Below are 56,153 nucleotides of genomic sequence, written 5' to 3' on the forward strand. Positions count from 1 at the left end.
ATGTTTGCTGCACCCGCGCCAAACAGCACAAACTGCATTTCATCCAGTTTCTTTCCCACAATTTTAGCTGCGTTAATTGCACCAGCCACCTCAATTGTCGCAGTTCCCTGCTGGTCGTCATGCCAAACTGGAATCTCGCATTCCTTTCTCAACCTATCTAGTACATAGAAGCATTTGGGCTGGGCTATGTCCTCAAGGTTTACACCTCCGATCGATGGTTGCAGGATTTTCACTGTCTCTATAATTTTCTCAGGGTCTTTTGTGCCAAGACAGAGCGGGAAGGCATCCACACCACCAAGGTATTTGAAGAGAAGGGATTTTCCTTCCATCACTGGGAGCCCTGCTTCTGGGCCTATATCTCCAAGCCCGAGAATTCTTGTGCCATCGCTTATGACTGCAATTGTATTCCATCTATTAGTCATTGTCCAGACAAGTTCCTTATTCTCCTTAATCATCTTGCATGGTTCTGCCACACCCGGCGTGTACCAGATTGCAAAATCATCAAAGTTTCTAATGACGCATTTTGGCACTACTTCAATCTTTCCCTTGTAAAAGGGATGAAGCTTTTTCGCATCCTCTCCTGGCTTTTTCGCCTTCGCTAGCATTTCTTCCTTTGTCATTGGCTGTATTCCCTGCCCCTTTCCTTTCTTTTTAGTTTGAGGCATTTTCTTACCCCCTTTGCAATTGCGGGAAAATGGATGGAGTATATATTTTTAGGGGTAGGTTTTTCTATTAGTCAAAGTAATGCATGATTAGGGCAATACTTTCTTACAGTGTGTGCAGTAAGTTTATATTTGTGAATATAATCTCCATTCTCATGCAGGGAAAGGTTTGGATACAAACAGTGGTTTATCTGTGTGCCCTATGGCTCTGCCTCAACTTCGTGGTGCCAGAGATTTCAGGTGAGAAAGTTTCAGAAACAAGCCAGCTGCCGATGCTCAGTGTTCAGGTCTCACTGAACAGGACAGAAGTTCCATCTGGTGAAACCCTCAAGGTAAGTGCTTTGGTCACATCTGGAGGTACTGGTGTAGAAGGTGTGTATGTGGAATTCTGGCTTAGCCAGGAAGGTGGAGTGTTCAACCCTCCAAATACAACCACTGATGCTCTCGGGAAGGCAGAAACCGTGCTCACGACACCTATCACTCAGGTAACCCTTGTGTGCAGCATCAGTGTAAATGCGGCAAAGGAGGGCTACGAGTCAGCAATGAACACTTCTGAGTTTACTCTACTACCCTTGCCAAAGCTGGAGGTAAGTATAACTGCAGATACTGTGCAGGTTTACAACAATCAGAGCGTGAATCTTACCGTGCAGGTGAGTTCAGAGGGACAGCCAGTAAACGGTGCCACTGTGAGGATGGCACTTGCAATGGGTCTGAAGGACTATGGGGAAGAATACTTCCAACCCAACAATGGCACAACCAATGCAGAAGGCAAATTCTTCTGCATGTTTTCTCCTCCAGTTGTCGCAAACGAAACCGAGTTCGGTGTCTGCGTCTCAGCGTATGCTGACGGCTTTACTGAAAACACCACATCGATAGTGATAAAAGTTCTGCCAGAAACCAGCAACGGAAACAACCAACCGCCTCAGAAAACCCCCGACTACACAGCCGGACTTGCGGTCTTTGTGATTACTGCTGCGGCTCTCTGCATATTTGTGCGAAGGAGAATGTGGGAATAATGGGATTTCTGGACTTTTTGAAGAAGAAGAAAGAAACGCAAACACCTGCTGTACCCGCAAAACCAGTGGAAGCCATCCCGAAAGAGATGAGTGAAGTTGTAGATCAAGGTTACAATTACCTCTACGAAAGCCCAGAGTGGCAGTCCTTTTACGCCACAATTTCTGAGGTTCTCACGGAAAGACCATGCATCTGCATCACAGGAAAAAACCCGGATAAAATTCGTGCCTTCTACAACATAAAGTGGGCACATATGATATGGGTAACGAGTATAGAAACCGAGTTAAAGAGTGCAACACCAGAGAGAATTGAATTCGAACTCACCCAGAATGTGCTGAACTACATGAAAAACAATAATGGCTCTGCAGTGTTTGTAGATGATGTTGAGTATCTCACAGTGATGATTGGCTTTGAGAAGGTGATGGACTTTTTGAAAGCACTAGGAGATACTTCTGCTTACACCTCTTCAAGTGTTGTAGTCCACATTTGTCCCGGCTTCTTTTCAAACACAGAGGTCTCGCTCCTGAAATCAATTTTTGACAGAACGATTCCTCCGAGAAGCGCACAAATCGAAAGAAGGGAAGCAACATCTTATCTCACTGGTAGGATGCCATATCCGAAACTTGCAGACCTTGTGAACGGGTTTGGAGGCCCAGGTAGAAAGTTAATAATCTCCGTGATGCAGCCAGATAAACTCAAACCTTTCTTTGGTGAGGATAATGATTTCTACTTCATCACAAACACAGAACAAAAAATCCCTGTTGTGCGTCCATGGGCGACTGAAACTGATTTCATCATTGCTCTGAAAAAGTACATTGAAAGTAGGGGTAAGGTCGCGGTGATTGATGGATTGGAATGTGTCTATTCATCACTGGATTTCAAGCGTTTCCTAAGCTTTGTGAAAGACATTACTGACATTGCATCTCGTGAGAACATTAAAATCTTTTGTGTGTTCAACGAAGGGATGGTTAAAAAAACAGACATTATTGCGTTGAAGCAGAGATTTGATGTGCATGTATCTCACTGAGGAAGAGGCGGAAAAAATAATTGTTGATTTTCTAGCTAGAAAGGGGAGAGCCACAACACGAGAAATTGAGGAAGAGGTGCAGAAAACAGGGAAACGATGCGCTGATGAGAGCGTAAAGTTTTTGATGAAGTTGAAAAGCAAGGGGAGAATTAGGGGAGAGGTTTCTATGGAAGCAAGAGGATGGGTATGGTATCTGTAAAATTGTTCTATTAAGAATTCCATGCCAGTTTCAATTAACAATTTTTAAATACAGAAAAAGAATTTACCTGTTGTGAAAAGAGATGCTCTCGGATGCCTTTCCAGAAATTTTTGTTGACAGAGAAAAGGAGCTGGCGGTGCTTGAGCAAGCAATGAGAGAGGCAAGGAATGGAAAGGGGTCCACTGTCCTTATTTGTGGGGAGATGGGCGTTGGAAAAACACGACTTGCAGAGGAATTTACCATGATGTGCCAGAAATCCGGGTTTACTGTACTCTCCACACTCTGTCTTGATGAAAAAGAGCCACCATATTTTCCAATTACCACCGCCCTTGAGAAATATGGCAAGCAAAGAGCTGAAAAAGAAACTTATCTTCCTCTTGGACTTGCTAGCTTCCAGGAACTCGCAGTAGAGGAGAGGACACCTGCTGGCCTTGCTAAGGAGAGAACAAGAATACTTGAATTCCTGCTCTCTCAATTCACCAGCTTAGCCAAAATCAACCCAGTTGTTCTATTCATAGATGATTTGCATTTTGCTGACTCAAGTACCCTTGCCTTCTTTCATTATCTAGCACGAAACATGGGGAACGAGAGGATTATTGCAGTTGCGACATATGTGGAGGAATATGGAGACAAGGATACTCTGTTTGGAAAAACTTTGAGAAACATGAACATTGAACGGGTTTGCACAAACCTGAAACTTGAGAGCCTTACCGAAAAAGAAGTGCGATTGATTGTTGAACATATGGGGCTGAACGAGACGGAAGAAATTGCCAGGTATATTTATGAGAAAACATCGGGAAATCCGCTCTTCACTGTGGAGGTATTAACAGCAATTCAGAACATGGGATTGAGTGGAATAGAATCAATAAAAAAGATGACACTACCAGAAGCGGTAAAGAAGTTTGTGAAGTTCCGTGTTTCGAAGTTAAGTGAAAAAGCAAAAAAGGTTCTGAGTGTATGTGCAATCCTCGGAAGAGTTTTTGAGTATGAGGTTGTTAAGGAACTTGCAGGGTTGGAGGAAGAGGAATTGCTGGATGTAATGGAGGAATTAATTGCCCAGAAATTCCTCTGTGAGAGTGAGGAATACAAGGAAGGCTATATGTTCAGGAGTAATACAGTTCGAGAAGTGGTTTATGAGGAGACCCTGGGAATGCGGAAGAAGGTGATGCATCAGAAAGCAGGCGAGGTCATCGAACGTTTCCATGCTTCGGAGGAGAACTGGTGGAGTTCAATTGCAAGACACTACGGTGCCGCAGAAAATGCAGAAAAGTTTGTTGAATATGGATTGAAGGCGGGCAGGGTAGCTGCCAGGAGATTTGCAAATCCAGAAGCTATCGAGTTTTTCAAAGGAGTAATTAAAATGCTGGGAGAGAGTGGCGAGGATGCTGAGAAGAAAGGGAAAGTCCTTGAAGAACTTGCAGATGTGCTTCAACTTGAAGGAAGGTATGACGAGGCGTTGGAGGCACTAGACAAACGGATTTGTTATGCTACAAGCCAGATTGATTTAGGAAAAAGTTTCAGAAAAAAAAGCGAGATTTACATTTACAAGGGGGATTACGAGAATGCCTGGAAGGAAGCGGAGAAAGCAGAAAAACAGTTAACTGGACTGGACGGAACAGAGTTGCATATGGGAGAGGTTTGGAGCGTGAAGGGTTATGTGTTTGAACGGAAAGGAGATTACAGGAAAGCGATCGAGCTTCAGAAAAGGGCACATGCCCTTTTTGAAATAGGAAATGCAGAGAAGGAGGCAGGTACTGCTCTGCACCGCATCGGCACCTGCTACTGGTATATGGGAGAGTATGATCAAGCCCTTGAATATCTTGAGAAAGCTCTGAAAATACGAGAAGAAATTGATGATGTGGGGGGTATGGCTGCAACATATAACAACATAGGGATAATTTACCGCGATAAGGGAGATTACCAGAAAGCACTTGAGTTTTATAACAAAAGTCTCAAGCTCTGGGAGCGAACCGGGAATATCTGGGGTATTGCAACATCTTATCATAATGTAGGACTAATTTACCTTGACAGAGGAGAGTATAAAAAAGCAATGGAAGTTTATAAGAAAAACCTTGCTGTAGGGGAACGCATTGGTGACGCCTGGGGTATCACTCTTTCCTGCAATAATTTAGGTGCGGTGTACTCGGCACTGGGTGATTATGAGAAGGCACTGATGTATTATCACAGATGCCTTGGAGTGTGTGAGCGAACTGGAGATGTCCATGACATTATCTATTCTTATCGTGGTCTTGCAGGCATCTACTTTGAGATGAAAGATTATGAAAAAGCACTTGAATTTTATCAGAGGGCACTGGAACTCTGCAAACAAATTGATGCCCAGAGCGATGCCTGCTCAACCATGCTTGGCATCGCAGAAATCTATGTGGAGAAAGGTGCACTGGAAGATGCAGCAAAGCTTCTCGGAGAGATAGAGGGCATTGCCCAAAAGCAAGGAGAGAAAGAAACAGTTGCCTATACCTGGTATCTTAAGGGAAAAATTCATGGAGCTAAAGGTGAAAAGAATTTAGCTGTCGAATGCCTGAGGCGAGCAATGACAATCTTTGAGGAAGTGGGGAGGCAAGACAATGAGTATTACAATGTAGTATATGAACTTGGAAAAGTCTGTGGCGATAGAACGCTGCTTGAGAAAGCACTGGAATTTTTTGAACGGATAGGAAATAAGGTTTGGATTGAGAAAGTAAGGAAAGAATTGGTTAACTGATGGTGCAACCAAAAATCCTTGCAGAAAGTTTTATAATATACAGCCCTATGCCCTTTGGATGGCTGAAACCTCTATCTCAAGAAAGATTGTCTTTGCTGGCTATGGTCTGCTTTTCCTGTTAGGGCTCACCTTTTATATCTGCTGGAGCCTGGCTTATAACACCTGGACAGATGTGGGTGTTTATGCGGTCTCAGCAACCCTGATGGGCTTTGGCATCGTTGGGATGTTGCTTTATCGTGGAGAAAGAAAGGAGTGAATCACACAATTGGTTTTGGAATGTAGAGTTTCTCAAAGATAGCGATAGCCATGTCATCTGTAAGTGAGGCAACATAATCTCTTACTTTTTCTGGGTTTGTTGTGCTCACCAAATACTGCTCGCTCATCCCCTTCAGGAAAGAAAGGATTGAGCCAGAACCTTCATATCCAAGCGTGTTTGCCCTCCTTCTGAACTCCTCAATGTTCTGTCGCAGAATTGTAAGGCGAACTCCGTCGATTGCCGAGATTATTGTCTGCTTAACTTTTTCAATTGAAAGCTGGGAAATCTTCTCCCGCAGCATTTCTCTTTCTCCAGGCTCATGGATAACCTTCTCTACAAAATCCTCAGAGAACTTCGCCAAAATTCCTGCACGAAAATCCTCTAGCTCGCCAAGTGTAAATCTCATCAGATATTTCACGAGCAAAGTGTGCAACTCTTTCTCACTTGCAGGTGCATCATAGTCCAAGAGCGTTGCTTGAATCCTCTTCAGATTTGCAAGTTCATTCATGAAGGAAACAAAGATGCCTCGGATTATTCTGTCTGCCTGCTCTGCATATCTCAGATTTTCCTCGCTCAGGTAAATGTTTGGATAGTTAAAACCATAGGGCTTTCCGTCTCTCACACCCCCTATCAACTCGTTCATTGCATCCCTGATTCTTGGTGTCATACGGAGAACTACCTCATATCTTGTCGGCTCTCTGCCATGCTTAGCCACAAAATCCCTCCTGAACCGCTCGAAATTCACAATTATGTCCTTCACAATCGTATCAATTATTTCAGCATTTGTGCTGCCCAGCACTGCAGTCAATTCCTTTGGTAGTTCCTCCCTTCTTATAATTTCACCAGCAATCGCATCCTCAATGTCCCTGCCCACATACGCAATTCTATCTGAGAGTTTCACAATGCAACCCTCTAAGGTTGATGGTGGAAGTTTGTATTCTGGTCTCGTATAATCCTCAACCCTTTCCTTTCTTGGCTCCATCGGCTGAATCTCGCCACTTGGCACCTCACCATCATGGCACAGGATGCCTTCACGCACCTCCCAGGAGAGATTTAGCCCTTCACCACCTTTTTCAAGTAAATCCACGGTGCGTAAGCTGTGCACATTGTGGTGGAACTCTCCAATTCCATGTTCTTTGCATAGCTGGCTTAAACAAACTTCACCTCTGTGTCCGAAGGGTGGATGGCCAAGGTCATGCCCGAGAGCTATTGCCTCAGCTAAGTCCTCGTTCGCACCGATGGCTCTGGCTATGGTTTTAGCAATCTGAGCCACCTGGAGTGTGTGTGTCATCCGGTTGCTGATGAGCGGGTTTTTGGGTGAGATGAACACCTGAGTTTTTCCGCTTAATTTAATGAAGGCATTGGAATGGATTAGCTTGTCCCTGTCCTTGGCATAAAGTGTCCGATTCTCAGTGTCAGAAACTGGTGTGGAACGATAGGTGCCCTTACTTTCACTACTCAGCATCGCATAACTGGCACAGCTCTGTCGCTCTCTTGCAACCACTTTCTGATGAAGTTCTCTGAGCAACTCCACATTTTCTGGTTCTGGCGGATTCAATTTTTCACCCTACAGAAAGTCCTCAAATTCCTTAACCAAATCAGGGAATTTTTCTCTCACTGCCTTGAGCAAATTCAAAGCGTTGAGGCGTTCAAGTTTTGTGCCAGAGAGCAAATCAATTATGTCATCAAACACCTTGTCGCTCAGCGTAACAAGTTTCTCCTTCGCAAGCCAGTTTCTGTATTGTTTCTCCTCCAGTAATGCCCTCCAGCCCTTTTCGTATTTCTGGAGAAATGCAGCAGAATAATCACCAGCAGCAATTGCCTCTCCAGCCACCTCACCACACACCTTTGCGGCCTTACAACCGTTTGAAACGCCACCACCGGTGATAGGGTCAATCATTCTTGCAGCGTCGCCCACAAGCATCAGCCCATTGTCCACAGTTTTTTCAAGTGGCTTTGAGATGGAGACCGCACCTGCAACCATGTCTATTTTCTTGCCCTTCCTTATACCTGGCTGTTTCTCAATCCATCTGTCCAAATACTGTTTCACCTCGCCCGGATACTTTAGCTTGCTTAACTGCACCCCGATACCCACATTTGCAGTATCCTCATTCTTCGGAAACACCCAGATGTAACCACCAGGTGCACATGAACCCAGATAGAAATCACAGTATCTTCTATCGCACTCAATTCCAGTCATTCTGTACTGGATGCACGAATCTATGTCGTTCGGGCTTAAACTAGTATCAAGCCCTGCCCAGCGTCCCACCTGGGATTCGTAGCCATCTGCACCTACAACAATCTTCGCATTAATCTTCAAATCTTCTCCCATGTGTCTGGCTATCGCTCCCCTAACATAACCATCTTTCTTTATGATGCCCCTTACCCATGTCTTCAGCATGATTTCTGCACCTGCTTTTGCAGCAAGTTCCGCAAGAGCCTTATCAAACTGGTCTCGTTCAATCACATAGCCCACTTCGTTGCCCGCATCCTTCTCATTGATTTCCCATACCTTGCCAGAAGGTGAAAAAATTCTGGCTCCGTCAACCTCGTTTGCAATCCATCGCCTGTTCTCTGGTATCCCAACATCCTTAAGCCAGTATTTTGAAAGACCTTCACCGCATCTGACTGGAGAGCCAATTTCCTGGCGTTTCTCAACGAGAAGAACATTTGCACCTGACTTTGCTGCATACCAGGCAGTTACACTACCTGCAGGTCCAGCTCCAACAACAAGCACATCGCAATTAATTTCCTTCATTTTACCACCTCATTCGGAGATTGCCCCCACAGGGCAAACTTTCACACAAATCTTACATTTTACGCACCTTTCTTCATCAAACACAACTCTTGTCTCTTCGAGATAAATTGCATTCTTCGGACAGCTTCCAACACAAGCACCACAGTACATGCACTTTTCCTTATCACTCTTCATCATTACCACCTCTGTACTCAGAGAGCGGAATTGAGTATTTCTTCTCAACCTCTGTTCTGTAAGTTGGTCCTGAGTTGTAAGCACAAAATGGAATGATTCTTCCATCAGGCACAACATAGTGAATTACGCAACGCTTTACTCTCTCAATGTCGTAGTTATACATATCCTGGAAGTGCATTCCACCAACCATCATCATTCTCCATGAGAATTCTGCAAGTTTGGACTTGCCTTTTGTGGAAAGCACACCTTGGATCGTCTTTATGAACTTCATCTTGTCCATACCCTTAGGTGCATGATTTTCGTCAAAGCATTCCTCGAGTAGAGAGTTAGCAGAGAGGAGGAAACGCTTCTTCAAAAGCTTCGCATCTAGGGCTTTTTCCGCAAGTTTGTTTAATTCTGCGAAGAATCGCTCTACATCAATGAACCTTGTTATTGGAATTGGGTTCCCATCTTCCTCTACGAACAGATAGGTAGCAAGCCCGCAGTGTGGATGCGAGGTGAATGCTACCACTGGCTCTTCGTTCACTGCATAGAAGAATCTAGAGACAGGTGCTACTACAGGCACTGGATAGAAGTCATCCTTCTTGAGAAAATTTGTCTGATTAACCAGCCGGTCCACAAGGTCAGGTAAAGTGAACCTACCCTGCATCCTTTCCTCCTGGTTAATTCTGCCAGTAAATGAAACTGGTTGATAGTTCACCGCTTTGATGATGTCTCTGTTTTCAATTGCATATTTCAAGATTGCTCCGACTTGATGGTCATTAACTCCGTTCACAACTGTAGGAACAAGCACAACGCTCATTTTCAGGTTATCTTGCTTCAGTTTCCTGATGTTCTCAATTGCCTTCTTTTTCACCTCAAGCAATGGCTTTCCTCTCGCTTTTATGTAAATCTCCTCTTCCAGACCATCAAACTGGAGGTAAACTGTGTCCAGTCCTGCAATTGCACACTGTTTCACATAGTCGTAACTCCTTGCGAACTTTACACCATTGGTGGCGACCTGAATCTGAGAGAAACCAAGTTTCTCTGCCTCCTGCAAAACCTCAATAAATTTCGGATAGACGGTTGGCTCACCCCCTGCAAACTGAATTGCGGTATTTGCTACAGGTTTCTGGCTTCTGAGAACCTTCATCATTTCAACAACCTGCTCAAAACTTGGCTCGTAAACATAGCCAGCAGCATTTGCATTTGCGAAACAGATTGGACATCGCAAATTACACCGATTTGTAAGGTCTAGGTTTGCAAGCACAGTGTGGCTCAGATGCAGATTGCAGAGCCCACAGTTATCCGGGCAGGTTTTAGCATTCTTTATCGCAGGATTTTCCACGCCAATGCCATCGAATGCCCATTTCTCCGCTTTTTTGTAGAGTTCCACATCACTCCAGTAAATGTCTTTGAATGTGCCATGCTGGGCACAGTGCTTCTCAATCATCACCTTACCGTTCTCCTCAAAAATCTTCGCTTTTATCACCTTACCGCACTCTGGACAGAGGGTTTCAGTTTCTTTCGGCAGGCCCTTTTTCAAACTACTTTTCTGCACGACCATGGTATCACGGGACAAGGCAAGATGACGAAACAAATAAATCTTTTGTAGCATTCGGTGAGACATGTATGAGGCATTGTTTGAGGTCTTAAAAGGATTTGAGAATGCGGACATTGCCGAATTTGAGCGTATAACTGGCAATGCAATTTCTGCGATGGAAGAAATAGGGTTCAGCCATGCGGAGGCAAGGGCATATGTTTACCTTTTTGTAGCAGGATATGGAACTGTTGAGTTAATCGCAAGCATGGCAGGTTTACCTAGGACCTCTGCCTATAGAATCTTCAGAAAGCTTGAAAAAAAAGGGTGTGTGAAGGCAATCGGCGAAGAGCCAAGAATCTATCGTGTGATTTCACCCGAAATTATTGCTTCTAACATAGCTAGCAGAATTGCAGGGGACTTCGAAGCCCTGGAAAAATACCGAATTTCGCTGGAGGATGGACGGCTCAGTGCAGTGCAACGCATTGAACAAAAGGATGTCGGGAAAAAGCTGAGTGTACTTATTGATGCATCTGAAAGAGAACTGCTGATTTCAACCTCACAATTCGGAAAATTTTGGAAACTGGGGGAGCGAGCCATAAATCATGCAATTGCAAAAAGCCTGAAAATTGTTTTGCTGACACCGAAGCCCGTCAAACTTAACGGAGTTAATTGTATTGTTGATGAAAAAATTAGTACGACCGAGATTGTAGCTGACAGAAAAGCAATGATTTTTACAACAAACTGGAAGGAGTTCTATTTCACAACACAACCAGAGTTTATTGCTCATCTGATTGGAGCTTGGAGCGGGAAAATTTAGGCACTTCAGCAATTTTTATATACCTCCCCAAATATGCACATTTCCGAAAAAATATCATAAAGGTGAAAAAATGGCACTTGAAGGAGTATCCCCAAATGCCGAAAAGGTCTACGATGTGATGAAAGAGCTCGGAATTGTCGGTGAAGCAAAGATGGCTACTGCTGAGAGAATCACTCAGGCAGCAAAACTGCCAAAGAACATGGTGCTTAACGCACTCCAGGAATTGCAGAACAAGGGATATGTGAAGAGAAAGGTAAGAGAGAAGGCAGCAGGGTACTACCTCGTTGAGGGAAAGTAAATTCTTCAATTTCATTTATTCTTCTTATTTCCCGGCTCTTTTTTTTCGATTTAATTCTCTGGAGTAATTTATGTTTGGATGGCACGGGACGCTTCTCCGTGTAAATCTGACAGACCAAACATCATTGCTGGAACAAATTCCAGAAAACATTTTGCACAGTTTTGTTGGGGGAAGAGGGCTCGGTACTGCCATCGCTCACAAAGAACTAAAACCTGGAGCTGAACCACTTTCTAAAGAAAACAAATTAATTTTTTGCACCGGACCACTGACAGGGACAGGTGTGCCCACAAGCTCAAGGTTTACCTGCACTTCAATTTCACCGCTTACCAGAACCATTTTTGATTCAAATTGCGGTGGCGTTTTTGGCATTCAACTTAAGCGTTCTGGAGTTGATGCGTTGATTATAGAAGGCAGGGCTGAGAAACCAGTCGTTCTCTATGTTGATAATGCAAAAACAACGATTGAGGATGCTGAGGGGCTCTGGGGCAAGACCACACAACAGGTGTTTGATGCGCTCGAGAAGGATGGAAAGGTTCTGTGCATTGGGCCGGCTGGCGAAAATCTTGTGAAAATTGCTAACATCCAGACTTCAAATTACCATGCGATTGGCAGGGGTGGCCTCGGTGCTGTTATGGGTGCTAAAAAATTGAAGGCAATAGTGTGCAGAGGCAATGGAAATGTGGGCGTGAAGGACAAAGAAAAGCTCAGGTTTTTTGTGAATGAGATGATGAAATGGCTAAACGCAAGCCCGATAACCTCTAAGGCACTGCCGCACCTTGGCACCCCTGGACTTGTAAATCTGATAAATGAGTATGGCATGCTTCCTGTTCTACGCTGGAAAAATGGGTTCGACCCAAGGGCTGAGAAAGTTTCTGGTGAGGCCTTGCGGGAGCATTTTGTAAGGCAGGAAGGATGCAGGGCCTGTCCAATAAACTGCGGAAGAATTTCTGGCATGGATGGAATCTTTGTGAAGGGACCTGAATACGAAACAATTTGGGCCCTTGGAATTAACTGCGGAATTTTCGACCTGAAGACAATTATTGCAGCCAATCGGCTCTGTAATCTCTATGGCCTAGACACGATTTCCACAGGAGCCACAGTCGCTGCAGCAATGGAGCTATGTGGGAAAAACGAGGAATTGAATGCGAAATTTGGAGATGGAGAGAGTTTGCTAAAACTGATTGAGAAAATTGCATTTAGGCAGGGAATTGGGAATGAGCTAGCTGAAGGTTCCGAACATTTCTGCAAAATCCATGGGTTAGAAAGTTTCACTGTGAAAGGGCTTGAGTTGCCCGCTTATGACCCCAGAGGTGCGTTCGGGCTTGGCCTGGCATATGCAACAGCCAACAGGGGCGGATGCCATCTGAAGGGTTACATGATTGCACCAGAAATTCTGGGCATACCCAGATTTTTCAACCGTTTCACGGAGAGTGACAAGCCAGACATCGTGGCAAGGGTGCAGAACACTGCAGCAGTTATAGATTCGCTTGTGCTCTGTCTCTTCACGAATTTTGCTGTTTCTGAAGGCTATTACGCCCGTTTGCTTTCTGCAGTTACTGGTGTTGAGTTCAGAGCAGAGGACCTCCAGGAGATTGGAGAGAGAATATGGAATCTTGAACGGCTCTGGAATGTGAGGGCTGGGAGAGCGATAGATACACTGCCAGAGAGATTGCTTCAGGCGCCGCTGAGCTCGGGCAATTCTGCAGGAAAAGTCGTGCCTCTAAAAGCCATGCTTCAGAAATACTATGCGGTTAGGGGCTGGGATGAAAATGGGGTTCCAAAGAGGGAGAAGCTGAGGGAATTGGGGATTAGTTAGCCCTCATACACCACAATTACAACCCAAGGTTTCACATCTGTGAAAATTATTACATCATTTTTCTTGGGAAGCTCGCGCTTAAGTTCGTCAATTATGTATGCTCTATCTGGATCCAGCAAAAATGGAATAAAATGAATCTCGCCATTGTATTTTCCAATATCAATAAATTCTGCATCCTTGAATATGCCTGGCTGAATTGAAATACCCATCTGGTTCGTTATCCGTCTCTTCGGAATCACAATACAAGGTAGTTTTGCCCGCCTTGAGTAATGCTGAAGCTTTACAAAGTTCCTGTCTTCCTTCAACGCTTCTAGCAACTCTTCTTTTTCTGCATTAATTCTGCTCAGAGGTTTTGGGCCGATGTAATGCAAACACATCTCTCCCCTTGCATTTCTGCCTGCGAAGAACAGGTTCCAGATGTTCTGTCCATCCCTTGCAAACACCTTCAAAATTTTCGGCTCTATTGGTTCTGGCATCCAAACATAATACTGGTAGGTAGTATAACCCTGCATTGGTTTCACCTCTTCCTGACTCTCAATACCTCCATCAAAAATTTCAGCAACGAGAAGGAGCATGAAAATGAGCAGAAGTAGAAAAAATACGAACACACTTATTGCTAGTAACGAGACCAACACAGAAGATGCAGGGACCACACCGAGTCCAATTTCCATTGTATTCATAAATAGCATTGGTAGATAAAGAGTTTTTTGTTTTTATTCGATGTATCTTTGTGGCTCTCTGTCAAATGCCTTCTTACATCCTAATGCACAAAAATAGTAGGTCTTCCCTTTGTAAATTGATGTGTACTTTGCTTTTTTTTTCCTCCACATTCATTTTGCAGACAGGGTCTATTGCAGTTATGGTATCACCAATCTTCCAACATCACCTGAACCTTTTTAAAGATAGCGAAAGGAGCAAAACACTCACTGAACTGAACGCCATTGCAAGGGCTGCAAACTCAGGTTTCATTGTAATTCCAAGTGGATGTAATACACCTGCAGCCACAGGAATGAGAAAGAAGTTGTATGCAAACGCCCAGAAAATGTTCTGTCTTATCCTTGACATCACTTCCCTGCTCAACCTCAGGGCTTTGTGCACATCTGCAATTCTGTCGCTCACGAGGACAATGTCTCCGCTCTCAATTGCAACATCACTCGCCTGGCCCATCGCAATTCCCACATGGGCTGATGCAAGAGCGGGAGCATCATTTACACCATCACCCACAAAGCATACAACCTCCCCTTCACCAGCAAGTGCTTGAACAATCGCTGCTTTTTTATCGGGCATCACACTTGCAAAAACCTTCTCTATTCCCAGCCTCTTAGCTGTATAACTAGCACTTCTCTCACTGTCTCCAGTCACCATCACTGTCTTAATTCCCTCCTTCTTTATTCTCTCAACTGTCTCTCTTGCATCCATTCGTATCTCATCTCCAATTATGAAAATACCCACAAATTTTCTGTCAATTGCGAGAAGCACGGTATTTCGCCCGATCTCTCTAGCTCGCTCAATCTTTTGCTTAAACTCCTTCTCAATTTCAATTCCGAAACTCCCAAGCATCTGTTCACTGCCTACAACAACTTCCCAGCCATTCACAATCCCCCGCACTCCTTTTCCTTCCACCTCCTCAAAATTCTCCACCTCGAGATCCTTTCCTCCCTTTCCAAACTCAACAATGGCTTCTGCCAGAGGATGCACACTTTTGCTTTCTACTGCAGCAGCAAACCCTATTGCCTGTTTTCTCTCAAATTCAGGGGAGCAGTGGAATTCCAGCACTCTTGTTTTTCCAGAAGTCAATGTCCCTGTCTTGTCGAAAACTACTGTCGTAACATTTTCTGCAACCTCTAACACTTCAGCGTTTTTTATGAAAATTCCTAGTTCTGCACCCCTTCCCACACCAACAGTAACTGCAGCAGGCGTTGCAAGCCCCAAAGCGCATGGACAGGCAACTGCAACCACTGCAATGAAAACTGAGAGAGCAAAGAGGAAACTCTCATGCATTACAAAGTACCAAAAAAGGGAGGAACTGAGGGCTATGCAGAGCACAAATGGTATGAAATACCTCACAACCTTGTCCGCAATTCCCTGAATTCTGGGTCGTGAGTTCATTGCCTCACTCACCAGCCGAATTATCCCGCCAAGCACCGTTTCTGAACCAGTTTTCTCAACTCTCACTTTGACTGTGCCCTTCCTCGCAATTGTACCCCCTACGACTTTCTCTCCTGGCTTCTTCAATTTCGGAAGCGGTTCTCCAGTAAGCATTGATTCGTCCACATAACTCCAGCCATCAAGAACTGTACCATCCACTGGTATCCTCTCACCTGCCCTCACAATTACAATCTCTCCTATCTTCAGGGCTTCGACACTTACCTCCTCCTCAGTTTCTCCACGCAGCACTCTCGCCTTCTTCGGTTGAAGAGCAAGCAATCGCTTTATGCTTGCAGTAGTCCCTGCTTTTGCTCTTTGCTCAAGTGTTCTCCCCAGCATCAGAAAGGATGCCAGCAGCAAAGCGGCATCAAAAAGCATAAAATCATTACCGAGAACTCCAAAGGTAGCGAGCACACCAGCAAGGTAGGAAATTGTGGTACCAAGTGCATACATTACATCCATGCTCAATGTAAAATTTTTGAGAGATCGATAGGCACCTGTGAGAATGGGCGATGCCACATAGAAAAAGAGAGGAGTTGCAACCAAAAAACTTACTAATCTAGCTTCAAAAAACACATACACATGGGTAAACATCAGGAACATGAACAGTATGCCAGAGACAAAGCCAACAACAACGCGATACACCTGAGATTTATCAACTGGTTCTCCAATTCTTTCCTCAGTTCCAAGATACCTGTAGCCAGTTTCCTCAATTGTTCTTGCCATTCTCTCTATGTTGACTTTTTCTGGAACATACTCTACCACCACCTTCTCCGTAGCCAGGTTCACCTCTGCCTTCAAAACACCATCCAAATTTCTGAGTGATGCAGCAACAGTATTGGCACACATCGCACAGTGCATCCCTCCCACTTTCAGCTCTGCTTTTGTAGGATTCATTCTTGCTCACCCAAGTTCCTCTGAAGGTATCTTATCAATCCAGGTGTGATCAACACCTTTCCATCCACAATCGGATACCCATAGGGAAGGATTGTGATGTGACCATCAGGATGCTCTATTTCCACCTCCGTCGTGAGCGGAATCTCAGATAATCTTTTTCCCTGCAACACTTGATGGGCAACATAGGCAGCAATGTCTATTGAAAGCTGGGTTTTTCCGAGATTTCTAGCAATCCCTCTTGTTTTTTCTGTGATCAAACGCTTGGTCTTGCCAGTAAACTCTCTATCACCGAGAATTCCGCCAATCACTATATAATTTGCTCTCTGCATGTCCTCTGGCTCAAGAGGTTTGTCTGCAAGAGGGTCTAGCACTATTGGGTTCTCTAGCTTTAACTCGTAAACATGCTCCCTAAAAACTTCTGATGATATCATTGAAAGGGTAGTATACATTCTATCATCCTTTACATTTGTAAATTTGACCTTACCCCAAATGCTAACAGCATGCCTGTACTCTAAAAAAAGCCACTCAGAAAGCTCTTCCTCGCAATTTTCTATAACACACTGCATTTAATCCCACCAGAAAAAGGATGAGAAAACCTATTCCCTCAGGGACAATGTATACTGAATAATTATTCGAATAATAGACACCCGCTTCTCTAATTGTTGCAACTCCATAGGTAACGCCATCGTAAATTATATTCCATGTGTGCTGCAAATCCCCGTCCTCTGCCCATACTGAGATATTAAACTGGTAGTTGCTGTAGTTTGAGGGAATGCTTGTCTTCATTTTCACAACAATAAAGAAACTCTTAGTTTGAGTAGGTGAAATTAATGAATCAACTGTTTTCGGTAGAGTTATTCTAAGAAATCCCGCATACATATCTGAATAATTATAAATTCCAGCTAACCATTTATCTGTAATGTTGTTAAACCCCTGATTTCCATCTGCATCTAACCACACTGATACATTCTCAAAAAGAGCACTCAGGTTCTGAGGATACATTATTATACCGGTTGTACTTAAAAAACGCACAACGATGCTAGCAAGGTAAATTGAGTTATCACCGGATATGCCATTGTGAGTGATGTTTAACATCATAAGTGCCCTTGTTTCCCCTGGAATGAGGGATGAAGAGAGTAATTTGATACCCTCAATTTTTGAATTAGCTCCTCTGTTTTTGTAGAAATAGCATGAAGTCAAACTGCCAATAATCACATCATCGTCATTTCCATCGTAGTTGCTTTTTCTGTCCAAATTTACAAGTTTGAGAAGTGAAAGAGGTGCATGGCCAGTATCGCAGTAGGTGAAATTGCCAGTACTGCCTTCTACATAAGCCACAACTCCATTGAGCATCCCGAGAACTACATCATCCCAACCGTTGTTATTTACATCACTTGCACAAATAGTTGCGATGTTTGTAAAACCAATTAAATTATTCCAGTTCCACAGCATAGATAGATTCTGCGGATTTCTCCAAACTTTTGCACTTTGCGTTCCGTTCACAACACAGGCGACATCTAGATAGCCGTCTCGATTTAAATCTGCAAGTGCAAGTGAGGTTATATTCTTATCAACTCCATCAAAAAAATATTGTTGCCAGCCGGAGACATTGAATGGGTTTTTTAAGTTTTTCCAGATAATTCCCGACTTGATACCCACATTTGAATCATAGCCACAAACAATGTCCGTCCAACCATCGTTATCCATGTCTGCTGTGGCTAATGCTAGAACTGTATTGTTCTGAAATCTAGCTGTATTATCAAGCCAGTCGCCATTGTGGTCTGTTATGCTATCGCTTCCTCGCTTGTAAACTACCAGCCAGCCATCTGTATCCCCACACACAACATCAATTATCCCATCCCTGTTCATATCCGCAAGCGAAATTTGTGTAATTTTACCAACAGGTATAACATCCATTCCAGGGTCATACCATTCCTCCCAGTCCCATACCCATGAATTGCCCCATGGATTTTTTTGCGCAGTGGCAACGCATAACAGATTTTTGCTTCCGTTGTGTCCTGAAAAGACAACTTCAGCATAGCCATCATTGTCCACATCACCACATTCAAGCGCGTAAATTCGTACAAAATCTGAAGTAACTGTGCATCTCTCCCAGGATGCACCAAATGGAGATGTGTGTGCATCGCCGGGATTCTTCCATGCATAAATAGATGCAGAGAACTCATCCGAATGTGCAGTTACAATGTCCATGTCTCCGTCATTATCAAGATCGGAAACAGCCATTGCTACGATTGGGCGAGAATCGGAAAGCTGGGTTTCTGAATCCAGATAAAGGTCAAAGTTTCGGTGCAAAAGCGTGTTATTCAGTATGTAGAGATTTTTGTTGTCAGAGACAAGCACAATGTCCATATCTCCATCACGGTCATAATCAAATACTCCAATGTCCCAGATTTTAGTAGCACCAGCGTTTCCGAGATATCTCATCTCAAAACTTCCATTTCTTTTATTTTCGAAAGCATACACACTTCCATTGTCACAACCTGCAATTATATCAGAAAAGCCATCATTGTCAAAATCGCAAGTGGTAAGAGAGTACACATTTGTACCGATGGAGTAGGTGGTCAAGTCATACACAAAATTTGGTGCGACTGCAACTAGGACCTGGAGTTTGTCGGTCGCAAATACTACATCGTTAAGCGCATCATTATTAAAATCTGCGATTTTAACTCCTCGCACATCATTTCCATCCCCAAATGTGCCCATGGGTTTCCACACGCTTGTAAACGACATGATGCCAACTTCCTGCCCATTGTTGCTCTCAGTTGAATACACCAAATCTCCCAGCACATCTATGTCTAGATGTTCTGTCTCAACACACAATACATTTTTATCCAAATTTACAACATCTTCTTTAAAAAAATTAAAGCCAGTAGTATGGTCATTTCGATAAGAAATCAATTCATAACCAGTATTAACGCTGGCTCCGCAGAGAATATCTAGATACCCATCGCGGTTGAAATCAATCACAGACAGTGAATTCACATCCACCTCCAGGTTAAAGGCATCTATTTCTACCTGGGTAAATATGAAATTCTGATTTGTAAAAATACTTATCTCTCTTTTACCTAAAGAATTTCCAGGGTTTGCAGCAGTGCCTATCACAATGTCCAACCAGCCATTCCAATCAAAATCTCCGAGTGCACAGGTATACACATTCACATTAGTGTTGTATAGGGTTTCCTTCTGAAAATTCCCTCCTACATTTTTCCAAAGAATTACCTCGTTCCCTGTAGACGTCTTCCCTACAGTAACTATATCCTCTAGCCCATCGTTATTCATGTCCCCAGTACAAAGGTCGTATAGTATGTCGTCCCCTGTTCCAAGAAGCCAGAAACTCGTTCCAAAACTTACTTGGGTTTCTTCATGATAATAGCGAGTGAGCGGTTGAAATGGCTCCACGACATCCTTCTGGCCCTCCCATGATTCTGCCTCGAAATAATAAACATAAGAGCTTCCAGGAAGAACAAAGCCAACAATAAATTCAATTGCGGTTTCATTCTTTGCAACAGTTATTTCATGGCTAGATTCCGATTTTGCACCGTTAGTTATTGCATAAATCTTTGTGTCCGTAATTCTTCCAGAGATTCCGCCGATTTCTATGAGATAACCATTGACAATTCCAGCACTGTTATTGTGCGCATTAAGAGTTGGTGATGTATCTACATAAACTCTCAGCCAGTCCTTTCCATAGATACTATGTGGTTGTGGCGTGCCACTTCCTCCAGAGCTTCCCCTTACAAGTTTTCCGAGTGGCACTTCTGTACCCTGCATGAGACCCGACTTGACCTCCATAAAAAATGCACTCCTTGATGCAAGAACCTTGCACTCTAGAATATTAATTTGATCTGGCAATTCCTCTGAATCAGTATCTATGATTGGCGAGATATTCTCCCAATCCTGAAATGCACCATCTATCTGAATGTATTGCGGTGCCTGGGCAATATAAAAATTTCCATGAAATGCGTTCATATGAACTCTTGCATCCGATTCAACCAAAACAGAATTAATGTTTATCTGGCTCCCAGATGTCAAATCATCTGAGGGCTGAAGAAATACCTGAATGCTCTGGGGCTGATTTTCAGCAAGAATCCATGGGAGATATGCATCACTTCCGGAATTTGCAAATTTCAATTTAATCTGACCGAGGTTTCCGGGCAAAGTGATATTTCTCAATGCTACATAGCCACCCTTAGCTGTAAATTGCATTTCGATTAACGGATTAAATGTTCCTTTTTCCAGCACTCTGTCGCCCGAGAGTTTCACATTTACATGAAGAGAAGGCGTTTGCGGAAATACATATGATTCTGTTGCACATACACACTCATTCATACTATCTACATGTTTAGCATAAAACAGGCATCTAGGATTCTGAGCTTGCAATTTCACTTTTGCTTCCATTCTCTCCTTATCAACACGAAACAGCACATTACCACATGGTTCCCAAGCATTCCAGTCATTTTGGTTCAGTGTAGAAGTGTACTTGGTAAAACTCGCTCTCACAACTTCTGTATCCCAACCAACTAATTCTATTTTGTAATCTGCACCGCCTCCACCCACAAGATATCCTGTGTTGCTATCTGAGTCCACATCAACAAAAACCAGAAGCGCATCAACGCCATCTGCCTTTCCCATAAAGAAGAAGCCGCTCACTTCCGCATAAAAATACAAGTTATTTTCCGATGCAACCACACTTACACGATTTATCTCAACATCTTTAACTGGGACTTGTTTCGTCATTTTATAAAATAATTTACCCTCCCAGTCAGAAAAATTTCCATCAATTTCAATTGGCTCTTTTTTACCTGAAAATACCGTGTAAAACATAAAAAGGGTGGAGAATATTAGCAACAATGTGACGAACACTGCAACAGCTATCTTAATTCGTTTACTTGCTCTTGGCTTTTTTTCCTCACCTCTAATCACAGGCATCTTTTTTCGAGGAGAAACTTGTTGTGGAGTCTCAGACTTTTCTGCAATTGTCTTAGGTTTTTCTGGCTCAGGTTGCACTACCTGTTCAACATCCTGTGGAACTTCCCCCACTTGCTCCTCCGTTTCACTCTCCTCCTCTTTCTCTGTATCTGAAAGAATTACTGGTGCAAGCTCCGCCTTCGCTTTCACAACCTTGAATTTTATGTCCTCGCCTCTTTCCACACTCTCTTCTATCTCTGCTATCTCCTTCTTCATCTCCTGAATCGTGCGTTCAATCTCCTCGTCCTCTATTTCTTCCCTCTCAATCTCTTTAACACCAGAGAGAATTGTTCTTGCCCGCTCCTGTGTCATACCTGGAATTTTCAAAAGGTCCTCTTCAGTCGCATACTTCAAATCCTCTGGAGTTTTATAACCCGCATCATACAACCTTTTTGAAAATCTAACGCCAACACCAGGTATCTTCGAAAGTTCGAGAATTTTCTTTTCCATGTCTTCGTCTGCCACTGCTCTCACCTTTGATATAGCTCCATATGAAAGAGAGTATTAGCACGATTTACTTAAAATTTGGGGTGGTGTGTTGTCTCCAACATGTTTTTAGGACAGATAATGGCTATTGCTTGGTATGCCTTTCCTCAGTAGAGATTATGATGTGCTGTGGTAATTCTATATGAAACCTTGTCAATCCACACCGTGGACAGAATGTAAGATTCAGTTTCTTGTTTCTCTTGAGGTCATGGTTACAGTGAACGCACTTCAGATGCCCATTGTTCTCAATCTGCAATTCCATCCCCTTACCTCCGGATAAAAATTCATCCCTTCTGGCATTAAGATCACCTTCTTTTCAACCTTCTGGCTAATTCTTCATTTTTTTCAATTGCCAACCTTTTCTTTATTTCCTCTTCAAGCAGCGTTTCCACTGCTGGCTCTTTGTGCAGCATCTTCTCTGTGTAGGTATCCCAGCCAATATGAAACAGTTCTATGTGTGCCGTATCTATGTCTTCGAACCTTCCACTGGCAACAAGTTTCTGAAGGTTCTCTACATCTTTTTCTGAGAGCCGGAAAGCCCTGCCGTGATTCTGGAAAGTAAATTCGATGCAAAAACGGATTGCGTCTGAGATTGAAAGTCCGTAGGCCTCTCGGATTGCCAGTAGCATCTGCATGAATTCCTCCTGTAACCGTATTCCGACGAATCCAGTATTTACCGCTGCTTCTTCTTGCTCTGCCATTGTTTAACATAAGTTTAAAATAGTATTTAATACTTTCTATTACCCTTTAGCCAGCACAATGGACAGAAGAAATGAAAACAGAAAACCTCGAGTGGGCATTATCCTTATATATCACAAAAGTTTCCTGCTTTTACAAGGGCCCGTAGCTTAGCCTGGTTGGAGCGCCCGGCTGATAACCGGGAGGTCATGCGTTCAAATCGCATCGGGCCCATGGATTTCTCAGGTGTGAGTATGTGTGGTTTTACTTATGCAGACGCTGGTGTGGACATAGACAAAAAAGGAAATGCGGTTGAAAATCTAGTTAATCTCTTGAACTTCAAGAGGAAAGGTAGGTTTCGTGCCCTAAACCTGAAAGGTCATTTCGCTGGTGGTATTGAGTTCGAAAAATATGTGCTTGTACTTTCCACAGATGGCGTGGGGACAAAACTGCTTATTGCGAAGGCCCTCAACAAATGGGATACCGTGGGAATTGATTGTATCGCAATGAATGTGGACGATGTGCTTTGCATAGGTGCAGAGCCTGTCGCCTTTGTAGACTACATCGCAACGCCCTACATTGATAAACAACTTCTCACACAGATTGCAAAGGGATTAAATGAAGGTGCGAAGATGGCAAATGTTAGCATCGTAGGTGGTGAAACCGCTGTAATGAAAGATGTTGTGTGTGACTTAGACCTCTCTGGTACTGCTCTGGGGATTGTTGAGAAGAAAAAACTAATTACTGGCAAAGCGATCAGAGATGGAGATCTCATCGTAGGATTTCCAAGCTCAGGCTTGCATTCAAATGGATATACTCTTGTACGAAAGATTCTGGAGAAGAACGGCATAGAGTACACCGCAAAACCCGATAATTTTGAAAAAAACATTGGAGAGATTTTGCTTGAGCCGACGCGAATCTATGTGAAGGATGTGATTCCATTGCTTGATAAATATAGCATTCATGGAATGGCTCACATAACTGGTGGAGGACTCAGAAATCTTATTCGCCTACATCCAGAAAGAGAGTTTAGAATTACTGACCCCCTACCTGTACCTGCGATATTTCACTACATTCAAAAACTCGGAAGGGTGGATTTGAGAGAGATGTACCAGACATTCAACATGGGCATGGGTTTCTGCATAATTGTGCCAAAAAGGGATGCACTGGACATCGTGAAAGAGACAGATGGAAAAATTGTTGGGGAAGTAAGAAAGGGTAAGGGTGCTTCTCTGCCCCAACATAAAATAAAGTTTGAGGCGTACTAATTATCTCAGCAGGTAGCCAAAGCCATATTCTTTCAGTACCTGGGCATTTGCGATTGCAGTCACCTGTTCCTTCTTCACCGTGTACTTTAGGACTTCTTCGATGGGGTAGCCAACAAACTCACAAAGGATTTGCAGTCGCTCCAATGTGAAAGGTCTTTCGCCGAGGAGTAAAAGCTGTACATTCCAGCCAGGATGGATTTTTGAGCGGTATCCCAAAATCCTCGCAAGTGGATTCATCCCTCCTGCTTTCTCAATCCCCTCCTTCAGTAGCTTCACACGGATTTCAGCCAGAAGCCATATCCTTTTGGGGTCTATGTGCTTCCTGTCGCACGGAACTTCCACCATGTTGGTGTAATAGTACCATGCCATGGTTAAAATCTAACCCTCAGTGCTATATTAATTTTATTTGCATGATGATGCAAATATATCCCAAATGTTTATATTGGATGATGCCAATATGTTAGTGTGAAGACCATGTTGAAGGGAAATAGAGAAATTAAAGGTGTAGTTCAGGGATTACCACTGCTTCTGATTGTGGTGGTGATTATTGCTGCAGTTGGCATAGCAATTCTAGTGGGCTGGATGTACATGGTGAAAAAGCCAGAGCTGGACCATATCTCAATTGAGGTTACAGATATGACCATTGGTAACACATACGATTTCAACATCACGGCTTACGATGTAAATGGCAAAACTGTTGAGGGCGTTGAAATTCACCTCGAGGGCTGCGGGGTAGATGTAAAGAAGCTCACGGATAAAAATGGCCAGGCACAGTTCTCTGTAACACCTACACTGCCCACAAATGTGCATACTGGTGAGATTAAAGTCACCGCGCAATACACTGGTACAACAACCAAAATTGTCACAGGAATTATCACAGTTCACGACTGATAAAAATATTAAGCTGTAATTGTAAAGGTCGTCGGTGAAAAATTGGTAAGGGGTAAAAAAAAGGATCAATCGAATGGCGAACGCCATTTATTATTGTACGGAATTATAATGGGAATCATTGCAACAGTTGGAATTGCCATTATTTTTGGTTGGAATAATCGATGTCCAGCACCTGAAATAGAGCGAATCGCAGTTGAAATTAAAAATATGAGCAGTGGAAACTCCTATGACTTCAATATCACAGTTTACGACATCAACGGAAAACCTGTCGAAGGTGCAGAACTTCACTTGGTGGGTTGTGGTATTGATATGAAAAAAATCACAGACAAGAATGGAAGTGCGAGGTTCTTAATTACTCCACAATTACAACCAGGCGTTCACAGGGGAGAAATAAAGGTTACCGCAACATTTATGGGTAAAACACTTACTGATATCATCTATGTTCACGACTAACAGAGTTTCCAATTTCTTCCACAAACTGGACAGCACTTCAAGTCCTGAACACACTTATGATGGAACACGGCATTGCAACCACAGTGAACTACAAGGAAGCCCTGATAGATTTTTTCCTGGCAATATTTGCAAGTCGCTTCCTGATAGGCGGCATATTTTTTATAACCTCTTTTTTCTGTTCGTTTTGAAGGTACACATGGAAATCTCATTGTGGTAGCCATAAAATCTACTACATTTCCTTCTTCTATCTTTGAGGCTTTGATAACAGCTACACCATCGCCACTCAAAACCCTTATTTTCACCTGATAGGAGAGAAGTTCATCAGGGCTAAGAAAATCAACCTGGAGTGGCTTCTCCATCTCGATATCCCCAAATACCTCAATTTTTAGGAACTTTATCGGTTCTTCGCCATAGTTGTTTATTGTGAGTTCAGCAACTGTCCATTCATCCTCTTTCAGTTCAGCGAGTGGTCTCAACAACACAGATACAGGTAGAGTCATTCAATCACACTCCTTCAACAATCGTTCAACTTCTTCAGAGTTTTCATATACAAGGATTTCGGACAGAAGTTCTTTCGCTTCACCTTTCCTGTTATGAGCAATTAAAAGTTTCGCCTTTTGAAGCAAATACACAATGTTAAGTGGCTCGAGTGAAATTGCCTGATTCAAACACTGATAGGCCCCACCCCACTTCCCCTCAGCATTCAATATTTCCGCTTTTAATGCCCAGGCATCTCCGACATCTGGCATTATTCGTATGGCTGTGTCTACTGCCCTATCTGCATCCTCAAACCTTTGTTGGGTGAATAAAATCCTGGCCTTTTCGAGATGGGCAAGATAAAAGTTTTCCTCAATCTTTATTGATTCATTCAAAAACTGGATGGATGCACCCCATCTACCAGATGCCTTCATCACCAGTGCCTTACCATACCATGCAATAGCGTTCTGGGGCTGTTTCTCAAGCACGGCATCGAAGAATGATGATGATGCTGTGACTTCTCCCTCAAATATATGTCCGAATCCGCATACCAGGTTTGCATTTATGTTCTCTGGCTCTGACATCAGCACAATTTTTCCTAAAATTACTGCAGGTTCACCTCTTTTTTCCAGCAGGCAGTAGAGCGAGGCGAGACGAAGAAGAAAATCTGTGTTTCGAATTCCTTTTCCGCTATTCAGCTCATTCTTTAGGGTATCGATGCTGGCATTTATCAGTTTGATGTCTCCCACTGTGAGCACAGTTCCTGGTTTCACAGGCACCAATGGGATTTGGAGAAATTCAAAGAACCGATTATAATCATCACATGTTTTTAGCTCCACTGTATCATTCCCGAACACAGAGCTATATCTGTCAATTACAGAGTCGCCAGGATATACACACACAAACTTGAAACTGGGAAGCTTTCCATTGCAACTCTGACAGAGAGCAACGCCTGGACTGCCACAGACTACACATGCCACAACACCATATTGAGGAAGGTATAAAAAACCTTTTCGGGCGAGGGGGCTACACCCCCTTACGGTAACCTGCCTCAAGGAGATGCTTTCAGCATCTCCGAACCTACCCCCATTTTGGATGAAACCTTTTCGGGCGAAGCCTGAAAAGGTTTCCGTGAACGCTTTTCGGGGGCGTAAGCCCCTGAAAAGGGTTCTGCCGAGGGAGGGAGTTGAACCCCCAAAATGCAGATCTGCAGTCTGCCGCATTAGCCGCTCTGCCACCTCGGCATCAAGCAGGAGAATACATCTCCAAATAATAAATTTTTGTGAGGTGCAAGACCTAAGTTCTTCAAGATTTTCTGCTCACAATGTAGACACTGATACCTCTAAGAAAAATGGAGGAAGGAAAGGGAGAAAACAGGGACTGGATTTCTGCTAACTTCAAGCTGTGCCTCACAGCTTCTTCTAGAATTCCGTATTCCTCTTCTTTTTTACAGATTTCTGGCAATATTGAAAGGCCCTCGTAATATGTGTCTGAAAAGAACATCTTTCCGCCAGCATGCAGAACGCGATAGCACTCCTTGAGAAATTTCTTTATGTTAGGAACAACCTTTAGAAAGCCCCTGCACACAATCACATCAAACTCTTCATCTGAGAATGGAAGAGCCATCGCGTCGCCCAGAACAAACTCTAGATTTTTACGATCATACTTCTCTGCTCTCTTTTTTGCATAGTCCACCATCTCTTCCGATAGATCGACGCCTATTATTCTTGCCTTCTTCCATCGTTCCGCTAGTAAACAGGTAAGCACACCAGGTCCAGATGCCACATCTAACACCCTAACCGGAACAAACACATTTGCAGTGATAAAATCTGCAAACACAGAATAGACCTCCTCACATTTCTCTGGAGTATCCATTCTCTGGATGTATGCTTTCGGATCAAATTTGCAAAAATCCTTCATCCTATGTACCCTCTCGCCAGGACTCAAGATAATGCTTCTGAGCTTTTGTCAGATGATCTATCTCTATACCCAGCTCCTTCAATTTAAGGAACGCTACCTTCTCATCTATTTCGTTTGGTACTGGATAAACTTTTGCCTCCAGATTCTCATGCTCAGCTGCCAGTTCCTCTGCACATAATGCTTGAATCGCAAAACTAAGGTCCATTATCTCTACTGGATGACCCTGCCCTGCAACCAAATTCACAAGCCGCCCTTCTGCGAGGAGATACACTTTTTTTAGGTTTGGAAGTGTGTATTCCACTGTATGCTCTCGAACCTCTCTTTTCTGAATCGCTATTTTCTCAATCTTTGCTCTGGGAATTTCAACATCAAAATGCCCTGCATTAGCTAACACCAGACCATTCTTAGCCTTCAGAAGCTGTTTGACAGTAACTACATCTTTGCAGCCAGTAGCTGTGATAACAAAATCTGCTTCCTCTATTGCTCTTTCCATGGACATTACTCTGAATCCATCCATTCTCGCCTCAATCGCCTTGACAGGATCAACCTCAGTCACAATTACATCAGCACCCAGACCTCTTGCACGCATCGCAATTCCTCTGCCACACCACCCATATCCAGCAACAACTACGGTTTTGCCTGCAATCAGTAGATTTGTGGCTGAGAAAATTCCGTCGAATGTGCTCTGGCCTGTGCCATAACGGTTATCAAAGAGATGTTTCATTTTTGCATCGTTTACATCAAAAACTGGGAACTGGAGAATTTTCTCCTTTTCCATCGCTCGCAGACGCTGCACTCCTGTGGTTGTCTCCTCGTTAGCACCTCTTATATTATCTAACAACTCTCTTCTTTCAGTGTGAACAAGCTTTATTAGGTCTGCACCATCATCTATCAGAATGTCTGGCTCTATGTCAAGGACTTTGTGCAAGGCCTCGTAATACTCGTTTGTGGTCTCAAACTTTCGCGCATAACATTTTATTCCGTTCATTTCAGAAAGCGATGCAGCTACGGGTGGATCTGTAGTAAGTGGATTGCATGATGTGATTGCAATTTCAGCTCCTGCAGAAGCTAAAGTTATTGCAAGAGCAGCTGTTTTTGCTTCCACATGCAATGCCATGGCAATCTTTTTCCCTTTCAGAAACCCACTTTTCCTCATTTGCTCTCTAACTTCTGCCAACACTCTCATGTGCGTTAGTGCCCACTCAATTCGCTTATGCATTTATGCCACCGCTAGAGGCGTACCTATCAAAGGCAGGAGAAAATGCCGTAAAGCTACCATTGTTTCCCTATCTCTCCCCTTAACTTCCAGCGAACCATTTTCAAATTTAAAATTGAGCTTAAATTCCTTCTCTTCTTCCTCTATCTCAATCGCAGAAATCTCTCTTAATGGGACCTCATACCATTTATTTGCATCGTTCTCTGACACCAGAACGCTTGTAGTAGAAAGATATAGTTCGCCTTTCTTCCACACAACACTCAACACGGGGTTAAGCGAAGAAAATACAACATTGAAAGCGACTGGTTGCATTTTTTTAAGCACCATACCCACCATGGTATCTCCATCTCTCCCAATATTGTATCCTATATAAAATTTTGCCCGGAAATTTTACAAACACCAGAAAGTTTCGTGCAGAAAAATGTGGACCGGGCGAGATTTGAACTCGCGACCTCTCGCATGCCAAGCGAGCGATCTTCCACTGATCTACCGGCCCTGCAGTATTGCAGAAATCAAATGGAATATTAAAGATTGTGGTGGAATAACCTTTAATACCTCTCTCCTTTTGCATTCTGAGGAAAATGCTTGCAAGAAAGACCGTGTTCGTCATATTAAAAGAAGGTATTGCTGGCACCTTGGGTTTCATCACACTGTTTTTTGTGGCTAGATTCATGGGGGCTGAACCACTGGGTGTGGCAAGTTTCGCCCTTGCCTTTGTAAATGTTTTCAACATAATTGCAGACATGGGCTTTAATTCTGCCCATGTGAAACGGGTCTCAGAAAAGATAGATACAAACAATTGCATCGCAGTTTACATCCGATTCAAAATTATTCTCACCATTTCAGCGCTTGGAATTCTTATTGGTTTTCTGGCGCTTTTAGAAGTGTTTCACATCAACTTCTACGATTCTACCTATCCCGAAGTGATTTACATAATGATCGGTTACTTCATGATAGTCCAGATAATGTCAATTCCAAAATACACATACGATGCAAAGCTCCAGATTTACAGAGGCCAGATTAGTGCATTAGCTGGGGTTGTGGCAAAGGACATTCTTGTAATCGGGGCCGCTGTGCTAATGACAATTGGTCCTTATACAGTAGTGCAGAAGGGCATGGCACTTGCAGCTGGTTACTTGATTGAAGTGCTTGTAGCAGCAGTCATTCTCTATGTTTTCTTTATCAGAGAGGAAAAAATTGGGGTTTATGACAAAAAAATTGCAAAGAGGTATTTGCAGTTTGCAATTCCGTTTTTTCCTGTAGCAATTTTTTCAATGCTGGCGATTAGCGCAGACCGTCTCACTATTGGGTATTTTTGGGACGCAAAGGAAGTGGGAGTTTACACTGCAGTCCAGTCAATAGCAAACATGCTTGTGGTAGTCCAGAGTGCAGTAACCCTCGTACTCTTCCCAGCAGTTTCCTCTGAACATAAAGGCGGCAACATAAAAGAAATTGTGCGTTTAACAAGAGATGCAATAAAATACATTCTTCTTGTGCTGATGCCAGTGGGTGCAGGAATTACTGTTTTCAGTGCTGACATTATCCATGTGATTCTCTCAGATGAGTTCCTGATTGCAGAATACTGCTTTATTTTTCTCACATGGTATTACATTCTATTTTCTGTGAGCAACACCGCTGCAGTAACTATTGGGGGCACAGATAGACCAAAGCTGGGTGCAAGAATTACTCTTGTTTCCGCGGTATCTAACATCCTGCTGAATTTTGTTTTTGTGCCCTTCTGGGGCGCCACTGGAGCTGCACTCGCGACCCTGCTCTCGGGTACTGTCTACTTCGTAATGGCTGCGTACTTCTCAAGAAAGGTGCTTAATGCCAATATTCTGCCGGTTTCTGGTGTTAAAATTCTGGTGGCGGGTGCAATAACAACATTGGTTTTTTATGGCATAAAGCATGCATTTTTACCTGCACCCACAGAAATGAGAATTTATGTGCTTGTGCCCATACTCATCGGAGTCCTTGGCCTTTTCTTGCTCCTGCTCCACCTCTTTGGAGAGTTCGGTAAGAAAGAAATTGAGTTTTTCAAGAAAGCCAGTCACATAAAGGAAATGGGAAAAGGGATAAAAGAGGAAATCAGGATTAAAAGAAAATAATCTGTGAACTACTTCGCCACGAAAATATGGTACTTTTCTTTTGGGTTTTCAAGTTCAAGCTTGATTCTGTCAGCAATTAGTTTATCTGGTGCATGAATTTTCACACGATTTGTTATGTCTTGGAATGATGTAAAAGGACCTTTCTTTCTTTCCTCAACAATTGCCCACATTGTTTTCTTCCCAAGCCCTGGCAAGAGTTCAAGCATGTGAAACCTTGTTGTGATGGGCTGTGCTGTATTGTAAAAATCCACAAATCTCTTTTCCTGCTCCTTGACAATCTGGAGAATCACATATGGAAGCTCAACCTGAGCAGTAGGCGTGAGTTCCTCAAAACCGATTCTTCTTTTTATTTGGTGAATTTCCTTTCTCTTCTCCATGTCCTTGCCTATATAAACTCGGTCTCCTATAGATGGAGTAACATTTGGTTTGATTATTAGCTCAAACAATTTGAATTCCATGTCTCCTATAGCTAGAGCAAGTGGTTCCTTCTTTATTCGCTTGTCATCGTATCTTCCCTGAGGCAAAAAGTCAAGAATGTAAGCGTATTCCTCATATCGCTCCATTTCTCATCTCCCCGTGATTTTATTTATTTCTTTGAAATATACTTTTTCACTATTTCTAGGGCTGTAGAGACCCTGTTTTCATCAACATCCGACTCTTTCTGAAGAACCGCTCTTACCTCTTCAGGTGTGGCAGGTAAAATATCCGCAAGTTTCACTGATACCTCCTCTGAAAATTTTGCTTCAATCAATTCCTCGACCAGTTTTTTTGCATCCTTTGCATCCAATTTTGTGAAGTTACCAGCATGTTCTCTTGCCGCACTTGAAAACCTGCCCAACTCCCTTGTATTCGCCTCTGCATCCAAATAATCCTTTACCTCTGCAAGTGTAAGATATTTGCGCATAAATTTCACCTATTCAGAAACCCTCTTCAGGTGCTGAGGTGCACAGATTACCTGCTTTAACTTCTTGCCTTCTCTTACTTGCACCAGGTAGCATCTTCCCTGAACACCGACGATTGTACCAGTAAGCCCATGAAATCTAGGATGGGGCATACCTTCTGGTGAGCTTGGCTCAAGATGGATTGCTGCCTTTTCTCCTATCTCAAATTTCTGAAGATAGTGTGTGATAGGAGGCATACCTTTCTCTCTTGGTTTTTTTCTCAAGATTCCTCTTGTTCTGCACCTTATTCCTTTCGACGCCTTTACCATGTTTATTCCTCCAGCTTATCGTTTATCCAGATTACATCAAGAGTATGCACTCTGCATGGCACACCTGTGAGTTCCGCAACACTAGGTGTTGTTCGACCCTGATCTCCAGATACGAATTCTTTCACGTAGGTTCCAGCATCGCATTCAATCTCAAGCTGAGCAGTGTTTTCCCGCAGCCAGCAGAGCTTTATGTCATGGATTCTTCTCTTTCTTGTGAGGTCAGATCGCCTATGTAACACTCGGTTAGGAGTTTTCTGATATATATCCTTTTCCCTTAATTCCTTGACTGCCATCTCGAGTTTGTCTAGCTCAATCTTGGACTCGAATTCAACCACTGCCTGATACCTTTTTGTAGCTTTTTCCTCCTTGATTTTCTCCACCAGTTTACCGCTTACTAGTTTTAGACCTTCTACTTCCACAAACCCTTTTGCAAATTCATTTATTTCCTTTTCGAGTTTTTCAAGACAAAGCGTTCTTTTCACTGGCTCCCGTATCTCAAGAACAAAAGGCCTGCCATTACCCAACATTCTCACATCAATGTCCTCTCTTCCCATCCCATGGAAGAAATGCTCCTTGCCATTTGTGGCTTCCATTACCTTGGCTGCAATTAGTTCCTGAACACTCGTCTCATACATTTTTCCTTTCCCATTGCACCTCTTACAACCCTTTCCCCTACAGACCTTGCAGAGCCAACGCGTCTGTGGAATCTCCCTTGAAAATTTCCTGTATCTGCCGAACAAAAATAAGGGTCGGACTTCCAGTGTTGCAGTATCAAATCTTGTATCTAAAATAATGACACAATCTGGCTCTGAAAATTCAGCGTCTTTTCCTGTTAACTCAGAGATCTTTTTGCCTACTTCTCTATTAAACTCTAGCTTGATACTCTCTGCTTTTGTGGCTCCTGTCTCAAGAACAATTTTTTCCTCTTTCGCAAGGATTTCTTCGTCAAATCTAGAACCAACGAGAAATGTATTCCATTCTACTGTATCTAGCAACTCCACTGCAATTTGTGCATAGTGCTCAATTCTACCAAAGATTCCATGGCAGAGTTCACAATTTTCTGGTAAAACAAAGTTGTTTCTCATTTCTGCTGCGATTAACTCTGCTCTTTGGGGGTTAGTATAACCAGTGCCCTCTCTCCCGAACATCCTGCCCAGACAGTGCGGACATAATTTCCAAGCTTTGAGTTTTTCAGAAACCCTTCTACTGGGTGTGTCAAGAAACATTTCTCACATCACAGTAGTAACTTCATACCGAATCTGTGTACCCTTCAGAGATTTGTGCATCTTGCTTATGAGTTTTAACACATCGTCCATCTTTGCTTGCTTCTTCCACTTGTATTGGAAATCATGCATTCCAAATGCCTCTTCAAATCCCAACTCGTGCATTATCGGGACAATATCCTCTGGCGATGCACCTTCCGTGCTGAATATCATTCGAACATATGTTCTCATGGACTACACCAACTATAGGAAATACATGATACTATAAATCCTTTCGCCTCAGGTATTGCTGTTGCCATATCTCCCCGTTATGAGGTGTAATCTAAGCAGCGATGCCAATGCCTTGCAAAAAAATTATATATTACTCCCATTTAAATATGGCAACACAGACAAATTAACGGAGGTTATTATCTTGGCTCCTGAAGAACAGACCAAAGAACCTAAAGAAAAGAAAGGCAAGAAAAAAGAGAAAGAACCGAAGCCAGAGGAAACAAAAAAATCTGCTAAAGAGAAAGGATTAAAACCGGATTTCAAGTACATTGTTCGTTTAGTAAATACCGACATTTCTGGCTTGAAAAGCGTACTGATGGGGCTTACCCAGATAAAGGGTATAGGCATCAGAACCGCTCATTCAATTCTGAATACGACAACTCTTCCAAAATTTGAGAAAATAGGCAACCTTACAGACGAGCAGATAACCATGCTGGAAGAAACAATTCAGAATTATTGCAGGAACGGACCAGAATGGGCACTCAATCGCCAAAGAGATTTTGCGACTGGAGACAGTTTTCATCTGCTCGGCACTGACCTTGACCTCAGTAGACTTGAAGATATAAACATGCTGAAAATGATTCGTTGCTACAGAGGCGTTCGACATGAAAAGGGAAAGAAAGTCCGTGGCCAGAGGACTGCTAATCATGGTAGGAAAGGTATAACTGTCGGAGTCGCAAAGAAACCTGGGGCAAAAGCACCAGCTCAACCCGCACAGTCAGGTGGTGAAAAGAAATAGATGAGGTGATTAAATGGGCGACCCGAAAAAACCCAGAAAAAAGTTTGAGAAACCATCACATCCCTGGATAATCGAAAGGATTCAGGAAGAAAACGAACTTGTAAAGAATTATGGCCTCAAGAACAAGCGAGAGGTGTGGAAAGCAGAATCTTTGCTGAGAAACTGGAGAAGGCAGGCAAGGGACCTCCAGGCAAGAATCAGAAGGAAGGAGGCACAAGCAGAGGTTGAAATGAAGAATTTGTTCGGCAAACTCCAGAATCTTGGAATTCTAACAATGGAAAATCCCACACTTGATGATGTACTTGCTCTTGACATTGAAAAAATTTTAAGCAGGAGGCTGGAAACCCTCGTTTATACAAAGGGTCTGGCTAGCTCCTACCGGCAGGCACGACAACTCATTGTCCATGGCCACATTGCAGTTAATGGACACAAAGTGACCGTGCCAAGCTATCTCGTGAAGAAGAGCGAGGAGCCAACCATCCAGTATCTACAGAGCTCGCCATTAAATGACCCAATGCACCCCTGCAGGCCTAAATTACGGGAAGAAAAAGAGCAAAAGAAGGAGGTAAAGGAGGTGACACCAAATGCCTAAAGTAGGAATTGCTCACATTTTCGCATCCTACAACGATATAATTATCACCATTACAGATATTACGGGTGCCGAAACCCTAGCTAGATGCTCAGGGGGAATGGTAGTAAAGGCAGATAGAGAGGAAGGTTCTCCCTATGCAGCAATGAAGGCAACTGAGAGGGCTGCTGAGATGGCAAAGGAGAAGGGTGTTGAACTTGTCCATGTCAAAGTGAGGGCCCCTGGAGGTAACAAGAGTTTAACGCCTGGACCTGGTGCTCAGGCTGCAATAAGAGCATTGGCACGCTCTGGCCTAAAAATTGGAAGAATTGAAGATGTCACTCCTATTCCCCATGACGGTTGCAAGAAGAAAGGTGGAAGAAGGGGAAGAAGAGTATAAAGCAAGGTGGCTATAATGAAAATAAAGTTTCTTGAGCTTACAAACACAAGTGCAAGATTTGTATTGAGTGATGCAACGCCTGCAGAGGCAAATGCATTGAGAAGAACTCTGCTCAGCGAAATTCCCAAGCTTGCAATTGATAAAGTGGAAATTTTGCTGGGTAACATAAGGGACGAGAGTGGCAAAGAGTATGAGAGTGTCACGCCCCTCTTTGACGAAATAATTGCACATCGCCTTGCCCTAGTTCCTCTTCCCACAGACCTCTCAATGAAGTTCCCTGATGAGTGCACATGCAAGGGACAGGGTTGTGCTTCATGCTCAGTTATTTACACAATAAACAAGAAGGGCCCAGGAATGGTTTATTCTGGTGACCTTATTCCCTTAGGAGACCCAAAGTTCAAGCCGGTGGATGACCTCATTCCAATTGTCAAAATCAACGAGAAACAGGCAGTGCTGCTCTATGCAACTGCAATAATGGGTAAGGCAAAGGAACATGCAAAATGGCAAGTGGCACATGCTGTGGGCTACAAATACTATCCAGATGTGAAGATTAATGTAGAGAAATGCACAAACTGTATGGAGTGCATAAAATACTGCCCAAAGAAGGTCTTTGAAAACCAGGATGGAAAAGTTGTCGTGAAATCGCTAGAAGCATGTGATCTCTGTAACTCCTGCGTAGAAGTATGTCCAAAGGGAGCGCTTACGGTGAAGGGTAGCGAAAAAGATTTCATTTTCACATTCGAGACAGATGGCTCCCTCTCAGCAAAAGCTGCATTGGCTAAAGCCCTGGAAATTTTATCAAGTTCTTTTGCACAAGTGAAAGACACACTTTCAATGCTGGGCTAGGCACATACTATGGTACGGCGGGGACGGCGGAGGACGAAAGAGGATCTTCAGCTTGCAGAAGAGCGCATTCGCTGGCTTTTTGAAACCTCTAGAAAGTTTTTCAACTCAGGCTGGCTTGACCACTCTAAACGCTGCATTCAGCTTGCAAGGAAGATCGGAATGAGATATAATGTGAGAGTCCCAAATGAATTGAAACGACTCTACTGTAAAACATGCTACACGCTCCTGATTCCTGGCAGGACTGCAAGAGTGAGAGTGAAAAAAGCAAGAGTTATCATCACATGCCAGAATTGTGGGAATGTTTTAAGATACCCGTATATCAGGGAAAAACATGCAAGGAAATTGGAACATGCAAGAACTTCACAAAATTGAAGCGACAGTGCGTGTGGGAAAGAATGGCATCACTGAGAGCGTGCTCAATGAAATAAGAAACCAGCTTAAGAAGAGAAAAGTGATTAAAATCAAATTTTTGAAGAGTACCAAGGACCTCGGAACGGTAAAGGAGTTTGCAGAGATGCTAGAAAAGAAAACAGGGGCAAGGGTGCTGGATGTGCGAGGTGGTACTGTGATTCTAAGTGTCAAGGGGCGAGAAAATGAAAAACCAAAAAGCTGAGGGTTTTGCACCTGGCCATATCTCTGTCTTTTTCGCACCGTATTATCACAAAAATCTGCCCAGAACTGGCTCATATGGTGCGGGTATTTGCATTACCTCTGGCTGCACTGCAGAGGTTGTGGTGGAAAAAACGGACAGTGTTGAGATTTTGACAATGCTCGATGGGAAGGCCAGAAAACTTGAGGTGACAGAGGAAGCAATTCGTTTACTTCTTAAGGATGCAAACCTGCAGATGAAAGTTGTGTGCAACCTGAAACACATGCTTCCCGTATCTCAGGGTTTCGGGATGAGTGCTTCTGGCACACTGAGTGCCCTTCTTGCCCTCTGCAAGATTATCAGGATGCCTGCGAGCACAGCATTCCAGGTAGCACACAAAGCTGAAGTGTTGCACAGGACTGGACTTGGAGATGTGGCGGGAATAAGTGCTGGTGGCTATGAAATCCGTGTAAAACCGGGACTTCCTCCCTATGGTATTGTGGACAGAATTGTTTGTGGGGAAAAGGAGAACACCTTGCTTCTCTGTGTGCTTGGAGGGACCTTAGAAACAAAGAAAGTTCTTTCTGATAAGAAAGCAGTTGAACTCTGCTCTATAATGGGTAGGAAAACTCTGGCAAAACTTCTGACAGAGCCGACAGTTAAAAATCTTTGCTTGTGCGGTTTTGAATTTGCGAAATCTACAGGACTTGCCAGCCCTGAAATTGTGAAATGTGTTGAAAGTTTGTGGAATGCAGGGATTCCAGCTAGCATGGTCATGCTTGGCAACTCGGTGTTTGCGGTTGTGAGCGGAAGCAAGAAGAGGATTGCTGAAGAAATACTCCTGAGTTATGGAAAAGTGTTCTGCACGAAAGTGTGGCACCCGCTATAGTTTTTTCAAATATTCAATCAAACCGCCCGCCGCCCAGATTCTATAGAGTAACTCTGGTGGTTTCTCAAATTCTGTGGTGATGCCAGATGCAGTAATTCTGTTTTGCTTGAGGTCAATTAAGACAGCATCACCATCTTTCAGTTTGGTTTTGAGCGACGCCTTGAGTTTGAGCGGTAGAATCCCATTGTTGACGCAGTTCCTGAAAAAAATTCTGCCAAAACTTTCTGCCAGAATTAGGTTTATGCCAAGCACCTTAAGCACGAGGACTGCCTGCTCTCTACTTGACCCACAGCCAAAATTTCTACCAGCAACAATCACATCGCCCCCCTTAACTCTAACCCCAAACTCTTCTTTTGAATTTTCAAATGCAAACTTGGCAAGTTTCTGGATGTCCCTTTCTGCAAGGCGTCTTCCTGCAATAATTTCGTCTGTTGAGACATTGTCTCCAAAGATCCAGACAGTTGCGGTGAGGACTTCGGAAGGGGATGGTGTCATCATTCATAGTAAGCAGTTCTTGGATAAAAGAATGGTGTCTGCATGATTGTGATTTCTACCCTCCCTTTTTATATACCCATCCTTCTTTCCCTTTCTCATGGATGAGAGCGTAAAGAAAGCAATTCGAAATTTCGCACTCCAGAATGCAGTGCAGCATGGTGGCAAGGCAGACCAAAAAGCAGTGGTAGGTAGAATCGCAAGCACATTTCCTGAGTTGAGAGCTAAAATAAAAGAGATGATGCCTGAGATTGCAAAAATTGTGGAGGAAGTGAACTCACTTTCGCTGGAGCAGCAGACCGAAGAACTGCAGAGAAATGCACCCGAGCTATTACAGAAAGAGAAAAAGGAGAAAGAATTTGTTTTGCCAGAATTACCTGAAGTAAAGGGTACTGTTGTGATGAGACTAGCTCCCTTTCCCTCAGGTGCACCCCACATAGGTAATGCCAGAAGTTTTATCCTCAACGACGAATATGTGCGGAAATACAATGGTAAACTCTATCTTGTTTTTGACGACACAATTGGTTCAGAAGAAAAAATTCCACAGGCAGAGTCATATGACCTTATAAGGGAGAGCTTGGCCTATCTCGGAATTAAGTATGAGCAGGAAATTTTCAAGTCGGATAGAATGGAAATTTTCTATGCGTGGGCAAGGAAAATTATTGAGAAAGGGTATGCCTATGTATGCCAGTGTGATGCTAGCACATTGCGAAAATATCGCGAGGAAGGTAGAGAATGCGACCATCGCAGGCAAAGTGTTGAAGAGAACCTTGAGAAATGGGAAAAAATGCTGGCTAATGCCTATGCTGAAGGCGAAGCAATCCTAAGAATAAAAACAGACATGAAGCACAAAAACCCTGCTTTCAGAGATAGGGTGCTATTCAGAATTTCCAGGCGGGAACATCCAAGGGTTGGCACAAAATACAGTGTCTGGCCATTACTTGAGTTTTCTTGGGCAGTTGATGACCATTTGCTTGGCATCACCCATGTGCTTCGCGGCAAGGACCTGATGATGGAGGATATGATGGAACAGTATATCTGGGAAATTTTCGGAATAAAAGGGCCAGTTTTCCTTCACTATGGGATGCTCATGCTTTCTGAAATGAAGTTGAGCAAGAGCAAGTCAATGAAAGAGGTGCTGTCAGGTACATACTCTGGCTGGGATGACCCAAGAACCTGGAGCTTGCTTTCACTGAGGAGGCGCGGGATTCAGCCAAAAGCAATACGAAATTTCATCACCTCTTTCGGTGTAAGTTTATCTGACATTGAGGTGCCTGCAGAAAATCTGTATGCTGAGAACAGAAAAATTGTGGATGGAATTGCACCAAGATACTTCTTTGTGCCTGAGCCCGTGAAAATCAGAATAAATCTGGATGGCGAGAAGGAACTGGAACTTCAAAACCATCCTGTTAACCAGGCACTCGGAAAGCGAAAACTAAGTGTTGGAAATGAAGTGTTCATTCCCAAGTCAGATTTCGAGAATTATCTTGGCCAGGAAATTCGTCTCAAGGACTTCTGCAACATTCTCTGCCAGGAAAATGCAAGAATCACATCATGGGAAAATAAGAACATTCCCAGAATCCAGTGGGTGCCTTGTTTAGAATCTGTGAGTATGGAGATTGTGCAACCCGACGGTACAGTTATCACAGGTGTCGCAGAGAAAAATCTTGCTCATGCCAATGTAAACGACATTGTCCAGCTTGAAAGATATGGATTTGTAAGAGTTGATGCAAAAGGTGAAAGAATAAAGGCATACTTTGGGCATAGATAAATCTGGCAACCGCTTTCGAAAAACTTACTTACTTGTTTTCTACCAATTAATCCTCACTATACAGAAAACCTCACTATACAGAAAAACCTTTATCCTCTTGCCGCTTTTATTCCTCGGTGAAACCATGAAGTCCGAAATCTCTGGCTTCTATAAAATGAGCATTGAGGAGCGGCTGAAACTTGTGAAGGAATTTGCAAATCTTGCAGAGACAGACATAGAACCCCTGAAAAACACAGGGAATGTTGAACCAAAAATGCTGGACAGGATGATTGAAAATGTGGTTGGTTGCATGATTTTACCGCTAGGAATTGCTGTGAATTTTTTGATAAATGAAAAGGATTACCTTGTGCCAATGGCAATTGAGGAGGCATCTGTAGTAGCTGCGGCTTCGCATGGTGCAAAGCTTGCAAGAGCTGGAGGTGGTTTCAGAGCAACAACTACGGAGCCAGTGATGATTGGACAGGTGCAGGTGACAAAGGTACCCAACCCACACGGAGCAAAGATGCGAATTCTGGAACATAAAGAAGAGATTCTTGCAATGGCAAACGAAAAAGACCCGATTTTGATTAAGCTGGGTGGTGGTGCTAAGGACTTGACTGTGCGGGTGATTGAGAGCAGAAGAGGCAGTTATGTGGTAATAAATCTACTGGTGAACACTAAGGATGCGATGGGAGCTAACGCAGTGAACACAATGGCAGAGGCAATTGCACCTTTCATTGAGAATATCACTGGCGGTAAGGTAGTGCTCAGAATTATTTCAAATCTTGCTGTTTATAGATTGGCCAGAGCAAGAGCAGTGTTCAAAAAAGAATTGCTAGCAAAGGAGGAATTCGGGTTAAGCGGAGAGGATGTTGTGGAGGCAATCCTGGATGCTTATGAACTTGCAGAAGTTGATCCATTTAGATGTGCTACGCACAACAAGGGAATTATGAACGGAATAAGTGCAGTTGCTATAGCAACTGGTAACGACTTCAGAGCTTTGGAGGCAGGGGCGCACTCCTATGCTTTTTATGCACATGGCACCTATAAGCCACTTACAAAGTATGAGAAAGATGCTGAAGGAAACCTTGTTGGAACGATTGAACTGCCAATTGCTGTTGGTCTTGTTGGTGGCGTCACTGCAGTGCATCCAATTGCAAAAACCGCTGTAAAAATTCTTGGGGTTAAGAGTGCCCAGGAACTAGCATGTGTTATGGCAAGTGTTGGGCTTGCTCAAAACTTTGCAGCTTTGCGGGCTTTAGCCACTGAAGGAATTCAGAAGGGACACATGAGTCTGCATGCCAGAAACATCGCCGCAAGTGTTGGTGCTGTGGGTGAGGAAATTGACATAGTTGCGGAGAAGCTTGTGGCGGAGCGCAAGATAAGGATGGACAGGGCAAAGGAATTGCTGGAAGAATTGAGAAAGAAATGAAAATAATATTTGGCACTCCGTTTCTTGTGCATGCTGGTGTTGTGGCGATTGCAGATACCCACATAGGTGTTGAGTTTCATCTTAAGAAAGCTGGTTTTGCAGTGCAGAGCAATGCAGCAATGTATGCAGAGCAAGCTGTGAGTGTGGGAAAAGAATATGATGCAAAAATTCTGGTGCATCTGGGGGATGTGAAACACACGATTGGCAGAAGTAGCCCAGCGGAACAGAGACAGGTGATAAATTTCTTCAAAATTTTAGGGACATGGTTCAAAAAAGTGATTGTAATAAAAGGAAACCATGATGGTGGTCTTGCTCTTCCAGATGCAATTGAGGTCTGTAAGAGTTTTACTCACGAAGGAGTGGGGTTTCTGCACGGGCATTGCTATCCAGAACAGCGATTGAGGGCTTGTAAGAGTATTGTTTGCGGGCATGTGCATCCCTGCATAAAATTCAAAGATGGTCTAGGTAGGCAAAAGAGTTATAGGTGCTGGCTTGTCGCTAATGTGAACAGAGCATTCAGAGAAAAGTTTGGTCTTGAGAAAGCGAGAAAGTTATTTGTAATGCCTGCTGCAAGTGATTTTGTGGGCATGCGGGAAATAAATAATCTGGCATTGAACGGATTCCTTGTTTCCTGGCAATACATGAACCAGAAAAAATCAGAGTTTTATCTTTTTGATGGTACCTTCCTTGGAAGCATGGAACATTTGGAAAAAGTCCAGATGTAAATTGAGAAACCAAAAAATAAGGAATAATTAAGATGGTTTGATTCTGCGTCTTCTGGCGACAAAGAGTAGAAAAGCGATGACCAGCACACAGGGCAGCAATGTAGCTGCTTCATCCACAGGACTCCCAAGTGGATACCAATCGCTTGCACCAACACCTCCGTCTATGGGATACGCATTTGCTGTGCCGTTGTCGTTGCCATCCCAGTTGCTCCAGTAGTTTCCTTTGAATCTATACATTCAATGCTTCCGCAACCTTATTTTAGAATACCAATTCACAGCAAGTATAATGTTCAAAATAATTAAGAGAATGATAAGGTTCATGTTTTCACCCACATAATTATGTACAAGGGTTGTGATGTTGATTGTATCTTTCACTGAGGGATTACCAGCGGAAGTTGCAGTAATCACAAACTTGACACTTGTGCCTTCTTCAGCAGAAAGCGGAATTGTGACATTGATGTATGCAGTTCTTACCTCATCTGGTAGAATTTCTGTGCCATCAAACTCAATACTCACATTCCATTCCGCTGGAACGCTGGTATTGACAAGCGTGATGCTGTCTATGTTCGCACCAGTATTTTTAATTTCTACTTCATAGACCAGAGTTTCTCCTGGTGCTCCAACATTCACCCTATCACCACCCAGAATCTCCACACCGTATGGTTCTGGCACCCAGAACGGTGAGATTTCAAGGAAAAATAACCCAATTCCCGCGGCACCAAAATACCAGCCAGTGTAAAATTCAGTGTCTGGGCGAAGTTGTTCCTCCCAGTTCCATTTCTTTACTCCTGGCGAAACCTCTATTGCAACGCCTCCAACCCAGTTCGCTGCCTTCTTCGCCGTTTCCAGATAAACCTGGTTTCCAGAGATTGTGTAAGCATAGAGCATCTGATGGCCAATGCCTGCCGCACCCCTTAGCATGGAGGTTTCGTAGTAGTCCGTGCCAACAATTGAAGGCCATTTCATCATTTTTTCATTAACTTCAACTCCTGTTGAGATTGTCCAGTTCGCACTTTCCATTCCGTATCTGAGATAGGTCTGGTTGGCTGTAGCATTGTAAAGCATGAACATCACATAGGAGGTGCTCGGGTCTCCATGGCAAAAAATGTTGTAATATTGAGTGAAGGTTGTGTTACCAGGATTCACATTCACCGCCTTGCTTATGAGCCAGTTTGCACCACCCTTTGCATACTCCAAATAAGTTGCATTTCCTGTGGTTTCATACATCAGAATAAAGAACTGCACGATGCCCGTAGTTCCGCCGCACCAGTAAATTGAAGGCGATGTGTCCGTTTCAATTCTCACCCAGGCATACTGGTCATCTGATGGATGCTGGGCAATCGCAATAAGCCATCTTGCACCACCCTCTGCGTACTCCATGTATGTGCTATTTCCTGTCTCAACAGCGAGCTGTCTAAGAAAATCCGAAACACCTGCAACTCCATGTGCCCAGCCAGTAAAGTTTATGTTGGAACCCTCCTCTATGTTCCATTTATACCCTCCATATTGAGGCACTGCCTTACTCAATAGCCAGTTTGCTGATTTATTTGCATACTCCAAGTATGTTGCGTTGCCTGTGGTTTTCCAGAGCAGAAGGAAATATTCACCAACAGCGCTCACACCACCGAATTTATCTGTCTGGTAGCTCGGATAGCCCTCAAACCACTCCCACTTACAGGCATCCTCTGACACAGAAATTGCTTTGGAAATCAACCACCTTCCAGCACCTTCAGCATAATCGAGATATGTGGCATTGCCTGTTGCATTGTAAAGCTTCGCAAAGAACTGCCCAATTCCGCAAACTCCTTCTGACAGTTCCAGGTAATACCAGGTTGAGTTTTGCTCTGAAGTAAACCACTTGTAACATCCTGGAGAGGGTTGCTTCGCTACCGAGATGAGCCATCTTGCCGCACACTCAGCATTGTAGAGATATGGATTTTGTGACCTCTCAGCAGGAGTGGTTTCTTGAAAAGTTATACCATTGCCATGCGATGTGTTTTGATAGAAACTCAATATAATTAAAATAAGAAAAAACAATGGTAGAAGTTTTGATTCCATATCAGTGTTCAATCAGACGAAGCATTATGGCTTTCTGGACATGAAGGCGGTTCTCGGCCTCATCAAAAACAACTGACTGCTTGCTGTCCACGACTTCATCCGTGACTTCATATCCCCTGTGAGCTGGGAGGCAGTGCATAAAGATGCAATCCTTCTTTGCCTTCTTTAGCAATTTCATGTTCACCTGGTAGGGCTTAAAGACCTTTTCTCTCTTCTCTTTTTCTGCTTCGTCACCCATTGAAACCCAGACATCGGTGTAGATTACATCCGCATTTTTCACGGCAGTATCTGGCTCTTCAATGATTTCAATTGTAGCCCCATTTTTCTTTCCAATTTTCTTCGCTGTTTCAAAGAGCTTTTTGTTTGGATAGTAGCTATCTGGACAACATGCCACCATATCCATTCCCACTATGGCAGCGCCTAGCAAAAGGGAGTTGCACACATTGTTTCCATCACCCACATACACCATTTTAAGTCCTTTGAAATCCCCTTTGTGTTCTTTTATTGTCATAAGGTCTGCAGCACACTGGCAAGGATGTTCCAGGTTGTCGAGGGCATTAATAACTGGAATCGTTGCATTCTTCGCCAGTTCCACAACCATATTATGGTCAAATGCGCGATAGACAACTGCGTCCACATACCTTGAGAGCACCTTGGCGGTATCTGCAATGGTCTCTCCTCTGCCAAGCTGCATGTCCTTTGGGCTGAGATAGAGTGCATGTCCACCCAGTTGGGTTATGCCCACTTCGAAAGAAACTCTCGTTCTGGTGCTTGGCTTCTCAAATATCATTCCGATGCTTCTGTTTTTCAACGGCTCCAGAATCTCTCTGTTTTTCAGCTTTGCTTTCAGCGTAATCGCTTCATCAATCAATTCCAGCAGATAATCCTCCATATCTAACACAGAAATCAGGTCTTTCTTCATGGCTATCACCTGAATACCCAAAATCGAAAAGGAGATATATAACTTTCCAAACGCTCACTTCTTCCACTCTGGCACCACATTCCCGTAGTCATCAGCAATCTTTCTGGTTTCGAAGCGGTCGCAATTCTCACAGTAAAGTGTGTTCTCTTTCAAATTCGGCTTGCGAATAAGTGGGCGTCTGCACCGCACGCAGTATGCCTTTATCACACCCAAATGTGGTTCGTTGATGTAAAGCTGAATTGTAGGTTCTGATTGGAGCACGCCTGCTCTCAAAATATCTCCAATTCTGAGCACTGATGTGATGTTATCAACATACTTTGGTGAAATCTTTGAGATGTGGATTGCCCCCTGAGTGGTACCAGCAATATCTCGCACTTTGCTATCTACTGAGATCACATCCACAATCGCCATCGCCTGCTTCAAGTCCTCAACTACACAGTAAACTGTGCTATGCTTCCTGATTATTGCTGGAGGATTTATTGGTTCCACCTCAACTCTTCTCTCGTTTTCGTCTACCTTCAAAAAACCTAAAACACTAGCAATGATTTTCCCATCCTTCTCAAATGTTCCATTTCCAGCAATGTATTCTTCAGTGGTCCCTATTTCCTCGCCTGGAATTATTACTCCTTTGTACATCCTTTCAACCTCTCTGCTCTGAATAGTATCACTTCAAATTTAACTTCCTGTTTCCTGTGAAATGCATAGGTGCGTCTTATTGGGAACGCATACCTTTCCTTGTGCGTTACTCTACAATCTCTCCTCAAAAATTCCTGTTCTATAAACCTTTCTGTGTCAGCGTGGTGGATGGAGTAAACAACATTTCCTATTTCTGCTGCTTTCTTAACGAAAGGCAGGTCAGCATGTCGATTCTGGCACCCGAAAGGAGGGTTTTGAATTACAGTGTCATAGCTTCCTTTTACATCTTCCACATCTATACAGAAAAATTCTGTGTTTACACCAAGTTTCGCAGCATTCTCCCTCGCCCTTTCTACTGCATGTGCATCTGTGTCAATTCCTACACTCTTTTTCGCACCTAGAATGGCAGCACCAATTGCAAAAATTCCATTACCACAACCGAGGTCAATCACGCTCTTTCCCTCTATGTCGCCAAGGTTGTAAGCGATGTAGAGAATCTCTGCAGCAATTTCTGGAGGAGTAGAATATTGCTCTAGAGAAATATCTGGTGTTTCTAGATTTTCCAATTTAGACAGCAAGATTTCAAGCTTTTTTTTTCGCATAAAACAAAAAATTAAGGAAAAATATTAGTAACTTACATCGGTGGCATACCACCAGGCATGCCTCCAGCACCGCCACCTCCCTTTGGTGGCTCCGACTTCTTGGAAGCAATGATGTCGTCAATTCTCAGTATCATCACTGCGGACTCTGTCGCAGAATGGATGGCTTGGGTTTTCACACGCACTGGTTCAATCACATTTAGCTTCATCATGTCCGCAACCTTCCCAGAGAGCACATCGACACCCATTGTCTTGCTCCCCTTCTTTCCTTCGTGTGCCGCCCTGAGTTCTATGAGTATGTTGATTGCATCCAGCCCTGCATTTTCTGCAAGTGCCCAGGGCACGACCTCGAGCGCCCTTGCAAATGCCTCCACTGCAAGCTGCTCTCTTCCGCTCACCTTGGGTGCGAAATCTCTGAGATGTAGCGCCAGTTCAATTTCTGGTGAGCCTCCACCTGTCACTGCCATACCATCTTCAAGTGCCACACCGACAACCCTTATTGCATCATTCAATGAGCGTTCAATCTCGGCAACCACATGCTCGGTGCCACCTCTGATAAGTATGGAGACGGACCTAGGATTCTTGCATCCTGTAACAAAGGTCATCTTTGAGTCTCCGATTTTCTTCTCTTCCACGAGAGAGGCAGTGCCGAGGTCGTTTTCTGTGAGATCATCAAGTGCGGTCACGATTCTCGCACCAGTGGCTCTTGCAAGTTTCACCATGTCTGACTCCTTCATCTGTTTGATTGCAAAAATACCTTCCTTTGCCATGAAGTGCAAAGCCACATCATCAATGCCTTTCTGGCAGAAGACCACATTTGCACCACTCTTCTTTATCATGTCCACCTTTCTCTTGAGGGCGTTCTGCTCCTCGTCAATGAACATCTGAAGTTTTGCGGGATCTCTTATCTGAATGTGGGTATCAAACTCGCCCTTCTTTATTTCAAGTGCTGAATTTATGAGTGCAATCTTCGCATCCTTCACAATGTTTGGCATCTTTGGATGGGCTCTCTCTTTGTCGATCAGCACGCCATCGATCAAGGAAGTATCCTCTACACTTCCACCATGCTTCTTCTCAATTTTTATGTGTCCTGGATCAAAGGTAATCTTGCCGTCCTTCTTGCTTATCACTGCCTTTACTGCTTTAACTGCAATCTCTGCTAGTTTCTCTCTCGCCAGCCCCACACCCTTGCTGTTCATTGCTGTGATTGCAATTTTCTTTAGCATCTCGTCGTCCTCTGGTTTTACCTCAAAAGCAATCTTCTCCTTCAATGCTTTTATTGCTTCCTCTGCTGCAATGTTAAACCCCTTAGCAATCACGGTAGGATGCACATTCTGGTCAAGGAGTTCCTCTGCCTTTTTCAACAGCTCGCCAGTGAGTATCACAGCGGTTGTGGTGCCGTCGCCACACTGCTGGTCCTGGGTTTTTGCAACCTCAACCAGCATCTTAGCTGCGGGATGCTCTACATCTATCTCCTTGAGAATTGTCACACCGTCATTGGTAATCACAACATCTCCAAGGCTATCTACAAGCATCTTGTCCATTCCTCTGGGTCCAAGTGTGGTTCTCACTGCATCAGCCACTGCCTTTGCTGCTGCGATGTTATTGTAAACAGCGCCCTTTCCTCTTTCCCGGCTCGTGCCTTCCTTCAGAATAATTACAGGTGTACCTTGCCCTATCATATCTATCACCTAAAATTGGTATAAAAGTTCTTCTATATAAAGATTTCTGTTGAAATGCTGGCTTCTATCTGGCCACTTTAAAAAATTTTGTCAACCTTCAACCTTAAATACCGCTCTTCCTATTTCCTAGTGATGCAAAGAATCAAGATTGCACCTTCCATCCTTTCTGCTGATGCTGCTAGAATGGGAGAGGTGCTCTCCATGCTTGACCGCTGCGATGAGGTTGATTTGCTGCACATAGACATCATGGATGGGCATTTTGTTCCAAACTTAACTTTTGGGCCACATGTGGTAAAAGCGATCCGAAAATACACTACAAAGGAATTTTATGTCCATCTGATGCTCACAAACCCCTCCACCTTCATAAAACCATTTGCAGAGGCAGGAGCCAATCTCATTTCAGTGCATGTGGAATGTCAGGAAAATCTCAATACATTGATTGATAAAATCAAGGACTCTGGCGTCAAAGCAGGGATTGCACTCAACCCGAACACCACTGCCCATGTGATTGAGCCCTACATCAAAAGTGTGGATGAGATTATCGTGATGTCCGTTTATCCTGGTTTTGGTGGCCAGAAATTCATTGAGAGTGTGCTTCCGAAAATAAGGGAGATACAGGGAATTGTGGAAAAAACTGGTCGGGAAGTTGACATTGCTGTTGATGGTGGGATTAACGCAAGTACTGCATTGCCTGCGGTCAAGAATGGTGCAAATCTGCTTGTTTCAGGCAATGGGATTTTTGTTGATGGGCATCCAGACCTGAACAAGATTCGTGAGTTGAGAAAAATTGCAGAGGGAGTTAGATGAATTTCATTGAGCTCGCCCAGCTCTTTGAAAAGATTGAGGAAACAACAAAGCGGCTGGAGATTACTGATTTGCTGAGTGCATTGCTCAAGCAGCTTTCACCAGAAGAAATTGATAAGGTCTGCTATCTCCTGCTCGGAAGAATCTATCCTGACTTTGTGGGTATTGAGGTGGGCGTGGCTGAAGCATTGCTGCTCCGTGCACTTTCGCTCGCTGCGGGTATCAAATCACAGGTTATAGAAGAAACAGTGAAAAAAACAGGGGACATCGGGAAATGCGCTGAGGAAGTGGTCCGGCAAAAAAAACAGGCATCGCTTTTTAGGGAAACGCTCACAGTTGAAAAGGTCTATGCCTCGCTTTGCAAAATTGCGGAGAGCACTGGTTCTGGCTCCCAGGAACTGAAGCTTAAACTGATTGCTGAGTTATTCCATGATGCAGAGCCACTGGAAGCAAGATATATCGCAAGAATTCTAGCAGGGAGCTTGAGATTGGGAGTTGCGGAAAGCACAATTCTGGATGCACTTGCTGTTGCGTTCATACCTGAGATGGAAAAGGAAGAAGCAAGGGAGTTGCTGGAGGAAAAATACAATGTTTGCTCAGACATCGGGCTTGTGGCTAAAACAATTTCATCCAGAGGAATAGAAGGGTTAAATAAGATAGGGCTCAAGATTGGCGTGCCCATCAGGGCGATGCTGGCTGAAAGGGCTGCGAGTATTGAGGAGATTTTTGCAAGGCATGGGCAGAGCTTTGCCGCAGAATACAAATACGATGGATTAAGAATCCAGGCACACATAAGCAACAATAGGGAAATCAAGTTGTTCTCAAGAAGGTTAGAGGACCTCACCACCCAGTTCCCTGATGTGATTGCGCATCTGAAGGCGAGTTTTAAAGGCACTGATGGAATCTTCGAGGGCGAATGCGTTCCTGTTGACTCAGCCACCGAAGAAATGCTTCCATTCCAGGAAATTTCAAGGAGGCGGGGGAGAAAACATGCAATTGAGGAAACAATGGAGGAAATTCCTGTTTGTCTTTTCCTTTTTGACTGCCTCTTTCTGAATGGAAAGGAACACATAAAGGATGATTATCTAACAAGACGAAAAGCCCTTGAATCTGCTTTCAGGCGGAGTGAGCGAATCAAGTTTTCCACAATGAAGATTGTTGATTCTAAAGAGAAGTGCGAGGAATTTTTTAACGAAGCAATTGGTGCAGGGTGCGAGGGAATAATGGCAAAATCAATCGCGACGGAGAGCATTTACAAACCAGGCAAGCGTGGCTTCCTCTGGCTGAAATACAAGCGAGAGTATAAATCAGAACTCACAGACACACTTGACCTTGTTGTGCTCGGTGCATTTGCAGGCAGGGGCAGAAGGGCAGGCACCTATGGGGCTTTGCTCACAGGGGTTTACAACGAGAAAACAGAGAAATTTGAGACAGTGTGCAAGCTTGGGACTGGGTTCGACGACGACACGCTCAGTAAGATGCCGGAAATTTTCAGCAAGTTTGTTTCAAAAACCAAGCCAGAAAATGTGGTCTCAAAGATAGAGCCAGATTTCTGGTTTTATCCCGCAATTATCCTTGAGGTAAGAGGTGCAGAACTCACATTGAGTCCAGTGCACACATGTGCCTATAATGAAGTGAAAAAAGGGGCAGGCATCGCTGTCCGTTTTCCCAGATTCACTGGCAGATGGAGAGATGACAAAAAAGCCACTGACGCAACAACAACTGCTGAGATTGTTGAGATGTATAGAAAACAATTGAAAAAGGTTGAGGATTGAGTTCAGCCGAAGAGCGCACCCAATCCTGCAGCCACATCTTCTTCTTTTGGCTTCTCTTCCTTCTTTTCCTCTTTCTTTTCTTCTTTCTTCTCTTCCTTCTTTTCTCCGCCTGCAGCAGGTGCAGCAACTGCAGCCACTGGCATCGCACTGGCACTTTCCAGCACCTTTGCGATGTCCACACCTTCCAGTGATGCAGTCAATGCCTTTATCTTTGCCATATCTGGCTCTGCACCAGCGGCTTTGATCACATTCGCAATGTTCTCTTCGCTTATCTGCTTTCCCAGAGCATGTAGCAGCAATGCGCTATATACATATTCCATTTTCATTACCTCCTTCTATTTTCAGCCAAACAATGAGCTTAAACCTGCAGCCACATCTTCCTCTTTCGGCTTCTCCTCTTTCTTTTCTTCCTCTACCTTCTTCTCTTTCTGTTCTGTCTGAGGTGTCTGTGGCCTGGATGTTTGAGCGATAACATTCTTCACCGCATCTCCCGCTGCCTCAGGTGCAACCGCAGCAATTGCCAGCATGTCCATGTAGGCCTTTCTTATCAGATGCTCGATTGCACCTTTCGCTGGATAGCCCGTCTTCACAACAAGGGCTATTCCTTCTCTGAAGCCCTTTCCAAGGAGCGGTCGCACTGTTTCCTTTGTAATGTAGCTAATCTTGAGAGCAAGTTGCTGGGCATTGAGTGAACCACGAACAAACTGCCCGAGAATTTCTTCCTGCGAAACAGTGAGGGCATCCTTTGGATAGACGAACCCATCTTCAAATACTGCCTGAAGGTCAAGCCCAAGTGTGATTGGAGTTATCCCGAGTTTTGTGAGTAGCTGAGCCTGGTCTTTTGTGATGACATCGCCTGCCTTCACAAGGACCTTGTCCTTCTTTATCACTACTTTTCCGCCCTCAATTGCAGCGGCCAGCCCTGCCTTCTGAAGTTCAGACACAATAGGGCCAGGTTTAAATGGGGTCTCCATTGCTTTTATTATTATGTCCTCTGGTGCGATTTCACCGCCCCTCGCAGGCGCCTTGGTTTTTGTCGCTTCCAGCGACTTGTAAAGCTTGAATGGATTTTCATTTGAAACAATCAACGCACTCTGGGTGCGAATATACTCTGAAAGTTTGGAAATGTTCGGTTTTCCAGTTTTTTCAAGGGCTCTTGAAATTATTGCATTTCTAGTCACAATTATCTCTGCCTTTCCTCTCAAATTCTTTCTCATTTGCTGGAGCTGTGGAGAAGGCAAACCAGATATGTTAACAATTCCTACAACCTTATTTGCCAGAATTTTATTTTTAAGTTCTTCAACCTTTTCCAGCTTCCATTTTGCTACATGTGCCATTAGTTTCACCTCACATCAGTTTGTATGCAGGGCCCATTGTGGTCTTGATGTAAACTGCACCAAGGTTAGTTTTGCCTTTTTCAAGCTTCGAAACAATTCTGTTCATCACTGCCTCAATGTTTTCCGCAATTTCCTCTGGCTTCATCTCCCGGCTACCCACAACCACATGGAATGTGGGCTTGTCCTTTGTCTTCACCTTCACAGTTCTTCTCAAATTTTGAATCACAGGGCCTGGGTCTGCAGCAGGTGGCAAAGGCCTTGGCATTTTGCCTCTCGGAGCGAGAATGGGTCCAAGGCGTTTACCGATTGTAATCATTAGCGGTGCCTCTGCAATGAAAAATGTAATTTCAGATGCGAGTTTTCTTGCAGCCCTTTTGTTGGAAGCAATTGTTTCAATTTCCTCTGGTGTAATAACTTTGTCTGCCTTTGCATTTTTGGCTTTGAGGGCGAATTCACCAGTTCCAAAAACACCAATCTTAATCTCCTTCCCTCTTCCCTTCGGTAGAATTATGTCCTCATCGATCTTGTTTTTTTGGTTCTTCAAATCAACATTTTTCAGGTTAATGGCTAGCTCTACACTTTCTAGAAACTTCCGTTTGGGTGACTCTTCTAGCACTTTCTTTACCACTTCTACGATTTCTGGATCTGGCAACTTTATCACCTACCCTGTAGTGGCTTCGAGGATTTTCCTCTTCTACATGGGCAACCCTCTCAAATGGTACATGGATATAAACATTTCCACGGAATCTTTTCAAGCTTCGCCTCAAATGGTTTCATCTAAAAAAAGGTATCCCAGTTCTGTGGGTCGTAAGAGACCCTTAGGCACAGGTAATGAAGAAAGAACTAGAAAGAACTATACAGATAAGAGAGTCAGCCCTCATGGTACCCTAGGGTGCACACTCCATTAATATGTTGTGCTCATGTCCAGAATGCCAAGCTTTCTCGCCACTGTATCTGCAAATCTGAAAACCAGGTAAGCAATGAAGAAATATAGACACGAAAGCAGAGTAAGGTAGATGCAGAGTTCTGGCAGGGAAAAAGCAGACATGAATGCATCTGGCTCATAGCCAAGCACTGCAATCCTGATTATTGAGAACCAGTAGGTGGTAGGAAAAGCGAGAGCAATCTGCTGTGCCCATCCTGGCAGTATTGCCACAGGGAAAACAACACCACTTGCCAGATAAAAAATTCCTGCGAATGCTTCCCCTATGGCCCCACCATGTCTAGCGGTGAGCAAATTGATACCACTGATAATCAAGGCAGTACCGACAATGAAAACAAAGCCGAGCAACAGGGCAAAGCCAAGGAGAAGGAGATTGAAGTGATATTCTAGCTTGAACACAAGACCCAGGAGGAGGAGAACAAGCATCGGCACAATTGAAAGTCCATAGCGGGTTATACTTCTCCCGATCAGATATCTGAAGTATGGTGTTGGGGAGATGTAGAGGTAGCGAAGCGTGGAATAGTGTTCTCTGTCATCATGCACAATCCAGCCGATTGAAAAGAGCGTTTGGGCAAGAATCATGTAGAATGCATTGCCCACATACATGAATGCCAGGCTGTTTCCAGTCCAACTGCCAGCAACCACATAAAACATGGCTACAAGGAGAAGGGCTGCACCCACTGGCTTGAAAATGTTGTAAATTGCGAAAATGAAAGGAGATGTCCAGTTTGACTCAATCTGGAATTCAAGCCACATTGCTGTCTTTAATTCAGCTTTTGTGTTCATCACTGCCACCTCATCGTGAGCGTGCCCTTCACCTTCCCCAAATACTCTATCCTGTCTAAAGCATACTTTGCAGCAATTATGAAGACCACTGAGAGCACAGCAAGAAGCGCCAGTTCAATCCATGGATTCAGAAAGCCCCAGGGAATACTCTCTGGAAACAGAATCTGCCGCATGGCATCAAGCCCCAGTGTGAGGGGAATGACTGATGCTGCAGCAGCCACAAAAGTTCCGAGGGCTTTTACAGGAAAATACTGGCCTGATAGAAAGTAAACTGGCTCCTGGAGAATGTTGTTCAGATACCATGCCTCCCTGCCCCACATCAAGTAGAGTGAGGCGAAGAGCATTCCCATTCCATAGAGGGCAAGAAGTGCCACAACAAACACCAGAAAAAGAAGAATTGGAGAAGAGATTACGAACTTCACATTGAAAACGAAAATCCCAACCATCAGAATTGCAGTAGCTCTCAGTGTGGTAGAAACAATCGCTCCAAAGGCCATCCCTGCCAGTATGGACATTTTTGACATCGGCGCAGCAAGATAAAGCTGGAGATTTGCTGTCTCCTTTTCCCAGTAAAGCTGGGCAGCCATACTCCATAATACATTGAGCCAGTATGTAGTCATAACTCCGCCAAGCACCACAAATCCTTCATACATCGCAGGGGCATTCAAACTCCTGTAAACATAGATAAAAGCAGAGATGCTGAGAAGCGGAAGCACAGTTTCCCAGAAAATCCAGGAAGGTTCACGGGTTAAGCCGACTATTCTGGGATATGCCCTTCCTCGAATTGCGCGGAGGTTCAGCAAGACCGTGTTCATTCTAACCCTCTGCCCGTAAGCTTTAGAAACACATCTTCAAGCGTGGGTTCATCCTTGTGGAGCGATACAATTTTACCGTTTTCCCTGTAAATCCCAGATACAACTTCGCCCACCACCGCATCATCCTTCGCCACCAATCTCAATTTTACCTTTCCATCCTGCTGGGATGCAGTGTGTCCCACAATGCCTTCAATCTTTCCTAGCCAGTCAAGTCTAATCGCTGGCTTAATTTCGAGGTTTATAGAAACATCTGATTTTACAAGCTTTTTAAGTTCTGAAGGGGTATCCAATGCGATTATTTTTCCTCTGTCAATTATTGCTATTCTATCGCAAAGCTCATCTGCCTCCATCATGTAGTGGGTCGTAAGCAGCACAGTTCTTTCCTTGTTTTCAGCAATCCATTCCTTCACGAACTTTCTTATCATTCTTGCCGTCTCCACATCCAGTCCCAGCGTTGGCTCATCGAGAAATACAATCATTGGTTCTGTCATGAAGCCCCTGATTATGTTCACTTTCTGCCTTTCGCCTGTTGAGAGGGCTCTCACCTTTCTTTTCGCAAGTTCTTGAATGCGAAGTCGTGCCAGCATTGAATTTATTCGTTCTGTTGCCACCTTGTTCGGGATTCCATAGAACTGGGAAAACATCCAGAGATTTTCAAAAACTGTGAGCAAACCATAGCCAGAGGTTTCACCGCCAGCTACCATGTTGATTATCGGCCTGATTTTCCGAAACTCCTTTTCCACTTCGTAGCCATAGACATAAGCTTTACCAGAGGTGGGAAGCAAAAGTGTGGTGAGAATTTTTATCAATGTGGTTTTGCCTGCCCCATTCGGTCCGAGCAAGCCAAACAATTCTCCTTTTTTTACCGTGAGATTTATGTCCTTGAGTGCATGAACGGTCTTGCCCTTGCTTCTGAAATCCCTGGAAAGGTTGACGCACTTAATTGCATCTGCGTGCATATGTTTGAGGAATAGGAAAAGCAGTAAATAACCTTTGTGATAGATGCTGAGAGAGCCAGAAAGGGGAGGAGAGAACAAAAAGTGGTAGGGGAGTTCAGCAAAATTGTACGGGAATGGATACAATTAATAGCGTGCGTGCCTTCTCTGTTTCGTGGCAGAAAACCTGAAGGACGAGATTAAGTATCTAACGAAAAGAATAGAAGAACTGGAAAAGCTTGTGGCATCACTGCTCAATCCATACAAAATGACTGCTGAGGCAATAGCCCAGACAAATACTCTTGCTGCAAACTATCTCAATCTTTTAAAACTATATCTCCAGTATGGCAAAGTCACCCCTGAGATTCTCCTCCCAGAGCTGAAGGACCCTATTGCTGCTGAAATCGTTTCTCTGCTTTTTGAAAAAAAGGAGGCAAACATATCTGAAATTGCCGAAGAATTGCGGAAACGGAGGGGCAAGGGTTCGAGAGCCACCGTTAGAACAAAGCTAAAGATGCTTCTGGAAATGGGTGCTGTGGAGAAAGTGGAGGGCAGAGGAAACAGATACAGGGTAGCAAGTGAATTGGTCAACAAGTGGCTAAAATTGCTCGGTTTGCTTAAGTAGTTGTGCAGCATTAAAAGAATTGGTGATAAAAATGCCCGAGCAAAACGAACAAAAGGAAAAGAGAATAAAAATTGATACGGACGATGAGAAAGATGTGGAGGAGCTGGAAAAAGTTCTATCAGTGGTTTCAGAGAAAGTACCGGCGTTGCTGAACGCACTCACGGATGTGCTCTATGGGAAGGAGCAATCCAAGAAGTTCGCGGAGGCCGTTGCGACATTCTACAAAACGCTTGTTGAAGCGGGGATGGACAAGAAGCAAGCATACGAACTAACATCCGAGTATATGGCAAATCTGAACATTGCTGGA

At 43.8% G+C, this 56,153-nt stretch carries 62 protein-coding genes and 3 tRNA genes (2 of these 65 cut by a window edge); 27 read left to right on the top strand and 38 right to left on the bottom strand.

The window, feature by feature from the left end; translation table 11 throughout:
* Positions 1-665, bottom strand: partial view of an NADP-dependent malic enzyme gene (locus QXD64_03260; GenBank protein MEM3396333.1) — the 5' end (the start) only. It extends 721 nt beyond the left edge of the window; the window shows 665 of its 1,386 coding nt (coding positions 1-665); the start codon lies at positions 663-665; the stop codon falls past the left edge of the window.
* Between the two features lie 152 nt (positions 666-817).
* Between QXD64_03260 and QXD64_03265 the strand changes: the two genes are divergently transcribed.
* From QXD64_03265 to QXD64_03285, 5 genes are all read left to right on the top strand, one after another.
* A complete protein-coding gene (locus tag QXD64_03265) occupies positions 818-1,678 on the top strand; it encodes a hypothetical protein (protein MEM3396334.1) in 861 nt (286 codons plus the stop codon).
* Entirely contained in the window at positions 1,678-2,703 is a 1,026-nt protein-coding gene (locus QXD64_03270; GenBank protein MEM3396335.1) for a DUF835 domain-containing protein, read from the top strand. Before QXD64_03265 ends, QXD64_03270 begins: the two co-directional genes overlap by 1 nt.
* A complete protein-coding gene (locus QXD64_03275; protein ID MEM3396336.1) occupies positions 2,684-2,902 on the top strand; it encodes a hypothetical protein in 219 nt (72 codons plus the stop codon). The genes QXD64_03270 and QXD64_03275 overlap by 20 nt, the downstream gene beginning before the upstream one ends.
* 82 nt (positions 2,903-2,984) lie before the next feature.
* On the top strand, positions 2,985-5,624 hold the full coding sequence (locus QXD64_03280; protein MEM3396337.1) for a tetratricopeptide repeat protein: 2,640 nt from the start codon (positions 2,985-2,987) through the stop codon (positions 5,622-5,624).
* Positions 5,625-5,682: 58 nt separating this feature from the next.
* A complete protein-coding gene (locus QXD64_03285) occupies positions 5,683-5,880 on the top strand; it encodes a hypothetical protein (protein ID MEM3396338.1) in 198 nt (65 codons plus the stop codon).
* A 1-nt stretch (position 5,881) separates the two neighbouring features.
* On the opposite strand, the gene dgt is transcribed toward QXD64_03285, so the two are convergent.
* From dgt to QXD64_03305, 4 genes are read right to left on the bottom strand one after another with little or no spacing between them, the layout of a single operon-like run.
* Positions 5,882-7,438 (bottom strand): dNTP triphosphohydrolase, encoded by a 1,557-nt coding sequence (gene dgt / locus QXD64_03290; GenBank protein ID MEM3396339.1) that lies wholly within the window; start codon positions 7,436-7,438, stop codon positions 5,882-5,884.
* 9 nt (positions 7,439-7,447) lie between these two features.
* The gene (locus QXD64_03295) at positions 7,448-8,638 is read right to left on the bottom strand and encodes an NAD(P)/FAD-dependent oxidoreductase (GenBank protein ID MEM3396340.1); all 1,191 of its coding nucleotides are present in this window, start codon (positions 8,636-8,638) and stop codon (positions 7,448-7,450) included.
* Between the two features lie 9 nt (positions 8,639-8,647).
* Complete coding sequence (locus QXD64_03300) at positions 8,648-8,815, bottom strand: 4Fe-4S binding protein (GenBank protein ID MEM3396341.1); 168 nt, start codon at positions 8,813-8,815, stop codon at positions 8,648-8,650.
* Complete coding sequence (locus tag QXD64_03305; protein ID MEM3396342.1) at positions 8,802-10,358, bottom strand: radical SAM protein; 1,557 nt, start codon at positions 10,356-10,358, stop codon at positions 8,802-8,804. Before QXD64_03305 ends, QXD64_03300 begins: the two co-directional genes overlap by 14 nt.
* 61 nt (positions 10,359-10,419) lie before the next feature.
* Between QXD64_03305 and QXD64_03310 the strand changes: the two genes are divergently transcribed.
* The 3 genes from QXD64_03310 (at position 10,420) to QXD64_03320 (ending at position 13,265) form a co-directional block, all read left to right on the top strand.
* Entirely contained in the window at positions 10,420-11,151 is a 732-nt protein-coding gene (locus tag QXD64_03310) for a helix-turn-helix domain-containing protein (protein MEM3396343.1), read from the top strand.
* Between the two features lie 70 nt (positions 11,152-11,221).
* The gene (locus QXD64_03315) at positions 11,222-11,449 is read left to right on the top strand and encodes a transcriptional regulator (protein ID MEM3396344.1); all 228 of its coding nucleotides are present in this window, start codon (positions 11,222-11,224) and stop codon (positions 11,447-11,449) included.
* Between the two features lie 70 nt (positions 11,450-11,519).
* A complete protein-coding gene (locus tag QXD64_03320; GenBank protein ID MEM3396345.1) occupies positions 11,520-13,265 on the top strand; it encodes an aldehyde ferredoxin oxidoreductase family protein in 1,746 nt (581 codons plus the stop codon).
* Here the strand turns inward: QXD64_03320 and QXD64_03325 are convergent.
* From QXD64_03325 to QXD64_03355, 7 genes are all read right to left on the bottom strand, one after another.
* Positions 13,262-13,936: a hypothetical protein gene (locus QXD64_03325; GenBank protein MEM3396346.1), complete on the bottom strand. Its 675-nt coding sequence runs from the start codon at positions 13,934-13,936 to the stop codon at positions 13,262-13,264. The genes QXD64_03320 and QXD64_03325 overlap by 4 nt on opposite strands.
* Before the next feature lie 42 nt (positions 13,937-13,978).
* Positions 13,979-14,095 (bottom strand): YHS domain-containing protein, encoded by a 117-nt coding sequence (locus QXD64_03330; GenBank protein MEM3396347.1) that lies wholly within the window; start codon positions 14,093-14,095, stop codon positions 13,979-13,981.
* A gap of 52 nt (positions 14,096-14,147) precedes the next feature.
* The gene (locus QXD64_03335; GenBank protein ID MEM3396348.1) at positions 14,148-16,310 is read right to left on the bottom strand and encodes a heavy metal translocating P-type ATPase; all 2,163 of its coding nucleotides are present in this window, start codon (positions 16,308-16,310) and stop codon (positions 14,148-14,150) included.
* Entirely contained in the window at positions 16,307-16,876 is a 570-nt protein-coding gene (locus tag QXD64_03340) for an SAM-dependent methyltransferase (protein ID MEM3396349.1), read from the bottom strand. The genes QXD64_03335 and QXD64_03340 overlap by 4 nt, the downstream gene beginning before the upstream one ends.
* Positions 16,836-21,764, bottom strand: coding sequence for an FG-GAP-like repeat-containing protein (locus QXD64_03345; protein ID MEM3396350.1), 4,929 nt, complete (start codon positions 21,762-21,764; stop codon positions 16,836-16,838). The genes QXD64_03340 and QXD64_03345 overlap by 41 nt, the downstream gene beginning before the upstream one ends.
* A 106-nt stretch (positions 21,765-21,870) precedes the next feature.
* On the bottom strand, positions 21,871-22,047 hold the full coding sequence (locus QXD64_03350) for a hypothetical protein (protein MEM3396351.1): 177 nt from the start codon (positions 22,045-22,047) through the stop codon (positions 21,871-21,873).
* A gap of 43 nt (positions 22,048-22,090) precedes the next feature.
* On the bottom strand, positions 22,091-22,486 hold the full coding sequence (locus QXD64_03355; GenBank protein MEM3396352.1) for a hypothetical protein: 396 nt from the start codon (positions 22,484-22,486) through the stop codon (positions 22,091-22,093).
* A gap of 136 nt (positions 22,487-22,622) precedes the next feature.
* Here QXD64_03355 and QXD64_03360 point away from each other — a divergent pair.
* Positions 22,623-22,697: transfer RNA gene (locus QXD64_03360), tRNA-Ile, on the top strand.
* Between the two features lie 20 nt (positions 22,698-22,717).
* Entirely contained in the window at positions 22,718-23,731 is a 1,014-nt protein-coding gene (gene purM / locus QXD64_03365) for a phosphoribosylformylglycinamidine cyclo-ligase (protein MEM3396353.1), read from the top strand.
* Here the strand turns inward: purM and QXD64_03370 are convergent, their stop codons facing one another.
* Positions 23,732-24,100 carry a hypothetical protein gene (locus QXD64_03370; protein ID MEM3396354.1) on the bottom strand — a complete coding sequence of 123 codons (369 nt, stop codon included), beginning with the start codon at positions 24,098-24,100 and terminating at the stop codon, positions 23,732-23,734.
* A gap of 105 nt (positions 24,101-24,205) precedes the next feature.
* Here QXD64_03370 and QXD64_03375 point away from each other — a divergent pair, with 105 nt between their 5' ends.
* Together QXD64_03375 and QXD64_03380 are read left to right on the top strand one after the other, a co-directional pair.
* Positions 24,206-24,622 carry a hypothetical protein gene (locus QXD64_03375; protein MEM3396355.1) on the top strand — a complete coding sequence of 139 codons (417 nt, stop codon included), beginning with the start codon at positions 24,206-24,208 and terminating at the stop codon, positions 24,620-24,622.
* 108 nt (positions 24,623-24,730) lie between these two features.
* The gene (locus QXD64_03380; GenBank protein MEM3396356.1) at positions 24,731-25,075 is read left to right on the top strand and encodes a hypothetical protein; all 345 of its coding nucleotides are present in this window, start codon (positions 24,731-24,733) and stop codon (positions 25,073-25,075) included.
* Here QXD64_03380 and QXD64_03385 read toward each other — a convergent pair.
* The 7 genes from QXD64_03385 to QXD64_03415 form a co-directional block, all read right to left on the bottom strand.
* Positions 25,072-25,575, bottom strand: a complete 504-nt coding sequence (locus QXD64_03385) for a hypothetical protein (GenBank protein ID MEM3396357.1) — start codon at positions 25,573-25,575, stop codon at positions 25,072-25,074. The two genes, QXD64_03380 and QXD64_03385, sit on opposite strands and share 4 nt — an antisense overlap.
* Positions 25,576-26,532, bottom strand: a complete 957-nt coding sequence (locus QXD64_03390; GenBank protein ID MEM3396358.1) for a tetratricopeptide repeat protein — start codon at positions 26,530-26,532, stop codon at positions 25,576-25,578.
* Positions 26,533-26,723: 191 nt separating this feature from the next.
* Positions 26,724-26,796: transfer RNA gene (locus tag QXD64_03395), tRNA-Cys, on the bottom strand.
* Positions 26,797-26,857: 61 nt separating this feature from the next.
* Positions 26,858-27,472 (bottom strand): class I SAM-dependent methyltransferase, encoded by a 615-nt coding sequence (locus QXD64_03400; protein ID MEM3396359.1) that lies wholly within the window; start codon positions 27,470-27,472, stop codon positions 26,858-26,860.
* Position 27,473: 1 nt separating this feature from the next.
* A complete protein-coding gene (locus QXD64_03405; protein MEM3396360.1) occupies positions 27,474-28,691 on the bottom strand; it encodes an adenosylhomocysteinase in 1,218 nt (405 codons plus the stop codon).
* A complete protein-coding gene (locus QXD64_03410; protein ID MEM3396361.1) occupies positions 28,692-29,024 on the bottom strand; it encodes a hypothetical protein in 333 nt (110 codons plus the stop codon).
* A gap of 88 nt (positions 29,025-29,112) precedes the next feature.
* Positions 29,113-29,184 (bottom strand) — tRNA-Ala (locus QXD64_03415).
* A gap of 85 nt (positions 29,185-29,269) precedes the next feature.
* Here QXD64_03415 and QXD64_03420 point away from each other — a divergent pair.
* Positions 29,270-30,796 carry a flippase gene (locus tag QXD64_03420; protein ID MEM3396362.1) on the top strand — a complete coding sequence of 509 codons (1,527 nt, stop codon included), beginning with the start codon at positions 29,270-29,272 and terminating at the stop codon, positions 30,794-30,796.
* 8 nt (positions 30,797-30,804) lie between these two features.
* On the opposite strand, the gene QXD64_03425 is transcribed toward QXD64_03420, so the two are convergent.
* The 5 genes from QXD64_03425 to QXD64_03445 are packed head-to-tail and all read right to left on the bottom strand — an operon-like array spanning position 30,805 to position 33,460.
* Positions 30,805-31,359 carry a DUF655 domain-containing protein gene (locus QXD64_03425; protein ID MEM3396363.1) on the bottom strand — a complete coding sequence of 185 codons (555 nt, stop codon included), beginning with the start codon at positions 31,357-31,359 and terminating at the stop codon, positions 30,805-30,807.
* Between the two features lie 23 nt (positions 31,360-31,382).
* Complete coding sequence (locus QXD64_03430) at positions 31,383-31,700, bottom strand: RNA polymerase (GenBank protein ID MEM3396364.1); 318 nt, start codon at positions 31,698-31,700, stop codon at positions 31,383-31,385.
* A 9-nt stretch (positions 31,701-31,709) separates the two neighbouring features.
* The gene (locus QXD64_03435) at positions 31,710-32,006 is read right to left on the bottom strand and encodes a 50S ribosomal protein L21e (protein ID MEM3396365.1); all 297 of its coding nucleotides are present in this window, start codon (positions 32,004-32,006) and stop codon (positions 31,710-31,712) included.
* 2 nt (positions 32,007-32,008) lie between these two features.
* Positions 32,009-33,232, bottom strand: coding sequence for a tRNA pseudouridine(54/55) synthase Pus10 (locus tag QXD64_03440; GenBank protein ID MEM3396366.1), 1,224 nt, complete (start codon positions 33,230-33,232; stop codon positions 32,009-32,011).
* Between the two features lie 3 nt (positions 33,233-33,235).
* Positions 33,236-33,460 (bottom strand): hypothetical protein, encoded by a 225-nt coding sequence (locus tag QXD64_03445; protein ID MEM3396367.1) that lies wholly within the window; start codon positions 33,458-33,460, stop codon positions 33,236-33,238.
* Positions 33,461-33,641: 181 nt separating this feature from the next.
* On the opposite strand from QXD64_03445, the gene QXD64_03450 reads away from it, so the two are divergent.
* From QXD64_03450 to QXD64_03480, 7 genes are read left to right on the top strand one after another with little or no spacing between them, the layout of a single operon-like run.
* Complete coding sequence (locus QXD64_03450; protein MEM3396368.1) at positions 33,642-34,238, top strand: 30S ribosomal protein S13; 597 nt, start codon at positions 33,642-33,644, stop codon at positions 34,236-34,238.
* A 13-nt stretch (positions 34,239-34,251) separates the two neighbouring features.
* The gene (locus QXD64_03455) at positions 34,252-34,830 is read left to right on the top strand and encodes a 30S ribosomal protein S4 (GenBank protein MEM3396369.1); all 579 of its coding nucleotides are present in this window, start codon (positions 34,252-34,254) and stop codon (positions 34,828-34,830) included.
* A complete protein-coding gene (locus tag QXD64_03460) occupies positions 34,823-35,206 on the top strand; it encodes a 30S ribosomal protein S11 (protein MEM3396370.1) in 384 nt (127 codons plus the stop codon). Before QXD64_03455 ends, QXD64_03460 begins: the two co-directional genes overlap by 8 nt.
* A gap of 15 nt (positions 35,207-35,221) precedes the next feature.
* Positions 35,222-36,052, top strand: coding sequence for a DNA-directed RNA polymerase subunit D (locus QXD64_03465; GenBank protein MEM3396371.1), 831 nt, complete (start codon positions 35,222-35,224; stop codon positions 36,050-36,052).
* A gap of 9 nt (positions 36,053-36,061) precedes the next feature.
* The gene (locus QXD64_03470; GenBank protein ID MEM3396372.1) at positions 36,062-36,424 is read left to right on the top strand and encodes a ribonuclease P protein component 4; all 363 of its coding nucleotides are present in this window, start codon (positions 36,062-36,064) and stop codon (positions 36,422-36,424) included.
* Complete coding sequence (locus tag QXD64_03475; GenBank protein MEM3396373.1) at positions 36,384-36,665, top strand: YhbY family RNA-binding protein; 282 nt, start codon at positions 36,384-36,386, stop codon at positions 36,663-36,665. Before QXD64_03470 ends, QXD64_03475 begins: the two co-directional genes overlap by 41 nt.
* Positions 36,646-37,530 (top strand): hypothetical protein, encoded by an 885-nt coding sequence (locus tag QXD64_03480; GenBank protein ID MEM3396374.1) that lies wholly within the window; start codon positions 36,646-36,648, stop codon positions 37,528-37,530. Before QXD64_03475 ends, QXD64_03480 begins: the two co-directional genes overlap by 20 nt.
* Here QXD64_03480 and QXD64_03485 read toward each other — a convergent pair.
* The gene (locus tag QXD64_03485; protein ID MEM3396375.1) at positions 37,525-38,025 is read right to left on the bottom strand and encodes a 3-isopropylmalate dehydratase; all 501 of its coding nucleotides are present in this window, start codon (positions 38,023-38,025) and stop codon (positions 37,525-37,527) included. The genes QXD64_03480 and QXD64_03485 overlap by 6 nt on opposite strands.
* Positions 38,026-38,122: 97 nt before the next feature.
* Between QXD64_03485 and QXD64_03490 the strand changes: the two genes are divergently transcribed.
* From QXD64_03490 to QXD64_03500, 3 genes are all read left to right on the top strand, one after another.
* A complete protein-coding gene (locus QXD64_03490) occupies positions 38,123-39,793 on the top strand; it encodes a glutamate--tRNA ligase (GenBank protein ID MEM3396376.1) in 1,671 nt (556 codons plus the stop codon).
* A gap of 124 nt (positions 39,794-39,917) precedes the next feature.
* Positions 39,918-41,204, top strand: a complete 1,287-nt coding sequence (locus tag QXD64_03495) for a hydroxymethylglutaryl-CoA reductase, degradative (protein MEM3396377.1) — start codon at positions 39,918-39,920, stop codon at positions 41,202-41,204.
* Entirely contained in the window at positions 41,201-41,929 is a 729-nt protein-coding gene (locus QXD64_03500) for a metallophosphoesterase (protein ID MEM3396378.1), read from the top strand. Before QXD64_03495 ends, QXD64_03500 begins: the two co-directional genes overlap by 4 nt.
* Positions 41,930-41,956: 27 nt before the next feature.
* Here the strand turns inward: QXD64_03500 and QXD64_03505 are convergent, their stop codons facing one another.
* Genes QXD64_03505 through thsB form a run of 6 tightly spaced genes read right to left on the bottom strand, consistent with a single transcriptional unit; the run spans position 41,957 to position 47,826 of the window.
* Positions 41,957-42,166 carry a hypothetical protein gene (locus tag QXD64_03505; GenBank protein ID MEM3396379.1) on the bottom strand — a complete coding sequence of 70 codons (210 nt, stop codon included), beginning with the start codon at positions 42,164-42,166 and terminating at the stop codon, positions 41,957-41,959.
* Positions 42,167-43,942 (bottom strand): lanthionine synthetase LanC family protein, encoded by a 1,776-nt coding sequence (locus QXD64_03510; GenBank protein MEM3396380.1) that lies wholly within the window; start codon positions 43,940-43,942, stop codon positions 42,167-42,169.
* A 46-nt stretch (positions 43,943-43,988) separates the two neighbouring features.
* A complete protein-coding gene (gene argF / locus QXD64_03515) occupies positions 43,989-44,909 on the bottom strand; it encodes an ornithine carbamoyltransferase (GenBank protein MEM3396381.1) in 921 nt (306 codons plus the stop codon).
* Between the two features lie 54 nt (positions 44,910-44,963).
* Positions 44,964-45,545 carry an exosome complex RNA-binding protein Csl4 gene (locus QXD64_03520; protein MEM3396382.1) on the bottom strand — a complete coding sequence of 194 codons (582 nt, stop codon included), beginning with the start codon at positions 45,543-45,545 and terminating at the stop codon, positions 44,964-44,966.
* Complete coding sequence (locus QXD64_03525; GenBank protein MEM3396383.1) at positions 45,530-46,147, bottom strand: METTL5 family protein; 618 nt, start codon at positions 46,145-46,147, stop codon at positions 45,530-45,532. Before QXD64_03525 ends, QXD64_03520 begins: the two co-directional genes overlap by 16 nt.
* 32 nt (positions 46,148-46,179) lie before the next feature.
* Positions 46,180-47,826 carry a thermosome subunit beta gene (gene thsB / locus QXD64_03530; GenBank protein ID MEM3396384.1) on the bottom strand — a complete coding sequence of 549 codons (1,647 nt, stop codon included), beginning with the start codon at positions 47,824-47,826 and terminating at the stop codon, positions 46,180-46,182.
* Between the two features lie 132 nt (positions 47,827-47,958).
* Here thsB and rpe point away from each other — a divergent pair, with 132 nt between their 5' ends.
* Together rpe and QXD64_03540 are read left to right on the top strand one after the other, a co-directional pair.
* A complete protein-coding gene (gene rpe, locus QXD64_03535; protein MEM3396385.1) occupies positions 47,959-48,633 on the top strand; it encodes a ribulose-phosphate 3-epimerase in 675 nt (224 codons plus the stop codon).
* On the top strand, positions 48,630-50,405 hold the full coding sequence (locus QXD64_03540; GenBank protein ID MEM3396386.1) for an ATP-dependent DNA ligase: 1,776 nt from the start codon (positions 48,630-48,632) through the stop codon (positions 50,403-50,405). The genes rpe and QXD64_03540 overlap by 4 nt, the downstream gene beginning before the upstream one ends.
* 2 nt (positions 50,406-50,407) lie before the next feature.
* Here the strand turns inward: QXD64_03540 and rpl12p are convergent, their stop codons facing one another.
* From rpl12p to QXD64_03570, 6 genes are all read right to left on the bottom strand, one after another.
* Positions 50,408-50,725 (bottom strand): 50S ribosomal protein P1, encoded by a 318-nt coding sequence (rpl12p, locus tag QXD64_03545; protein ID MEM3396387.1) that lies wholly within the window; start codon positions 50,723-50,725, stop codon positions 50,408-50,410.
* Positions 50,726-50,746: 21 nt separating this feature from the next.
* On the bottom strand, positions 50,747-51,742 hold the full coding sequence (locus QXD64_03550) for a 50S ribosomal protein L10 (GenBank protein MEM3396388.1): 996 nt from the start codon (positions 51,740-51,742) through the stop codon (positions 50,747-50,749).
* A 10-nt stretch (positions 51,743-51,752) separates the two neighbouring features.
* On the bottom strand, positions 51,753-52,394 hold the full coding sequence (locus QXD64_03555) for a 50S ribosomal protein L1 (protein ID MEM3396389.1): 642 nt from the start codon (positions 52,392-52,394) through the stop codon (positions 51,753-51,755).
* A 252-nt stretch (positions 52,395-52,646) separates the two neighbouring features.
* Entirely contained in the window at positions 52,647-53,471 is an 825-nt protein-coding gene (locus tag QXD64_03560) for an ABC transporter permease (GenBank protein ID MEM3396390.1), read from the bottom strand.
* Positions 53,471-54,286, bottom strand: coding sequence for an ABC transporter permease (locus tag QXD64_03565; protein ID MEM3396391.1), 816 nt, complete (start codon positions 54,284-54,286; stop codon positions 53,471-53,473). The genes QXD64_03560 and QXD64_03565 overlap by 1 nt, the downstream gene beginning before the upstream one ends.
* Positions 54,283-55,245: an ATP-binding cassette domain-containing protein gene (locus QXD64_03570; protein ID MEM3396392.1), complete on the bottom strand. Its 963-nt coding sequence runs from the start codon at positions 55,243-55,245 to the stop codon at positions 54,283-54,285. The genes QXD64_03565 and QXD64_03570 overlap by 4 nt, the downstream gene beginning before the upstream one ends.
* Before the next feature lie 151 nt (positions 55,246-55,396).
* Between QXD64_03570 and QXD64_03575 the strand changes: the two genes are divergently transcribed.
* Both QXD64_03575 and QXD64_03580 read left to right on the top strand, forming a co-directional pair.
* Positions 55,397-55,846: a BlaI/MecI/CopY family transcriptional regulator gene (locus QXD64_03575; protein MEM3396393.1), complete on the top strand. Its 450-nt coding sequence runs from the start codon at positions 55,397-55,399 to the stop codon at positions 55,844-55,846.
* Positions 55,847-55,877: 31 nt separating this feature from the next.
* Positions 55,878-56,153, top strand: the 5' portion of a protein-coding gene (locus QXD64_03580; protein ID MEM3396394.1) for a hypothetical protein. The gene runs 114 nt beyond the window's last position; 276 of the gene's 390 nt are visible here — the first part of the coding sequence; the start codon lies at positions 55,878-55,880; its stop codon lies off the right edge, out of view.

It is taken from the genome of Thermoplasmata archaeon (assembly GCA_038874435.1).
GTDB lineage: Archaea > Thermoplasmatota > Thermoplasmata > Lutacidiplasmatales > SKW197 > SKW197.

What these genes read in the sequence shown, in the direction of transcription:
- QXD64_03370 (MEM3396354.1), bottom strand. Translation starts at nt 24,100, where the DNA reads ATGGCATGGTACTATTACACCAACATGGTGGAAGTTCCGTGCGACAGG.
- QXD64_03470 (MEM3396372.1), top strand. Translation starts at nt 36,062, where the DNA reads ATGGTACGGCGGGGACGGCGGAGGACGAAAGAGGATCTTCAGCTTGCA.
- argF (MEM3396381.1), bottom strand. Translation starts at nt 44,909, where the DNA reads ATGAAGAAAGACCTGATTTCTGTGTTAGATATGGAGGATTATCTGCTG.
- QXD64_03440 (MEM3396366.1), bottom strand. Translation starts at nt 33,232, where the DNA reads ATGTTTCTTGACACACCCAGTAGAAGGGTTTCTGAAAAACTCAAAGCT.
- QXD64_03560 (MEM3396390.1), bottom strand. Translation starts at nt 53,471, where the DNA reads ATGAACACAAAAGCTGAATTAAAGACAGCAATGTGGCTTGAATTCCAG.
- QXD64_03500 (MEM3396378.1), top strand. Translation starts at nt 41,201, where the DNA reads ATGAAAATAATATTTGGCACTCCGTTTCTTGTGCATGCTGGTGTTGTG.
- QXD64_03375 (MEM3396355.1), top strand. Translation starts at nt 24,206, where the DNA reads ATGTTGAAGGGAAATAGAGAAATTAAAGGTGTAGTTCAGGGATTACCA.
- QXD64_03325 (MEM3396346.1), bottom strand. Translation starts at nt 13,936, where the DNA reads ATGGAAATTGGACTCGGTGTGGTCCCTGCATCTTCTGTGTTGGTCTCG.
- QXD64_03275 (MEM3396336.1), top strand. Translation starts at nt 2,684, where the DNA reads ATGTGCATGTATCTCACTGAGGAAGAGGCGGAAAAAATAATTGTTGAT.
- QXD64_03490 (MEM3396376.1), top strand. Translation starts at nt 38,123, where the DNA reads ATGGATGAGAGCGTAAAGAAAGCAATTCGAAATTTCGCACTCCAGAAT.
- QXD64_03435 (MEM3396365.1), bottom strand. Translation starts at nt 32,006, where the DNA reads ATGGTAAAGGCGTCGAAAGGAATAAGGTGCAGAACAAGAGGAATCTTG.
- QXD64_03495 (MEM3396377.1), top strand. Translation starts at nt 39,918, where the DNA reads ATGAAGTCCGAAATCTCTGGCTTCTATAAAATGAGCATTGAGGAGCGG.
- QXD64_03265 (MEM3396334.1), top strand. Translation starts at nt 818, where the DNA reads ATGCAGGGAAAGGTTTGGATACAAACAGTGGTTTATCTGTGTGCCCTA.
- QXD64_03405 (MEM3396360.1), bottom strand. Translation starts at nt 28,691, where the DNA reads ATGCATAAGCGAATTGAGTGGGCACTAACGCACATGAGAGTGTTGGCA.
- QXD64_03305 (MEM3396342.1), bottom strand. Translation starts at nt 10,358, where the DNA reads ATGGTCGTGCAGAAAAGTAGTTTGAAAAAGGGCCTGCCGAAAGAAACT.
- thsB (MEM3396384.1), bottom strand. Translation starts at nt 47,826, where the DNA reads ATGATAGGGCAAGGTACACCTGTAATTATTCTGAAGGAAGGCACGAGC.
- QXD64_03505 (MEM3396379.1), bottom strand. Translation starts at nt 42,166, where the DNA reads ATGTATAGATTCAAAGGAAACTACTGGAGCAACTGGGATGGCAACGAC.
- QXD64_03350 (MEM3396351.1), bottom strand. Translation starts at nt 22,047, where the DNA reads ATGGAATTGCAGATTGAGAACAATGGGCATCTGAAGTGCGTTCACTGT.
- QXD64_03410 (MEM3396361.1), bottom strand. Translation starts at nt 29,024, where the DNA reads ATGGTGGGTATGGTGCTTAAAAAAATGCAACCAGTCGCTTTCAATGTT.
- QXD64_03525 (MEM3396383.1), bottom strand. Translation starts at nt 46,147, where the DNA reads ATGCGAAAAAAAAAGCTTGAAATCTTGCTGTCTAAATTGGAAAATCTA.
- QXD64_03400 (MEM3396359.1), bottom strand. Translation starts at nt 27,472, where the DNA reads ATGAAGGATTTTTGCAAATTTGATCCGAAAGCATACATCCAGAGAATG.
- QXD64_03430 (MEM3396364.1), bottom strand. Translation starts at nt 31,700, where the DNA reads ATGCGCAAATATCTTACACTTGCAGAGGTAAAGGATTATTTGGATGCA.
- QXD64_03445 (MEM3396367.1), bottom strand. Translation starts at nt 33,460, where the DNA reads ATGAGAACATATGTTCGAATGATATTCAGCACGGAAGGTGCATCGCCA.
- purM (MEM3396353.1), top strand. Translation starts at nt 22,718, where the DNA reads ATGTGTGGTTTTACTTATGCAGACGCTGGTGTGGACATAGACAAAAAA.
- QXD64_03315 (MEM3396344.1), top strand. Translation starts at nt 11,222, where the DNA reads ATGGCACTTGAAGGAGTATCCCCAAATGCCGAAAAGGTCTACGATGTG.
- QXD64_03320 (MEM3396345.1), top strand. Translation starts at nt 11,520, where the DNA reads ATGTTTGGATGGCACGGGACGCTTCTCCGTGTAAATCTGACAGACCAA.
- QXD64_03420 (MEM3396362.1), top strand. Translation starts at nt 29,270, where the DNA reads ATGCTTGCAAGAAAGACCGTGTTCGTCATATTAAAAGAAGGTATTGCT.
- QXD64_03335 (MEM3396348.1), bottom strand. Translation starts at nt 16,310, where the DNA reads ATGAATCCTACAAAAGCAGAGCTGAAAGTGGGAGGGATGCACTGTGCG.
- QXD64_03380 (MEM3396356.1), top strand. Translation starts at nt 24,731, where the DNA reads ATGGGAATCATTGCAACAGTTGGAATTGCCATTATTTTTGGTTGGAAT.
- QXD64_03485 (MEM3396375.1), bottom strand. Translation starts at nt 38,025, where the DNA reads ATGACACCATCCCCTTCCGAAGTCCTCACCGCAACTGTCTGGATCTTT.
- QXD64_03475 (MEM3396373.1), top strand. Translation starts at nt 36,384, where the DNA reads ATGCAAGGAAATTGGAACATGCAAGAACTTCACAAAATTGAAGCGACA.
- QXD64_03280 (MEM3396337.1), top strand. Translation starts at nt 2,985, where the DNA reads ATGCTCTCGGATGCCTTTCCAGAAATTTTTGTTGACAGAGAAAAGGAG.
- QXD64_03550 (MEM3396388.1), bottom strand. Translation starts at nt 51,742, where the DNA reads ATGGCACATGTAGCAAAATGGAAGCTGGAAAAGGTTGAAGAACTTAAA.
- QXD64_03425 (MEM3396363.1), bottom strand. Translation starts at nt 31,359, where the DNA reads ATGGAGCGATATGAGGAATACGCTTACATTCTTGACTTTTTGCCTCAG.
- QXD64_03565 (MEM3396391.1), bottom strand. Translation starts at nt 54,286, where the DNA reads ATGAACACGGTCTTGCTGAACCTCCGCGCAATTCGAGGAAGGGCATAT.
- rpl12p (MEM3396387.1), bottom strand. Translation starts at nt 50,725, where the DNA reads ATGGAATATGTATATAGCGCATTGCTGCTACATGCTCTGGGAAAGCAG.
- QXD64_03480 (MEM3396374.1), top strand. Translation starts at nt 36,646, where the DNA reads ATGAAAAACCAAAAAGCTGAGGGTTTTGCACCTGGCCATATCTCTGTC.
- QXD64_03295 (MEM3396340.1), bottom strand. Translation starts at nt 8,638, where the DNA reads ATGAAGGAAATTAATTGCGATGTGCTTGTTGTTGGAGCTGGACCTGCA.
- QXD64_03540 (MEM3396386.1), top strand. Translation starts at nt 48,630, where the DNA reads ATGAATTTCATTGAGCTCGCCCAGCTCTTTGAAAAGATTGAGGAAACA.
- QXD64_03570 (MEM3396392.1), bottom strand. Translation starts at nt 55,245, where the DNA reads ATGCACGCAGATGCAATTAAGTGCGTCAACCTTTCCAGGGATTTCAGA.
- QXD64_03455 (MEM3396369.1), top strand. Translation starts at nt 34,252, where the DNA reads ATGGGCGACCCGAAAAAACCCAGAAAAAAGTTTGAGAAACCATCACAT.
- QXD64_03285 (MEM3396338.1), top strand. Translation starts at nt 5,683, where the DNA reads ATGGCTGAAACCTCTATCTCAAGAAAGATTGTCTTTGCTGGCTATGGT.
- QXD64_03460 (MEM3396370.1), top strand. Translation starts at nt 34,823, where the DNA reads ATGCCTAAAGTAGGAATTGCTCACATTTTCGCATCCTACAACGATATA.
- QXD64_03330 (MEM3396347.1), bottom strand. Translation starts at nt 14,095, where the DNA reads ATGTGGAGGAAAAAAAAAGCAAAGTACACATCAATTTACAAAGGGAAG.
- QXD64_03270 (MEM3396335.1), top strand. Translation starts at nt 1,678, where the DNA reads ATGGGATTTCTGGACTTTTTGAAGAAGAAGAAAGAAACGCAAACACCT.
- QXD64_03310 (MEM3396343.1), top strand. Translation starts at nt 10,420, where the DNA reads ATGTATGAGGCATTGTTTGAGGTCTTAAAAGGATTTGAGAATGCGGAC.
- QXD64_03385 (MEM3396357.1), bottom strand. Translation starts at nt 25,575, where the DNA reads ATGACTCTACCTGTATCTGTGTTGTTGAGACCACTCGCTGAACTGAAA.
- rpe (MEM3396385.1), top strand. Translation starts at nt 47,959, where the DNA reads ATGCAAAGAATCAAGATTGCACCTTCCATCCTTTCTGCTGATGCTGCT.
- QXD64_03465 (MEM3396371.1), top strand. Translation starts at nt 35,222, where the DNA reads ATGAAAATAAAGTTTCTTGAGCTTACAAACACAAGTGCAAGATTTGTA.
- QXD64_03300 (MEM3396341.1), bottom strand. Translation starts at nt 8,815, where the DNA reads ATGATGAAGAGTGATAAGGAAAAGTGCATGTACTGTGGTGCTTGTGTT.
- QXD64_03340 (MEM3396349.1), bottom strand. Translation starts at nt 16,876, where the DNA reads ATGCAGTGTGTTATAGAAAATTGCGAGGAAGAGCTTTCTGAGTGGCTT.
- QXD64_03520 (MEM3396382.1), bottom strand. Translation starts at nt 45,545, where the DNA reads ATGTACAAAGGAGTAATAATTCCAGGCGAGGAAATAGGGACCACTGAA.
- QXD64_03355 (MEM3396352.1), bottom strand. Translation starts at nt 22,486, where the DNA reads ATGGCAGAGCAAGAAGAAGCAGCGGTAAATACTGGATTCGTCGGAATA.